Here is a 56427-nt window from a genome sequence, read left to right on the forward strand (position 1 = left end):
GCTGAGGAACAAGCTCGTAAGCAACAAGAAGAACAAAAACGCCAGGCTGAGGAACAAACTCGTAAACAACAAGAAGAGCAGCAAAAAGCACAGCAAACTCAAACACAACCAGCTGCAGGAAATACTAGTAATGCATACTACAAAAATTGTGATGCAGTTAGAGCTGCTGGCAAAGCTCCTTTATATAAAGATCAACCAGGTTATAGCCGTAAACTAGATAAAGATGGCGATGGAGTCGCATGCGAAAAATAATCATAAAAAAAAGAAGCTTAATAAAAGCTTCTTTTTTTTACTGTAACGTCTTACATTTAATATTTCTTCCTCTTTTTTATACGAGTCCTTAAATAAATTTCATATTATTATTCTAAAAAATGTCACATAATAAGTGATTTATATCACCACACTCATTTTAATATATTGCTATTCTTGGTTTAGATATCACATTAAACTTTATGGAGGCATTCATATGGAACATACATTTACTGAAACTTCTATTGTCGGTGAGATTGTTACACAATTTCCGAAAGCCAGTGATCTTTTTAAATCATATAGAATAGACTTTTGTTGTGGTGGTAATAGACCACTTATTGATGCAATTAATGAAAGAAAATTATCAGCAACTGTAGTAATTACAGAGTTAAATATGCTTTATCATAAAACGAAACTATTAAACGAATCTGAAATTGATTGGAAAAATGCTTCTTATCGTGAATTGATTGATTATGTTATAAATAAGCATCATCGCTATTTAAATGAAGAGTTGCCGCAATTAAGTCCGTATGTGACGAAAGTATTACGCGTCCATGGGGCAGATCAGCCGCATTTAGCTCAAATTCATAAGCTATTTCATGAACTTAAGATTGAATTAGAACAGCATTTAATTAAAGAAGAAACAGAGGATTTCCCATTAATTTTAGCATTCGAACAAAATCCAACTGATGAAAACTATGCAAAATTACGTAAAGTAGTAGATGAGTTGGAGAATGAACATAACCACGCTGGAAATATTATTAAAGAACTTCGTAAAATTACAAATGACTTTACTCCTCCAGAAGGAGCTTGCGGTACTTATCGACTTGTTTACCAGCGTCTTGAAGCTCTAGAATCTGATTTATTTGAGCATATCCATTTAGAAAATAACATTTTATTTCCGCGTGCCATTACGAAAGCTTAAAATAAAAAGCAGGACATAAGTATACATGCTTATGCCCTGCTTTTTCATTGTGTAAGAAACATTCACACAACCTTACGCATGTCGCCCGTTACCACAACACCAAACGCTCTAAAATTCGGATATTTCATGTAATCTTCTTCGATACATTCACGTAAAGCACTACGTAATAATCTACGGCATACTCACGATACAATGTTGATACAGTAAAATGTTAACATGAAGCTAATATCTAAATGCTTAGACCATACGGATATCAGTAGGGTACTAAATATGTACAGTCACTCATTACCAAGTATGCAAAAATCCATAGCTGAGAAATTGTATAAAACTCTTATTTTATTTTTCGATTTTAATCTTTAATACACCACGGTTTAACGATATATTAAGCTTTTTCCAATTCTTCTTCTTTGCTAAAAAAGGCAGTGTAATAAGAGCTAAAAATGACGTGGATATTATGCCAAAAACTAAAACGGTTAAAATGTTAAAAATTGCTTCCATTCAGCTGCACCCTATTCTTTGTATACGTTCTTATGTTATGTAATGTTAAAATCATATAACACATTAAAGTTAGTATTCTCTTGCTTCTAACTCAGCAATTCTATATCTCCATACAGCTAGACTGTCTTCAAGTATTTGTATTTGTTCTTCTTTTTTATCGATCTCATTTTGTATTAAAACTTTAGTTTCTTTAAAGGACACGAGCTATTTAGCGGAAGTGGCCACAGTAGTGACTCTTACTTATTAGCCAAGTACTTTCTCAATCTCCACCTCTAAATCCACCGGCTTCGTCTGCGGTGCAAAACGACCTACTACTTTCCCGTCTCTTCCGATGAGAAACTTCGTAAAATTCCATTTTACTGCTTTCATACCGAGTAAACCTGGTGCTTGTTCTGTCATGTATGTATAAAGGGGATGAGCCTTATCACCTTTCACATCAATCTTTGCAAACATCGGGAAGTTTACACCGTAGTTCAATTCACAAAAACTTGTAATATCTGCTTCTGTACCAGGTTCTTGTCCTCCAAATTGATTGCAGGGGAAACCGAGTATTTCTAGTCCTTGTTCTTTATATTTATCATATACTTCCTGTAACCCTTTATATTGCGGTGTAAATCCACATTTGCTAGCTACATTTACAATAAGAAGTACTTTTCCCTCGTAAGCTTTTAACGATACTTCTTCTCCTGCTATTGTTTTAGCTGAAAAATCATGAACTGTCATTGTTCCTGCTCCTCTCTTCACTATCATTCTATGTTTATACTATACTACATTAGTGAATATACAGCTCTTATTACATACTTACACGCCAAAATGATAGCGCTTTAATTTTGTTCATAAATTCGACACAAACTACTAGACTTTTATGATGGAAAGTTTTACAATTGAATTGTGAACAAAATGTGACAGTTTATATTCCATTATAAAAGAAAAGGATGGTGTTCATTATGAAAACTGCACAACGTGAAACGATTTCAAATCGCGAGTTTTATTTTGTACTATATATGATGCTATTGTATGTTACTGGTTGGGTAATCGATGTGAATGGTTTATTCTTAAGCTCCTACTTTAATTTAGCAGGAGAGATTTTACTTCCGTTAGTTGGCGGTATCGTTGGACTGTTCGTTATGTCTATCAATAAAGAACAAACGAAATAACAACATTAGAAAAGGCAGAAGACGAATTTTCGTTTTCTGCCTTTTTCTTTTTTTAGCGTATAATAGAAACATACCGTATATAAGGAGTGATAAGTATGAAAAAAGTAGAGCAATTATCTTCTCACCTACATCTTATTGATGATTTCGATTTACAACATAATGAACGAACAGGTACGTATGTTTTATTAGGCGATGATATTACTTTAATTGAAACTTGTGCAGCCCCTTCTCTGCCCTATATTTTAGACGGCTTAAAACAATTACATATTGATTTAAATGATGTAAAAAACATTATCGTTACACATGTTCATTTAGATCACGCAGGGGCAGCTGGTTTAATGATGGAAAAGTGCCCAAATGCTACTTTATATGTGCATTCTCGCGGAGCCCGTCATATGATTGATCCAACAAAACTCATTTTAGGCGCAAAAGCTGTGTACAAAGAAGATTTCGATAAACTTTTCGATCCTATTCTTCCTATTGAAGAAGAACGTGTTCATATTGTACAACATGGTGATACGTTAAAAATTGCAGAAGACCGCATCCTTACATTTTATGATACACCGGGACATGCGAAGCACCACATTAGCATTCACGACTCATTAACAAACGGCATTTTCACTGGCGATACAATTGGAATTTATTATAGAGAGCTCGCAGACCTTGGTGTAGAGTTATATCTACCGTCAACGTCCCCTTCACAATTCCAGCCAGATGCGATGATTGCTTCTAAAAATCATATTCAAAGTATGAATGTAGATACTATTTATTTCGGTCATTACGGTGCATCCTCTAACGTTACAGAAGTATATAACCAACTAGAACATTGGTTACCTATTTTCGTTCATACTGGTAAAGATGTCTTTGAAAAATATAATGATTTCGATGAGGCGACTAGGACATTACAAACTTTATTAATGGATAAAATCTCTTCTCATCTTACAAAGTTAAATGTCCCATCTAATCATTCCGTTTATAACATTTTACATCTAGATATAGAAATTAGTGCAATGGGTATTATTGATTATTTCACGAAGCAAGAGAAAACAAATTCCACTATTAACTAACAGTAAAAGAAGAGATATACAACAGTAGTTATTGTATATCTCTTCTTTCTTTGAATATATTTTTAGTAAAGGATGGTGGAATGCAATGCAAAAAGTGATGCTATACCTCTGCTTTACATTATTTATCGTCTTATTATTGTTTGTCGGAGTAAAATTTCAATTTTATTTAGATACAGATGCTCAGGTGAACTTTAACATTTATCCAAGGCTATTCTACTATACACTCTTTCCTCTTGTAGTCGGCATTTTATTACGATTCCTTCAATCCATTAATCGCGAAACGAGTAAACAAAACTGGAGCTTTCAACCAGATAAATTTATCGCTATTACAGTGCCTACACTATTTATTTCTTTTTCTCCAGCTCTACTCTTTTCACCAGTTGGTGAATACCTACCTTATTTAACTAATATTATTCTTGTGAACACGACTTTCGTTACTATAATTAGCCTAATTGCGGGTTATTCACTATTAGATTGTTTGATTCAAAAGGACAATGCGAATATGAAAGAATATAACTGATGACAAATTTTTAAATGTCGTTGGTTACGGCGGTTTATTTATTAGTGCTATATTACTTGTAAGGGTCGCTATACATCCGATAAGGAAATTTAAATAATAGCAAAACGATTATGAAATCATGTAGATTTTATAATCGTTTTTTATTGTTCATATATTTAATATACAATAGGGAATCTATGTTAAACTAAAGAAAATCGTACATTAGATCAAGTTACATTTTAGCCAAGGGAGACTTACTATGTATAAATTAGGAGCTTTCTCGTTTCTAACATTTATCGCAAGTGTATTTTCTTTCTTTATTCTAAGAGGACCTAATACAAATTTAACTTTAATTATTGCGATACTAAGTATACTTTCATTACTCGGAATTTTTTTTGCAATCGCATCAAAAAATTGGTTATTCGGAATAGTTGGTACTGCATTAAATGGCGTAATACTAGTAGTTGTATACTTCCTATTGATAGCAAAAGGAATAGGTGGTTAATATAATTACGTTTCAATAAAGAAAGCTCACAGCTAAAGCTATGAGCTTTTCTACTTATCGTACCTTTTCGTTTACATACTCCATAAACTGCTCCGCTTTAATAAATCTTTCTTTGCACGCCTCAGGCACTTCATCTACTGTTATCCCACCACTCGATTTCGTTTTTACTAATACGGTTTGATGTGCTGTTTTATATACTTCTTGAATCGTTTTATCATACAACTCGCTATATGCTTCTTTATTTCCTGATAAAGTTAATCTAATTAAATGTGCGTAATCTATTTCACCCTTCATATACCATCCCTCCTTTGTCTTAGACTATATATTGGCAAGTAATTGATATTTCGTTCGATTTTTTCAAAAAAGTTTTTTTATATAAATTAATATAATAATTCAATGAGTTCATAAGCTTCACTTATAACTACGCATAACTATTATATAATTTCCCAATTCCTAATGAAGATTTAAAATGATTTATATAGTCAAATTTAGGAGGGTATATGATGAAAGCTATCGTTGTAACGTCGTTCGGTGGTCCTGAAGTGATGAAATATACAGATGTAGATATGCCGGCTATTTCAGATAATCAAGTATTAATTCGTGTTGTTTCTACTAGTGTAAATTTCGCCGATATTAAATCTCGATATGGTAAAAAAGGAAATAAAGTATTCCCCTTTATTCCAGGTATAGATGCAGCTGGTATTGTAGAACGTGTAGGTTCTCAAGTTACAAATATTCATCCTGGACAGCGTGTCATCGCTTTTCCTCAAAATGGATCTTATGCAGAATACGTTGTTGCAAACGAAAACCTTACTTTCGTTTTACCTGACGAAGTCGAATTTCAAACTGCAGCAGCTTGTCCTATCGTATCTTTCACAAGCTATAATTTACTTGCAAATGTAGCAAGACTTCAACAAGGTGAATCTGTTCTCATTCATGCAGCAGCTGGTGGAATTGGTACTACAGCCATTCAACTTGCAAAACTATTAGGAGCTGGAACAGTTATTGGTACTGTCGGAAGTGAAGCAAAAAGAAAAATAGCTTTAGATGCTGGAGCTGACTATGTTATTTGTCATCAAGATGAAGATTTTGTAGAGAAAGTCAATGAGCTTACAAACGGAGAAGGAGTTAATGTAATTTTAGACTCTATTTCTGGCACTGTTTCTGAAGGAAGTTTAAACTGCCTTGCTTATTACGGTCGACTCGTCCATTTCGGTAATGCGAGCGGTGAAATTGGCAATTTCCAAACGAAGGATTTACACACAAGTTGCCGTTCTATACTCGGTTTTAGCTTTGGCACTACACGAAAAAAACGGCCTGAATTACTCCAAGAAACTGCAAATGAAGTTTTCCGTTATTTACGCGATGGAAGTTTGCAAATTAAGGCTACGAAATCTTTTCCTCTGCAAGATGCAGGGAAAGCACATGAATGGGTCGAAAGTAGACAAAGTACAGGGAAAGTCATACTAAACGTTCAGTCAGCTCCCTAAAATGAATACTTAAAAAAGGGGGCTATATATGGGATCGCGAATTATGCATGTTATTATCGCTAACGGGATTGCTGAGAAATTATCCATTCAAGATAAAACTTCTTTCTTACTTGGAGGTGTAGCTCCTGATGCTGTTCATTCAAAAGCAGAAAAAGGAACTTCACATTTTTACGCCGGTACAACGAAGAACTATACGAGAAGAATAGATTATGATTCACTTATTCATAAATATAAATTTCATATGGATTCCCCTTTTCTCTTAGGCTATTACACCCACCTCATTGCCGATGATAATTGGCTAAACGGCTTTTTTCTACCTTGGCTAAAAAATAGAATAGAAAACGACGAAACTATCGCACCCTTGTACTATAACGATTTTAAATTGTTGAATGCAAAGTTGCTTCATCATTACGATAAAGAACAACAGCTCTTCTCTCTTCTTAATCAAGAAGCACACATTGTGAATATCGAAGAAGTCTCTAAAGAAAACGTTTTAGCTTTTCGAAAATATCTTTTTGAAGATATGCTGTATCCCGAACAACACTTGTATGAAGATTTACAAGTGTTTACGTTTAACCAAATTGTTGGTTATATTGAGACAGCCATTGAAAAAGGGGCATTTTTTATTAAACAACTCTCTAATGAAAAATTCATTTCAAAAATTTAATCCCCCTCAATATATTTGAGGGGGATTTTGACATAGCAATATTATTATTGGTTCTTTTCCATAACCGCAAAATAGTTCCCTTCACTATCAGCAAAGTTAAACACTTTACCAGAAGGCATAGTTACCATTTCTCCAACAGTAACATTTTTATTTTTTAAATCTGTATATAATTGATCAAGATTTTCTGAGAAGAACATTAAAGACGGTGTACCAAGATTTAATTCTGGACTCATTTTGGAAATAACTTCTTTATTATGTAGTATAATGTTCGTTTCTGCACCGCTAGTTGGAGCGATTTCAATCCATCTCATACCTTGCTTATTATCTTCCTCTGCTACTACATGAAATCCTATTTTTTCCGTCCAAAAATTTACTGCCTCATCTTGATTATTTACATACAACATAATTTTTCCGACTTTATGAATCATTTGTTTTCCCCCTACTGGTTTTTATATTCTATGTAGCTTTCTACAATTTCTATTATTATTCCTTTCGTATTTATATGTACTTCTTTACAAAATTTATCGACTGGCTCATCCCGTCAATTTCGTTAAAGTAATCATTTCTTTCAATCATGTTATATCCGCCAAATCCAATTTCGTCTAACACCTTGAAGAATATATCGAAATCTACTTCACCATTCCCTGCTGCAACTTCAATATACTTACTTGAACTATCGTTTTTCACTTGTGTACAATCTTTAATATGAGTTTGTACTATATAATCTTTTAATAGTAATAAACTTTCTATCGGGTTTTCATTTACATCGCTAATTAAATTTGCTGGATCAAAGTTAACCGCTAATCCTTTTGAATTTATATTTTCTAAAAACCGCTTTAACACTATCGCTTTTTCAGATCCCGTCTCAATAGCGAAGACTCCTCCAAATCTGAATGCTAATTCCCCTACCTCACAACAAACCCGTACCATTTTATCATAGTACTCACTTTTTTCATCATCTGAAATTTCCCCAATATGAGCTGTTACTATCTTTGCTCCTAACCCTAATCCTTTATCAGTAATATATTTAAACCTCTCTATTACACAGTCAACTTCCGTTCCTATAATTCCGTTTTCTCCAAAGCTAATTGCTAATGATGGAACTTTAATCTCATTAAAAGATAAGCTTTCCTTTAAAGTGGTCCATTCTACCTTTGAAATATTTGCTAAGTTGAAAGTCGTATTCATAGCATATAGTTGAATATAATCTAAATCCCATTCTCTCGCCTTTTTTATTCCTTCGTTTACTTCAATATGTTTCGTATTTAAAAACATTCCTAATTTCCTATCCATAGATGTACCTTCTTTTTATTATTTCGCATCATGTTAATATTCGATTCTTTTTATGTTATTTCCTCGTATAAACTAAATGAATAAAGCTAACCTTTTATCGATATTTCTGGTAGAAGCATTGATATATATGATAGGTACATTTAAAAAACACTAATACAATTCCCCTTATCACTCGATTACAAATAAAAAAGACGTAACTACAAATAGTTACGCCTTCTTCATTATTTATCTAGGCTTTTTCTTCCCAGTAAATGCTGGTTTCTTTTTCTTTGGTGCTTTCGGTTTCGTTTCTACAAATGATCCGTTGAACATTTCTTGCTTCGTAAACACGATACCTAGTTTTTTCGCAAATTGCAGTAATTTACGTTCTTCTTGTTCTGTTACAAGAGAAACGACTGTTCCTTCTTTACCCATACGTCCAGTACGTCCTGAACGGTGAATGTATTGGTCTACAGTGTCCGGTAATTCTAAGTGAATTACATGTGTTAAATCATCGATATCTATTCCACGTGCTGCAATATCAGTAGCAAGTAGAATTTCTAATTTTCCGCTGCGGAATGCACGCATCGTTGCTTCACGTTCTTGTTTATTTGCCTCTGCATGAAGAGCTGCTGCTTTCATTTTACGGAATTTCAGTTTCTGAGTAATTTCATCTAAACGGAATGGGTCATTTAAGAATGCAACTGCTTTTACATTCCCCATATGCATAATTCTTCTAATATAATCATTTTTTTCACGACGTTCACACACGATATACGTATGCTCAACTAGGCTCTTTGCCTCTGAACGTGTTACACGTACTAATTGTGGTTCAGCTGTCAAATCACGTGCTGCGTCTTCTGCCGCTTTCGTTATTGTCGCCGAGAAGAATACTAATTGACGATCGCGCATCGTTGATTTAATTACATCAAGTACAGCACCCATCATCTTTTGTTTTACAATTTGATCAAACTCATCAAATACAATCGTTTTCACTTCATGCATTTTTAGCTTTTTCATACGAATTAATTCTAAAATACGGCCTGGTGAACCGACAATTACTCTCGGGTGTTTCTTTAATTTTTCCACTTGGCGCTTAATATCTGCACCACCAATTAAAGATGCACCTGAAATTTCAGTTCCTGCTGTAAACTTTTGAACCTCTTCATGAATTTGCATTACAAGTTCACGTGTTGGCGCTAAAACAACAACTTGTGGCTGTTTTACTTCAGGATTAATTTTATGTAAAAGTGGTAATAAGTACGCTAATGTTTTTCCTGTTCCAGTTGGAGATTCAGCTATAACGTCTTGTCCTTCTAAAATAGTTGGAATCGCTTGTTTTTGAATTTCAGTTAACTCTTTAAAACCAGCCTTCTCCCAAGCTTGTTGTAAAAATGGTTGCATATCTTTTATCATTCGTTTTTCTCCTTTATCTCTATTTTTGAAGAAAATGCTGTATTGCTCGCACTGTTTCTATCATGTGAGAAATAACAGCTATTAAATCATCAACATGGTCTTCTGTAATCGCTTTTTGAAATAGAACCTCTACCTTATTATGATATGAAATCGCTTGCTTATTATATTCGTATGAAACTTTCTGCATAATCATTCTTTCTTTTCCCCATATAGAACGCATTAAAGTTTCAATTTCTTCGCATCCTATATCTGGCTGTTCTATCGGGAATGAAAATGCTAACTTCATTTCACAACCTGGTGTAAACTGAGGCACTTCTAGTATTTCACCAGACAAGTTCTTTGCATCCACAGATAATGAAAATGTTGCTTCTACTAATGGTTCGAACGGTTCTGTTAATTGAAATGAAATATGATATATACGACTTAATGAGGCAAGGTCCATCATATCCTTTCGATCTGTTACAAGAATATCTCCATGTAAGTCAAAATCATAAACAGCACCTTCTACGATTACTTTTAAATTATCAAAAGCAGTTGGATCAAACATAATTTCCTCCAAAAAACAGGCGCCTTTCTATGGAAAGGCGCCACTTGATGTATATATAGTTTACAGATAAACGAGATGAATTACAACCTTTTAGAATAAACCTACTGCTTTTCCATCTTCATTTACATCCATTTGAAGTGCTGCTGGTTGTTTTGGAAGACCTGGCATTGTTAACATTGTTCCTGTTAAGGCAACGATGAATCCTGCCCCAATAGATGGCTTCAACTCACGAATTGTAACGATAAAGTCAGATGGACGACCTAATTTTGTTGCATCGTCAGAAAGAGAGTATTGTGTTTTCGCCATACAAATCGGTAGGTTACTCCAGCCTTCTCCTTCATATTGAGCTAATTGCTTACGTGCTTTCGGAGCAAATTCAATATCTTTTGCGCCGTATACTTTTTGAGCAATTGTACGGATTTTTTCTTCTAATGGTAATTCTAATTCATAAAGTGGTGCGTAGTTGTTCTCACCTTTTTCGATTTCTTTTAACACTTTTTCAGCAAGGTCAACTCCACCTTGGCCACCTTTCTCCCAAACTTCTGTTAAGGATACTGCATAGCCACGCTCATTACACCACTCTTGTAAGTAAGCAACTTCTGCATCTGTATCTGTAATGAATTTATTAATTGCAATTACGAAAGGAACACCGAAGCTTTGAATTGTTTCAACATGCTTCTGTAAGTTCTCCATGCCTTTTGCTAATGCATCTACATTTTCTTCTTTTAATTGATCTTTTGCTACGCCGCCATGCATTTTAAGCGCACGAATAGTCGCAACAATAACAACTGCTTCTGGTTTAATGCCAGCTGCACGAGCTTTAATATCTAAAAACTTCTCTGCGCCTAAATCTGCGCCGAATCCAGCTTCTGTAATAACATAATCACCTAATTTTGCTGCCATTGTTGTAGCAATAACACTGTTACAACCGTGAGCGATGTTCGCAAATGGTCCGCCATGAATGATAGCTGGCGTATTTTCTAACGTTTGTACTAAGTTTGGTTTTAATGCGTCTTTTAATAATAATGTTAACGCACCTTCTACGCCTAAATCTTTAACCGTTACAGGTTGATTTGCAAAATTATAAGCGACAACAATGCGAGATAGACGTGCTTTTAAATCTTGAATATCTGTTGCAAGGCAGAATACAGCCATAATTTCAGATGCTACTGTAATATCAAAACCATCTTCACGTGGTACACCTTGAACTGGTCCACCAAGACCAATTACTACGTTACGAAGGGCACGATCATTTAAATCTACACAGCGCTTCCAGACGATTTTACGCGTATCAATTCCAAGTGTGTTTCCTTGTTGGATATGATTATCAATAAACGCAGCTAATGCGTTATTGGCAGTTGTAATCGCATGAATATCTCCAGTAAAGTGAAGGTTAATATCTTCCATTGGTACTACTTGTGAAAAACCACCACCTGCTGCTCCGCCTTTTAATCCCATTGTTGGTCCAAGAGATGGTTCGCGAAGTGCAATTACTGTTTTCTTACCAATTTTATTAAAAGCTTGACCTAAACCAACTGTTACAGTTGATTTACCTTCTCCAGCTGGAGTTGGGTTAATCGCTGTTACTAAAACAACTTTACCGTCTTTCTCATTTTGTAAACGCTTAAAAATATCAAGAGATAACTTACCTTTATAATGCCCGTATGGCTCTAATTCATCTTCTAAAATATTTAAATCAGTTGCAATTTCTTGAATCTTTTTCATACTTGCTTCTTGTGCGATTTCAATATCAGATTTAACTGTTGTAGTAGTTGTCATATACCCTAGTCCCCCTTTAATTGGTTCTGATGATATTGTATCAGTTTTTTGTATTTTCTGCACTTATTTACCTCCTAAAAAATTCTTCGGTTTCTTTATACACTTTTTAACATAAATACCCATAAAAATGTTAATGCTTGTTGTAACTCTGTAGGTAATTGACCTAGCATCTTTTCATTTACTCCGCGCTTATATACTCCTATGCCATCTACAACATCAAATCCTTGTTCTTTCGCTAACTGCTCAAACTCCCAAGGCATCATCGTATTGCATACAACATCTTTTCCATATAAACGAGGATAGCTGTTCTCTCGAGGCTTTGCTGTCGGTCCTAAAATGGCAATACATGCATATCCATCTCTTTTTAAAACACGCTTTATCTCATTTAACGCTCGTAATGGCTCCTCGGTCCATTCTAAAGAATTAATTGCCATAATTGATTCAAATTGTTCATTTTCAAATGGTAAGGAAGAAAGATCTCCTTTTATGAAAGATAAATCCGGTCCTTCTCCGCGGTCCTTCCCTTTTTGAATCATTACTTCAGATAAATCTATTCCAACTGCTTTATAGCCCGCGCGACTTAATTTATATGTACCGTATCCATCACCACAACCAACATCGAGCACTTGCGCTTCTTTCTCCACATACTGTTCAAAAAATGGAATAATTGTACTCCTACTTCCGCTGTCCCACATTTCCTGACTATTTTGATTCCAAAACTCTGCACTACTATCCCATTTTTTCTCTGCTGATTCATGCCAATTAAATTTTGTCATACATTCCCCTACCTTCACGTATTATCATTCATTTCATTCTACATCATTTTCCAAAATTCCTGTTTATCTTCATAAGGAGATGAACAGGATAACAACGGGAGCTATATTCTCCAATTTTTGCTTTACTTGGGTTTAACTCATACTCATGTTTTTTTCTTTGTGAAAGATACTATAGATACACCCAATTGAAAGAGAGGGATGTACATGCGAAGAAAAAGAAATCACCATTTTAAAAGTGGTGAAAAAAACGAAGAGTATGCAGCTGAAATATCTCCAGCTGGCATTCCAATAAGACATGAGCGTAAAGAAATTGCAAATGAAATAGAAGGTACAAATACTGGTGCAATGATAGGCTACGTCGCATTATTTCTTTCGCTGTTCTCAATTGCTTTTTATCCAGTTACACTCGGCTCCCTTGCGATTTTAGTTGGCTTATTAGCTGTTAATTTCGGAGCGAGGACCCTCGGATATACAGCAATTGGTTTTGGTAGTTTTTCTGTGTTATTTACTTTACTTTATCCGCTTGCTTTGTCAGCGTTTTAAAAAAAACACACCAAGTTATACTTGGTGTGTTCATTCATGATACAACATGATATGACCGCATCCGCAACAATGTTTCGCTGTAATTTCTTGAAATACTGGATAATTTTCTTCATCCCGATGCTCAATAAACACTTTTTCGAATCGATACATGTTTGGCGCGTATGCCCAATCTTGTTTCGTTCGTGCATATAACGTTGAGGAAAAAAACTCCTCACCACCGCAAACGATACATGTGTTCTTCATCCATATCCCTCCTATGCTTGTCTTACTTCATCTATATGAACATAAGCATAAAAAAAAGACCTTCTATGTACTAGAAAGTCTTCTCTGAAACAAAAAGAAATGTACCAAACATTCCTACTCCGCTATATTCTTTCGTAACACCAGCTTCTGTTTTAAATGTTTGCTTTACAGTCATAAAGAATACACCATTTCGTGCATCCGTACTTTCAAATTGTAGTTTTTCTTTTTTACCATCTACATTTTGGGTACATTCAAAACTACTCTCATCACATTTCAACGCATACTTATCCTCTACATACAATTTAAAATCTGATTCTTTCGGACAAGTAATTAGTAATATCGCCACAAGAATAATACTTACAATACCCACAACTGTATAATATTTCTTCATTTGTTCTCCTTTCAAAAGACAAGAAAACTTGACTTCATGCGCCAAGTTTTCTTAGTCCACAACCCATTGCCACTCTTGTTCTTTCTTATCAAAAATGAGCCAACCTGTTTCTGTTGCTTCTTCCTTCAATTCATCAATATTATCTAGCACCTCATCCGTACTTTCATACGAACCAACTACATATACCGGAATTTCAAGACCTCTTCTTGACTCAATTTTCCCTGCTAAATCAATATAAAGACCATCTTCCATTAATGGAACAAGCCCCATAATCACTTCTTTTGAAATGGCTGGGAAAATTTTTGATTTTTGGAAGAAAGAAAAACGTTTCTTACCGAAAGCACCAAGTTTATAAGGAATGACTTTACTTAACATTCCTACAAAGTCAGCAATTCTACGGTAATACACTTTGTTGTACCACCCGTCATCATGTGAAAAATAAACAAATCTATTTTTCAATAGCGGAAAGAACGTTCTTGCAAGTGGCTCTTTTTTGTGAGCCAAATATAAAAGTTCTGCAATTTCTTTTGGCTCTAATTCATCTAAATCGCTTGCATCATCAAAATCTACCCAACAAAATTCATCAAATTCATCAATCTCTGCTTGAATTAACTTATGTATATTTTCTTCCTCAACATATTCAAATAAAGTATGATAATGAAAATCCGTCCATTCAAAGTTATGCTTCAAAAGCAACACTTGATGAAGCGGTGAAGGGATGTTACTTGCAAACTCTTTAAACGTAATTCCTGATGTAATAAAACAATGACCTCGACGATTACCATTAATATATATCATATTCTTTACTTGGTCAGATCCTCCAGACAAAGCACCTAGCCACCTTCGTTTTATATGTTTCAATTCTATAGCATATTTTAACATGAAAAATTTTAGAAACATAGAAAAAACTTCAAAAACTATTTACAATTTCATGTGTTTTATTACATACTGATTACAAGAAAAAACACCTGCTCATGAGCAGGCGTTTTTAAAGGATTTCATCTGGGTTTTGAGGGTAATGATTTCCCTCTTTCTTTTCATCTTTTTTGAACATCGATTGAATTTTATCAATTGTTTGTGGAGCTAATTCAATCATTTTTTCCGCTAAATGTGTCGCATTTTGTAAATGAAGAATATTTACCCCATCTTTATTCACTACAAGAAATGCTACTGGTGTAATAGAAACACCGCCCGCGCTACCGCCACCAAATGCAGGGGTACCGTTCCCTCTTTGTCCATCATTCGTTTGGAAATCAGAACCTCCTGCTCCAAAACCGAATGCTACTTTAGAAACCGTTAACACTACACCACCGTCAGCCGTTTGAACAGGCTCTCCAACAATCGTATTTACATCGACCATTTCTTTCAAATTTTCCATTGCTGCTTTCATTAACCCTTGAATTGGATGATCCACCGTTCATAACCTCCTTTGTCATATCTTTCCTAGTTTTTCCGAAAGTTTGTGAACTAAACATAAATTTTTTATATTGATTTCAAAAAACTTAAGTTGTAATATTCAGAAAAATAAAAAGATGTCAATTCGTTTTATGATGCGAAATTTAACAAAGAAGAATCAGAAAAAATGTTAAGGCAAGCTATCGAAACAAATACAGGACGTACATATTATATTGAAAAAGATGGTGCAATCATCGCATCCGCCTCTACTTCTGCTGAAAACCCATTAATCGGCTTCTATTTTGCTATTCCAGCTTAAACTATTTTCTCACTTCAAAGTCATAATTACCTGTCTTTCAACAAACCCAAACTCTTCATACATCTCTTTCGCAAAGTTACCAGCAAATACATTCAAACGAATTTCTGAATACTTCTCCTTCAAATCCTTAATCCCAGCTTCCATAAGCTCTCGCGATAATCCTCTCCCGCGACATTCCGGGAAAACGTACAGCTCATATATAAATCCCAGCTTTTCACGAGAAAAATAGTCTGTATTTTCCCCTATTAATATCCATCCCATTATTTTATTTTCTTCTTTAATGACTAAATAATATGCTCCCTTTTCTACTAACGGCTTTGTGATTTCAATTGCTTTTTCCGTACTTAACTGACAACTCCCTTTCGTTCCTTCGAAAAGTGATTGAGCTGAATATTTTAATATTTCATTTGTATCTTCTTGGTTTGCCTTTATTATCATTTTTCACACTTCCCCTTGAATAGTAGGCATTATTATCGCTCGTTCAAGATCCTCCGCTTCCATAACAATTGCCATTAATCCATTTTCTGTACTCGTTTCATGCAACTCTCCCTTCTCCCAAAACACAGCTTGTCCCGCTTCCACCTTCACTTTTTCTTTATTTGCCCCACATACATATCCTTCGCCGTCCACAATAAGAAGCAGTTGCGATACAACTGCTTCATGATATCCAATTATTCCATTCTCTCGTAAATGCATAACACCGATACGTACATTCCCTTGATGGTTTAATATTTTCGACATGATGAAATTAGATTGAAATACTGATATGTGCTTTCCCACTTTTTCACTAAAATCAAGTATTTTCATTTCTAGTCCTCCTTATATGTATAAAACCATCCTTACCGTTTGCATCAAATGCCCTTCAAAATCTTCTTCAAATTGCTCTAATTCGGCAAAACCTTTCGCTTCATAAAAACGTTTTCCTTTTTCATTTGCTGCTTCTACATGTATGTACAGTTTCCGAATCCCTTTTAATGTCTTAATGCCTCTTTGTAATAAAGCACTTCCTATTCCTTTTCCTTGCTGATCTGGCAACATATAAATCGCACCTAATTCTGCTTCATTTTGTAGTCTAACAGGTGAAAAATTCGCAAACCCTATTACTTCCCCCTCTTCTTCCGCAACGAATAAATGTGTATTTTCAAGACGATATTTCATTTTTTCATCAGAATATGCCTCGTCTAAAAAACTATCTTGAATCTCTCTCGGAATAATGCCTTCATATGTATCATGCCAAGCTATTTTCGCTACTGATTGTACAGCATGTATATCTTCTTCATTCATTTCTCTAATTACATATGTCATCTCGATGTCTCCATTCTCTTTAAATTATATTCTGCTAATATACTAGAAGAAATGGCAGAACCATTTTCATAATTCACCTTAATTAATTTTAACTTCTCAATTGAAGCTGTTGTAACATCAAATTTTTCATACATATACTCCATTACATTTACAAACTGACTTGAATTTAACCCAATAGCAATCGTGCAATGCGGAACCCATTTTCCCGGTACGTAATATGAATTTAAATTATCATGAAAAATTTTAAAATAATCATGATAGGAGTGATGAAGTTTTAATAATTCATCGGTAATGGTCGGCGCTAGAAAGATTGTTTCGCTAATGGGAAACGTTCCAACAGAAGGAAAAGTTACTGAAGCAATGTTCTCTTGAGTAACTACAAAATCCTTTAATTTTTCAGTATATACATTTACATCTAACTCATTATAATCTGCTAATGTAATATGGGGTTCAACTCCAGCTAATTGATTTGATCCTACTATATTTGCTAGTTCATTTTGCAATTCTCTAATTTCATTTGTAAACACTCTATCAAATGTAGCAATAATCGCGTACACGCTTCCTCACCCCTTCGTTACACATAGCGCTTCCCATTCTTCACGGATCATTCCCATTCGAATAGAATCATAGTATGTCCCGTTATAATATCGACACTTGCGCATTCTACCTTCTAGTTTCATTCCTATTTTCTCCGCTACTTTCATCATTCGCTCATTTCCAGACCAAGTCGTGAGCCCAACTCTACCAATCTCCATATTTTCAAATAGTAAGTTCCTATATAATGTTAATGCCTCTGTACCGTAGCCACCATTCCAATATGTTGGGTCATAAATAACAATCCCCATCTCCAACCAACGCGTCGGTTTATGCTCCCAATAAAATCCGACTGTCCCTATAATTTGACCATTATTTTCTATAATTAAATTTGACAACGGTTCTTCTTGTAAACGAATTTGCATCTTTTCTTTATAGGACGAGTATTCTTGCATTGAAAACGGAAAATACGGTGCGTCCCATTTTTTCCATTCTGGATTTTCTTCTTTAAATAGGATACTCCATAATGTTTTTATATCTGATTCTTCAATTGTACGAATTGTAACTTTGTTCCCCTTTAATACAACGTTTTGCATAATTCCCTCCTACAGTACTCTTTATTTCATATATAATTATAATATTTTTTCAGAAAAATCAAAACAAATATCATTTATTATATTGTATAATTTTGTTATAAGATACCTATTATTCATGTAGAAAGCAGGTGATACGTTGCATAAGCGATTTAGCATCGGTATTTTCATTACTACTATTACGACAAATATTATTCTCTATTTCTTCTTACCATCAAGCTTTGTAACGAAATGGGACTTTAACGGAACTCCCACATCAACAATGGATAAAAGCACTTTTGTTATCGTAAATATAATTATATGCTCTTTTTTATTCTTTCTATTTTTATCATTATCTAAAGCGATGAGTAACCAGAAATTTCTCCTGTGGACCGGCAATACCATTTTACTATTCTTATTTTTTGTCGATATTGTACTTGCCCTCATTGCTCTTGGCTTCTCACTTCCACTTGATCATCTAATATTTTTAGCATTAGGTTTATTGTTTATTTTAATAGGCTATTTCAGTTCCAAAATTGATACGACTAAATCAACTGTTTCATTGGAATGGAATCATAAGCATCTTGAAAAAAGAGCTTCAAATATTTGTAGTATTTCAATGATGATAGCAGGTATTTTTTTGGCGATACTTCCGTTTATCGTTTCTGTCCCTTATAGAGGTTATGGCATACTAGCAATTATTATAGGAATGATTCTTGTCATTCTGCCGAGTACAATTTTTTTGTTTATTAAAGACAGCAAACAATCTACTAATATAAAAAGGTAATAAAAAATAGGAGGTAACCACCCTCCTATTTCAGCTCAATATATCGCTTTGCTTCTTATTCATCTCCAGCAAAATCCCTTTCTCTATCCAACCCTCTACGCCATCTTTTTTGATTAAATCATATCCTGAACAGCTTCCATCAATGAGAGAAACAATATCCCCTTTTCTAACGCTTATTTGCGCACAAGAAATATCGGTTTTCACTGTGTATTCACCTGACTCAAGTTGCTTAATATACTCATTTTTCACAGTGAGTAACTTATTTGTTTCCTTTTGCTTGCATATTGTGTAATCTTGCATCTTCTCAATAGGCTCTATGTAATAATACGGATATGTCACTCCGCCCTGCATTTTTGAATCCGCATTAAAATCTGCCATCACTTCATACTCCGTAAAATAATCTACATATGGATAAGAAAACGTATCACCCGTGGTTGTCCTCTGAATGATAAATGCATTTAATTGTCCTGCCTCTTTAATCGCATTTCCCCCATCAATTGCAATAATTTTTTTCTCCTTATCAATAACTGGATTGTTAGATGGTGCCTCATCTGAATAGTTCACAACAGGCCAATGACCAACTACCACATACTTATCTGCTTTATGTGATTTATTATAAAACTCCGGCATTGCAATCGCATTTTTTCGTTCTGTTTCTTTCCAATCTGCTCTATCTTCAAGTCCAGCATGTACAAATATATAATCGTCTGTTTCAATCGCTGTTGGCAACTCCGTTAGCCAATTTATCTCGTTTGAAAATTGACTCATCAACACTTCTTTCACTTCACGAATAGAAGTATCTTCATGAATAGAAAAATGCAATCGCTCTAACCATTCATTAAAAATCGAATGCTTTCTCGAGCATAAATAATTAATGAGACCAGGATTTTCATTTAGAAGAGCATCAACTAAAACTTCGCAATTTCCTTCAACAACATGAACATTTGAATTGCTTTTCACAAGATTCATGACATAGTTTACTACGCCAGTGCTATCTCTTCCTTTCTCACAAAGATCTCCATTAATAATTAAATAATCTTCATCTTCAAAGTTAACTTTTTGTAGTAATTCTTTTAAAAGATGTAATTCCCCATGAATATCAGATATTACGATGACTCTAACACCATTAGGAATGGATAGTTTCTTTATTTTCTCCAAGTATAAACGCTCCTAACTTTTCTTTATTATTTATAGAAACGATTCAACAAAATTAATTATAAACCTTTCTAAATGAAATAGGTTCTATATATTATGTCATATAGAACCTATCCTTCTTTATAATTTTTTATGAAAAGAATAACTTACTTTATCATACCCTTCCCTTTCATAAAAACGGTGGGCATCCAATCTAGGAAATGCTGATGTAAGAGCGATAGACTCACACCCATTCTCTATTCCCCAATCCTCTATATAAGAAAGTAAAACATTCCCATACCCTTTTGATCGATGCGCTTCTGCTGTTACTAAATCATAAACAAACACATGTTTTTTATTATAAAAATTTGTACAAACCGTTACACCAGCAAGGCTAACAACTTCTCCAATTTCATCGTATAAAGAGAATAATTTATAATTCTCTTCCTTCATTTTTCGAAATAAAAAGCTTGCTTCCTCTTTTGAAAGCTTCGTTCGTAATTGCTGTAAAACAGGCAATACTTCATGTAATTGTTCTTCTGTTACTACTTCTTTAACATTCATTATACTCTCCCCTAACTATTTATATAATTTTCTAAATGTTATATCATTATTATAAGAATCATCTACCCTTCACTTAAGTGACAGTTTAATTATTTTTTATAAGGCCAGCTTAAAAGGAGAGTTTTTTAAAATGGATTTTACTATCCCATTGCAATTAGAAAGTAATACACCTATTTACTTACAAATTTACGAATATATAAAATATGAAATTATACAAGGAACTATTTCTGTTGGCACGCGTCTTCCCTCACATAGAAGCTTAGCGTCACAACTTAATATTAGCCGCATTACTGTTGAATCAGCTTATCAACAATTACTAGCTGAAGGTTATGTAGAAAGTAAACCAAAACGTGGCGTTTTTGTTGCAAATGTTGATATTGACGTTATCCCAAATAAAAACTTAAATGTCGCAAAAGAAACTAGTAATTTAATAGTTGAGCAATTTGAATATGATTGTAGCCAAGGCCTCATTGATCAAAATGCCTTTCCGATTACAAATTGGAAACGAGCATTACAAGAGGCAATATTAAAATACGAAAATACTTTATTCGCTAAAGAAGACCCACAAGGTGAATTCATTCTTCGAGAGCATATAGCAACATATTTATATCATGCACGCGGTGTACATTCTTCACCTGATCAAATCGTGATCGGTGCCGGAACGCAGCCACTTCTTTGGCTACTCCTTCAACTGCTTGGTCCTACAAAAGAGTACGGCATTGAAAACCCTGGATTTCACCGTATACATGCAATCGTTAAAAGCTGTGATCGACACATTCATCCCATTCCATTAGATGAAAAAGGGATTCATATTCCTAGCTTATACAATACAAGTTCCAATGTCGCATACGTTACACCCTCACACCAATTCCCACTTGGAATGATTATGCCTTTATCTAAAAGATTGGAATTGTTAAAGTGGGCCAATGATTGTGATGGATACATTATTGAAGATGACTATGACGGAGAGTTTCGCTACACTGGTAAGCCAATCCCGTCTTTACAAAGTCTTGACTCAAATGAACGTGTTATTTATATGGGGACTTTCTCAAAATCTTTCTTACCTTCTTTACGAATGGGATATGTTGTTTTACCATCACACCTTTTAAAAACATATCAGGATTTGCACGGTATTTTTAAACAAACAGTCTCTACTATACAACAACTTGCATTCGCTCACTTTATACAAAGTGGAAATTGGGAACGTCACATTAACCGGAGTCGTACATTATACAAAAGAAAACATCATACATTAGTAAAATCCATAATGAAAGAAATGGGTACTAACGTTCAAATTCTTGGCGAGCAATCAGGACTTCATATCGTTCTACGCGTCCATAACAGTATGAATGAAGAAGAACTTATTGCATCTGCTAAAAAACAAAGTATTAAATTATATCCGCTTTCCCCATATGATTTTGTAACGGATTTGCGTAAGGAATCCTACATATTACTCGGTTTTGGTAGTATTCTGGAAAATAAAATTGAAACGGTAGTTAAATTATTGAAGAGCGCTTGGTTCCCTAGTTAAACTAGAATTTGCTAACAGTGCGTTTAACTTGTAATACATTAACAATTCAACAAAACAAAAAGAAGGCTGTTCCAAAATAGCTTTTTGGACAACCTTCTTCTTGTTATTCACCTGACCGTGAAGCCCTTCCCGGACGCTTAACACCCGTTGTTTCTGTTGAATAGGAAGCTTCAATTATAGCGGTTGGATCTACAGAGAGAACGAGATCTTTCATTTTCGGATAAATGAAACGGTTTGTAATACAATAAATGATTCTCTTGTGCTCTCCTAAAAAACCACCTTCTCCATGTAGATACGTAACAGATAACTGCAATTCTTTCATAAGTAGATCGCCTATTTCTTTATTCTTACCAGAAATAATCATGACGCTCTTTCCTTGATTAATACCATCTAATATGAAATCAATCATCTTCGTAACAATATAGAAAATTGCTAAAGAGAACATCGCTTGTTCGATTGAAAATAAAATGGCAACAAAGATGAAAATAATCGCATTTACAGCAAGTAAAAATGTGCTAATTGGTACTTTAAAATGTTTGTTCATCCAAACAGCTAACATTTCTGATCCATCAATCGCTCCGCCCATCTTTACGACAATCCCAACACCAATTCCAAACAACACTCCACCATAAAGTACAATTAATAGTTCAGAAGTTGTAATTGCCGGAAATGGTTTTAAATAAATCAATCCGAGCGTTGTAACTACATTCGCATACGATGTACGGATAAAAAACTTCTTCCCCATTACTTTTGCAGTAAATAGTAAAATAGGAATATTAAGTCCTAAAAACACTCCATAAAGCGGTAATCCTGCAACTTTATTTGCCATAATAGCAATAGCCGTTACCCCGCCGTCTACTAGTCCATTAGGCGCTAAAATAAGCTCTAGTGAACCCGCTACAATAATTGAGCCAATTGTTAATAATACGTATTCAAATAATTTTTTCATTCATTACCCCCAAAACTTATATATTTACTTAGTATTATTTTAACGTACTTTTACTACTTATACAAAGATATCCGTTTATATACACAAAAATTTCACCTTTACGATAATCTTTTTAAGCCTAATACAAGAAACACACTTACATATTACAATAAGTACGACTTCAATTTTAAATATTTCATCGACCGCCTTATTAGGTCCACCAGCATTTCGAAACGACTAACCAACTTTACGACTATTTCTCCTTACACTTCACATCATCTGTTATATAATGAATTTATAGAATTTACAGATAAAAAAGGAGTTCTTTCATGTTACAACAATTATTCACTTCACCTATTTTATCCATCCGAGCTTTACACCCAGGCTATGAAGATCATGCCTTTAAAACTGGTTACGAAACAATTATGCCTATTCCTCATCTTGAAGAATGTAGACAGCCTTATCGCTATTTGTACCGACTGTTATCTGTTCAAGGTAATGTGAAATTAAAGAAATGGTTACGTCACCCATCCTATTTTTAAATACGAATGAGAGGGATTATGAAATGGATATTCAGAAAAAGAGTTCTTTAACAGAAAATGAAATCCAACAAATGAAGGATTTCGCTTTTATTTGTGGACAACATGATCAAATCGACTATTCAACAGACTTGCATACTGATTTTTTAATGAATCGAAATGAAAATCAAACGAACGATTTCAATGTATATAATGAGACTCAACTAATTGGTGTATTAAGTATGTATGATTTTGAAAGACCAACAAAGTTAGAGTTAATAGGCTTTGTGCACCCCCATTTTAGAAAACAACAAATAGGAACGAACCTTTTACAAACTGCAATGAAAGAAATTTCAAAAAGGGAAGTAGATGAAGTCCTACTTATCATTAATGGTAATTCTACTTCTGGGAAATCATTTGCAAATCAAATGAAATTACCTTATCTATATAGCGAGTATGGCATGGAGTTCAAATCAAAAGAAATCAAAAAAACAACGAAAAATAATATACAGCTTTCTCTTGCATCTTCAACAGCACTTCTTGAGCTTATTGAAATTTCTAGTAAAGCTTTTGGAGATTCAGTAGAAAATACGGCCACATGGTTACATAAGATGTTGAATTCATCTTCTCATCAAGTTTTCTACGCTCATATCGATGGTAAAACATTCGGTACAATTACTGTTAATCAACAAAAAGATTTTGCGACACTATCAGGGTTTGCCGTTCATCCTTCTTACCAAGGAAAAGGCTATGGCAAAGAAATTTTAAACGATATAGTTTATATCCTCCTTGCAAAAGGAATATCCACAATTGAATTAGAAGTCGAAACGAAAAACAGTAACGCTTTAAAACTTTATACACAGTGCGGCTTTGAGATTACAAAAAAGCATGATTATTATGACTTATTACACAAAAAATAATTTTTCAAGCTATTTTTATTTACTGAACGTTTCATATAAAAAAACTGAATCATTACGATTCAGTTTTTTCTTAATATATTTACAACAGCAGTTGTTTCATTGTTTTCTTTATATACACGTGGAATTCTTCTATCTAGCATACACGTAACTTCATAATTAATTGTACCTAACATGTCAGCTACTTCTTCTACCGCAATCTCTTCCTCACCTTGTTTACCGTAAAATACTACTTCATCTCCAACATGTACTGGCATTGCTTTCGAAACATCTAGCATAAGTTGATCCATGCAAACTCGGCCGATAACAGGTACTCGAACCCCGTTAATTAACGCATAGCCTTTATTTGATAACTGACGATTATAGCCATCTGCATAGCCGATTGGTACAGTCGCAATCCATTCTTCACCAGTTGTTACATACGTATTCCCATAACTTACACCGCGATTCTTCTTCGCATGTTTAATATGAGCTATTTTTGATTTTAAAGACAATGCAGGCTGTAAGGATACAACTGTATGATCTACTTCTTTCGAAGGATACATACCATACACTCCAATGCCTACACGAACCATATTTTGAAATGTATTACTTAATTCCATTGATCCTGCACTATTTGAACTATGAATATATGGTATTTGAATCCCTAATTCTTTTGCCATATTTACAGCATTCTCAAATAAACTTGTTTGGTTATTCGTATATGTTTTATCGATTTCATCTGCCGTAGAGTAATGCGTAAACATTCCTACTACCTCTACATATTCCATACGGTTTAATTCTTCTAAAAACGGCTTAACTTCTTCTTCTTGTAAACCGATACGGCTCATTCCTGTATCAATCTTTACTTGAATGCGTGCTTTTTTTTGAAGACGTTGTGCAATTTCATTTATGCCTTGTAAATCTTCTATTCTATAGACAGTCATCATAACGTCATATTGAATTGCAGATTCAACAGCTGCAACTGATGTATAACCTAATATTAAAATTGGCACAGTGATTCCAGCTTCTCTTAATTCGATTGCTTCATCAACAAATGCGACAGCAAGTTGGTTCACCCCTGCTTCAATAGCCGATTTCGCAACTTCAACTGCCCCATGGCCATACCCATTCGCTTTTACAGCAGCCATCATCGCAATATTTTCATCGTTCACATGGTTTTTAAATTCTTTTACATTATGTTTTACAGCATTTAAGTCAACTTCAACAATTGTATCTCTTCCATATTTCAAACTCATTGGTCTAACTCCTAACTCAATAATTGCATTCCATTCTATTTCACGTTTCATATGACCTTTTACAATATAATACTTTTCCATATGCTAGTCAAACTACTAGAATTTTCGGAATTTTGAGTATGATATAATACCCTTAAGAAACTATTATATATGGAGATGAGGAGAATTACAATGTTTGTACAATTTGTATTACATCAACTTAAAGTTGCTGTTGATACTTATATTCATATGCTTAACCAATATAGTGAAGGCGATTTAAAAATACAACCAATTCACTCGAAGCGATCCATATTTGAAATGTGTGCACACCTTTCTCTTATTTGTCATGCTGATTTACTTATATTAAACGGTATTACGGAAAAAGAGTTACATACCTTTTATATAGAACAAACACCAGAAACAGTTAGTCACATACAGCAAACGATGCTTCAAGGATACGATTTACTTTCTAAAACTTTTTTATCCTATTCCAATGAAGAATTAGCGGAAATTAAGACTGCTTATTGGGGTATTTCTTATTCTAGGTTCGAATGGTTGCTTGAAATTGTTGCCCACGTCTATCATCATCGCGGGCAAATTCATATTTTATTATGTGAGCACGTTAAAGATCCTAACATACCTTTATTTCAATAAAGGTATGTTAGACGACATTAAACTTCTCTAAGGCAAATAATATGCCACCTTCACTTGATTTCTTTGTAACGTAATCCGCTTTTTTCTTTAACTCTTCTTTACCATTCTCCATCGCAATCCCTAATCCTACATACTGCAACATCTCAATATCATTTCCACCGTCACCAAAAGCAATTGCTTCTGATTTACAAATATTTAAATGCTCCAATACCTTTTGAATAGCCGTTAATTTTGATACTTTATTATCTTCCAATACATTCATAACATAACCATGAAAACGTTCAAACGTAAGCGTTGGATATCTTTCAAAAAATTTTTGAGCTTCTATTTCATCTGCATACAGACATAAACAATAGACCTCTTCTGACAAACTCCTGCTTTTTTCCGGATACTTTCCTAAATTTAACGTCTCGTTAAGCGCTTGAATTACACGCTCATTATCCGAAGCCATTCCGTTCATTACAAAATCCTCTGTGAAATAAGAAATACCATGACCATGTAATTCAGCAAACCCCGAGATATCATGTACGATTTCACTAGAAAGTACTGATTTATGTATAACTGTTTCCTCACACTTGATATGTGCACCATTTGCAGAAATAAACGTATTTATGCCTAGCTCTTTAAATTGTGAACATAAACTATATGGCCTTCCTGTTGTAACTACTACGTGAATCCCTTTCTCTATTAACCTTTGTATCACTTCTTTCGTACTTTCGTGCATACTTCTATCAATCTCGCTTAAAAGAGTGCCGTCAACATCAAAAAATACAACTTTGTACATATCCACTTACACTCCATCCAAGTGATTTGTATCATTAATAAAATGAATTATTTTCTGTTTATCCGTAATTTCAATTAAACTAATCCCCGTATCCCCCATTTTAAAATAATAGTCCATTGAAATTGGCATATGGAAAAACGCACGTAAAATACTATTTATTACACCACCGTGTGCAACAATTGCAATTCGATCATATGTATTCTCTGTTACAATTTTAGAAAAGATTCCTTCTATTCTCATTCTAAATTCGATAAATGACTCACCATTTTCAAAACGATCATGAAGAAACTTCGGCTCAGGGTATTTCTTCGCTTCTTCAAATGACAGACCTGCTTGTACCCCATTATTGAACTCCATTAATTCCTCTTCTAATTGAATTGGACACCCGATTCCTTCTGCTAATGTTTCACCAGTTTCGCGAGCACGTTTTAATGTACTTGCCCAAATGAAATCTGGTGCAAAATCCTTTTTCACTTTCTGTACAAGTCTTTTCACTTGCTGTCTTCCCTTTTCTGTTAATTCAAAGTCCGCCCGCCCTTCATGTACATGTAAAATATCAGCCTCTGATTCTCCGTGACGTATTAGTAGTATTTGCATACTTCTCCAGCTCCTTTGTTTATTTTTTCAAAAAATTCTATTATATCATATTTAAAGATTTACAAAATAAAAAGGAACGGTTTCCCGTCCCTTACCCATTCACTTTCTCTGCATCATTCCAATAATACTTACTAAATGCCTCCGTTAACACATCAATTGTGTTATATAACTCATCTAACGTATTGTCGATACCACCTACTTCAATTAGCATTGCATTTTTAGATAAATCCTGGTTATAAACGCCATTTCCATCTTTTTTATACTTTGGAAAAATACCTCTACTTAATCCATAATAATTTTCATCTAAATAACTATTGATTGCTCTTGCAATTTTTTCATTTTCAGCACGACCTTCATTTTCCATCCCAATTATAAAATATAATCTTGCATACGATTTCCCGTTAATTACTTTTGTTGTTACCTTCTTCCGCTGATCATCACGGTGTATATCAATCGGAAACGCAATTTTATTATTTTGTGCTAATGCTTCTTTTACATATTCATGAGATGCTTTATACGACTGATACCATACCCATTTTTTACTTGCTAGTAAATCACCCATATTCGTTTTATCATGAGTTACTGGAATTCCTTGTTCTTCAAGTTGCTCCTTCATCCGTTTCCCTAGTAAGGACACATTTACATCTGAACTAGATGGATCGGTTGCCCCTGGTAATAACGGAAGGAAGGATTCCCAACTATGTGTATGGTAAATATATACTGCACTTTCACCTTTTTTCGTTCCGTTCTTTTTCTGCACCGGATTATTTTTTTCCGCTTCTGTAACTTTGTCTTTTGCTACTTCCCGCTCTTTCGTTACTTCTTCAATCGGTACACTTGATTCATTTGGGATATTCGTAAAGTTTGTCCCTTCCCCAGCTACGATAATGTTAGAATAATACTTTGACATACCAGGCACTTCTTTACCGACAAATGTTCTGAAATCTTTTATTTTCAAATCCGTCGCAATAGAGAACATTAAATTCCCAACTGACTCCCGTTTATTTTGCTTAAAATAATCAAATCCGTAATAATGATTCTCACTTTCTATCATTTGAACAAAACCTTGCATCGATACTTTTCCAAACCATTGATTCGCGTAATTCGATTTCATTGTATGTAAAAGAGACGTCAAAATTGACGCAATAATAATTACTACTAGTGCATATAAAAAGAGTAATGAGATTATTTTTTTCCCTTGTATACGAGTGGCATACTTTTTCACTGTATCACCTTCTTTATACATGGATATGTACAAGCCTTTCTTAATATACGTACAAAAAAAGAGAAATGGCACCCCATTTCTCTTCATCATTCTTATTGTTCTTTTCCTGCATCATTTGAAGGTAATTTCTTCACTTGTTTTTCTTTAAAGATTTCACCAATTGCTCCAAGTGTACCCAGCGTCTCAATCGCATTAGATGGTATAAAGACTTTATTTGCTGGTCCTTTCGCAACCTCAATCAATGATTCAAATGATTTATAAGCAAGTATACGTTCATCTAAATTTGCTTCACGAAGTAATTCAATTCGGTTTTGTTCTGCTTTTGCGATTTCTTCAATCGCTCTTGCTTCCCCTTGCGCTTCTAATTCTTTTGCTTCTTTTAAACCTTCAGCTTCTCGAATACGTGCTTCTTTATCCCCTTCAGCCATTAAAATTTTACTTTGCTTTTCCCCTTCAGCACGAAGGACTTTATCTTGTTTTGCAGCTTCAGCCTCTAAAATAATCGCACGTTTATTACGTTCTGCTTTCATTTGTTTTTCCATTGATGCTTGCACATCTTTTGGCGGGTTAATGTCTACTACTTCAACACGTTCAATGCGAACGCCCCATTTCTCTGTTGCTTCATCAAGCGCTAAGCGAATTTCTGTTGAAATTTTTTCACGACCAGATAATGTTTCATCAAGTTCCATCTTACCAATAATTTGGCGCATCGTTGCAGAAGTAATATTACGAACACCATATTCATAGTTAGAAATACCATATGTCGCAAGTTCTGGTTCAACAATTTGATAGAAAATAATTGTATCAATTTCTACTTGTACATTATCTTTCGTAATTACCTTTTGTGGTGGTACATTCGTTTGTTGAATACGTAAGTCATGATATACACGAACGCGATCTACAATCGGGATTAAGATATTTAATCCTGGATGCATAATACGTTGAAACTTACCAAATCTTTCAATGACCCCAACTTTTTGCTGAGGAATAATTTTAATTGTTAACGCGACAAATGTAACAACAATTAGTGCAAAAATAATCGTTAACGTTAATGCTACTGCCATATTTATTCACTCTCCTTTTTCACTTGTATTATAGTACTATGCCTCTTTATAACAACGACTTTCTCTCCAGCGTCAATAGGAGCATCTGCAATAGCTGTCCAAGTATCTCCATCTACTTTCACAATACCGTTCGCTTCACTTGTAATCGCTTGCATAACAATTCCTTTTTTACCGACAAGCATATCCACTGTATCAGTAAAACCTTTTGCTTCTCGAAAGTTTTTTGAAATTCTTTTCGTAAAGAACGTCAATGTTAAACTTACAATCCCACCAATAACAACTTGTAAAAATAATGCATCAGGAGCAAACAAAGCAATAAGACCTCCGACAACAGCCCCAATTCCAAGCCAGAGCATGTAAAACGTAATCGACAACATTTCCGCGATAAATAAAATACCTGCTATTATAAACCAAATTACCCAAGCAGCCATATACAACCCTCACTTTCTTTCTCATTTTCTATATGTATATGAAGAAAAGAATGGTTTATCCGCCCTTTCGCATAGAAGGGCGTTTACTACTAGCTATTATATATATTCTTTTTTACAACAAGTATTAATAAAATACTATATTAATATATTCTTCATTACATATGAAAATCCCTTTCAAAAAATGACAAAAAATTCAATTCTTTTAAAAACATAATTTTCAGATTAAAATAATTCTAACTCAAAAATTATTGTTTTTTGGAAGGTGGTATTCTTATTGTACAATCGTTCAATAATTTACTATTTAGGATCAAAATTATGCATTACCCTCGCTGACATCGTATACGTAATGATTATTACAACTCATATCTATATATCAACTAAATCAGCTACTATTACTGCCCTGTTTCCTTTATTGCAAGTTATCACAAATCTGACCGCTAACATATCTGCACCATTTATAATGAATCGTTTTCCATCTTATAAGTTACTATTTACTCTGCAATGGACTAAGACAGTCCTTTTACTATTATTAATGATTTTATTTCTGGCCCTTTCCACAAACAGTTTAGCCCTATTAACTTTCGTTTTTTTCATTTCATTATGTAGCGGCTGGAGCGCTCCATTATTATACGGTATTCTTCCGCGCCTTACACCAAAAGAGAAATTAGTAAAAGTAAATAGTATTTTTTCCTTTTCAACACAAATTGTACAAGCGGCAGCTTATTCATTTACAAGCATTATCGTTCTTCTCATCGGCGTCACTTCTACACTCATGATCAATAACATTTTAATGATTTTCGGATGTGTTGCATTGCACTTTTCATTACAGTCCACACATGCTGAACGAATAACAGAACCTTCTTCTTCAAAGAGTACTGCTTTATTAGAAGGCTGGAAACTATTATTTCAACATCCTTCTTTGCGCACAGTTACACTGATGGACTTAATTGAAACTTTCGCAGGAACAATATGGATTGGTGCTATTACGATGGCATACGTAACGACGATTCTTCATAAAGGTGAGGAATGGTGGGGATATATTAATACAAGTTATTATGTGGGCACGTTAATCGGCGGGATATTAGCATGGAGAATGAGTTCACATATTCAAAATAATTTAATACGCTCTATGGCGATAGGCTCTCTTTTGTTTAGCATTCTTACATTTTTATATGGTATGACGAGCAGTGGGTTTATTGCGCTATTCCTATGTGTTCTAATGGGGCCATGTTATCAAATTAGAGATATTTCTCAAACGACGGTTTTACAATCAAGCGTGACCCCTTCTTTATTATCAAAGATGTATACAGCTCATGGTGCACTTCTCTCGACAGCGTCTGGTCTTTCTATGCTTAGCGTCGGCATTATTACAGATACATTTGGCGTTCGTACAATTTATATCATCGCTTCTTTTCTTATTTTATGTTCTGCTTGTTTATCTTTTCGTTTATTAAAGCATCATAAGACAAAGCAGAAAGATATTTCACTTTAATCAATAAAACAAATAGGACAGGAATTCCTGTCCTATTTTATATTCTATTCATGACAAATTCGGAATCTTTCTATGCTTTGTCGCTTGTTCAAAAGCGTATGCTAGCTTAATTAATAGCCCCTCACGAAAAGCAGTACTTGCAAGTGTAATTCCAAAAGGTCTCCCGCTTTCCATATACCCCGCGGGTATTGCTATAGACGGATAACCTGCTTTCGCACATATAGTAGAACCTATATAAGAAGGAAACAGTATCACATCAAGATCATATTTTTCCAAGGCAAAATCAATCCCTTGTTCTTGTGAAAAATATATATCTTCTAATCTTGCATTTAAATATTCAGGATTACTTAACGTATTAGGAAAATCTTTTCTTATTTCTAACCTAGTTTGTCCGTATTTCAAAGCTCTTTCTGCTATCTTCTCATTAAACTCCAATAGCTCCGAAATAGAATGTACTGGAATTGTAGAAGGTAATTTAGAAAGATAATTATCCAGGCTATGTTTGAGCTCATAGAGCGAAACTCCCCAGCTCCATTCTCTATGAAAAGATGGAATATCAATATTTTCTACTACCATCGCTCCCTCACTACGTAATACTTGGATTGTTTCCTTAAACAATTTTTCATCGTACTCACCATTTTCATAATATTCTTTTGGTGCATTGCTAAATATACCAATCTTCGCTCCATTTAAGCCGTTAACATCAAGATATTTTGTATACTTCTGCTCTGCCCTTCCTTCACTTTTGTGAGTAGCTGCATCCATCTCATCCAATCCAGTTAAACTCCCTAGCAAAATAGCCGCATCTGTTACAGTTCTAGCAAATGGACCAGCTGTATCTTGTGAATAAGTGAACGGAATAATGCCTCTACGGCTAATTAGACCGACAGTCGGTTTAATTCCTACTACAGAGTTTTGAACAGCTGGACTCAATATGGAAGCATCCGTTTCTGTTCCAACAGATAATACTGTAAAATTAGCGGCAACTGCTACCGCAGATCCTGTACTAGAGCCACCAACAAACATATCATCCTTGCCTGTACCATATGGATTGATTGTTTGTCCACCTCTTGCACTATATCCAGCCCACATTTCAAATGACATTGCATTTGCTAATTCTGTCATATTTGTTTTCCCTATTATCACTGCTCCTGCCTCTCGCAGTTTCGTAACGAGAAATGCATCTTCACTACTAATATTTTGTTCTAGAGCAATCGTACCTGCACTTGTATGCATAGAGTCATTCGTTTCAATATTGTCCTTAAGCAAAACAGGTATACCATGCAAGGGTCCTCTTACACCTTTTGTCTTTCTTTCATGATCTAACGCTTCGGCAATAAAGATAGCGTCTGGATTTATTTCTAAAATTGAATTGATTGTTGGGTCGTCTTGGTCGTACTTTGCAATTCTATGAAAATAATACATAACTAATTCTTTTGAGGTTAACTGCCCAGCTTCCATCGCTGTTTGTATATCATAAATTGTTAATTCTTTTTGTAATCGTGTATTGAACTGAATTTCCATTTTCATTCTCCTTTTATAAGCCCTTTTATTGATAACGTGTATTTATTACTTTTTCACTTTCTCCGCTCCTCACATACATAAATACAATCCCTTAAAAAAATTCCACTCACCTATTTAAAAACCTTTAATTTCCCGAAAAATAACAAGAGTCTGAAACGAATTAACTTTCGCTTCAGACTCTTTTATTACTTTACATATATCTCATCTAACAAATGTAAAAACTCCCCTTGTTTTTCCGCTAATTCAGGACATTTTGCAATATCAAACCATTCGTAGCAAAACACTAGCCCTTGATCTTCTTGACCAGCATTTACTATATGTTGCCAAGCATCTTTTACATCCGTAGGTAAAGTTACGTGGAAAAAGTGGCGTTTTTGATATTCTTTTTTTTCCTTCACATGTATGATGTAATCTGCTAGTAAACGCTCTATGCATAAATGGCGTAATCCAGATTCTTCTTGTATTTCACGTAACACCGCTGCCTCTAACGTTTCTCCTTCATCAACTGTTCCACCCGGTACTTGGACACCAGCTTCAGGTATATCACGATGTTTAAAAACAAGTAATTGCATAATCCCCTCTTTTTCTCTTGTAATATATGCGTGTACCTTTTTCTTATATAACATCGTCATTATACTGCTCTCCCCTCAATTGTTCACTCTGTTACTTCTTCAAGCGTCAGTTGATTTTCATATAAATATGTAGCTTGTGGATTCCCCACATACCTTACGTGCCACGGTTCATACCGATAGCCAGTAATCGTTTCTTTCTCTTTTGTATATCGAATCACAAAACCAAATTTATAAGCATTTTCAGAAAGCCACTGACCTTCTTTCGTTTCTCCAAAGACTGTCTCTAGCTGAAATTTAGCAGATTGAGATGTAATATCCATAGCGAGTCCTGTTTGATGTTCACTCGTACCAGGAACCGCGCTAGACATCGCTGTTTTTGCTTCTCCATCTTGTTTTTTATACATCGTATTTAATGCTTTTTGTCGATCAAAAGATCTAAATCCAGAGACTGCAAAAAGAAAAATTCGTTCCTTATCAGCTTGTTGAAACATCTCCTCAAGCGCCTGAGCTGCCTCTTTTCTCATTTTTTTCTTTTCTTGATCACCTTCACTAGAGTAACGTACTTTCGGAATAACTAAATCTAGCGGCCTATACCCATCTGGTAAACGCCTACTTTTATTCACAAGTACCAGCATCGAATTCGGATTACTAATTACCGCAATATCTCCATCCATATTCGCAATCGTTTCTTTTGCTTTCGGAAATATGTTATTTACATTCACTTCTCGTGCTTGCTTATCCTTATACATTTTATAATTAATTCCTGCTACTCCGACAATGAGTATCGCCGCCACGATACCAATTAGTATCCATCTTTTTTTCATATAACGACCTCTTATTTTAATAATTTGGCCATTTCATACTCATCGATGTCCTTCCCATCGATAATAAGAGCAGCTTTTTTGACACCTTCTTTCTCAAATCCAACTTTTTTATATAGTGCCTGAGCTCTTGTATTGTGGGCCATTACCGTTAATTCTAAACGCCATACATCATGTAATTTTGCCCATTTCTCAACCTCTTTAAACAATCTCGTCCCAATACCTCGCCCACTACACTCTTGCAAAATACCAATTACAATGGCTGCCACATGTCTCTTTCTTTGAATATTATTTCCATTCACTAAAATAAACCCTACTATCCTCTCTTCTTCAACTGCTACAAATATTGTTGCAGTTTCATTTTCTATAAATCGATGTATCATTTGTTCTTGTTGCTCAGCTGTAGCTGTTCTTTCTCCTGGTTCGTATAGCATAAATTTCGTTTCTTCATCTAATTGCTTACTCAATTGCAAAAATGATGCTGCATCTTCTATTCTGATCTCCCTAATCACCTAAATCACCCTACCAATTTCATAGTGAAAAATTTTCCTTGTAAAAAGATTTTCTCTACTATTTCGAAAATCCCTTTCTAATTCTCCTATTATAAATAGACAAATTTCGCTATTACTATAACAATTGTAAATTATGTCGATTTTGTGACATATCGTCACTCCAAAACAAAAAACGTAAGCATTACACTTACGTTTCCGTAGATTAATGTGGACTAAAACTCAATACTGGATGCGTCCCACTAATTCCAGTTTCACTTTATCCATTCACTTTTTCAGCTTGCCAAAAGTATTCACCAAATGCTTTAGCAAGTACATCAATTGATTGATTTAATTCTTCCTCTGTATTATCTACTCCGCCAACTTCTATTAATATCGCCTGTCCTGATAAATCTTGATTATAGACTCCATTTCCTGTTTGAAAGCCTTTTTGAATTACTCCTCGGCTCACCCCTGGATATTTCTTATTAATCGTCTCATGTAAAGCCGTTGCTAATTGTAAGTTCTTTTCATAGTTTTTGTTACCTTTCCCAATCACGAATGCAAGTTTTGCATATGATTTATCTCCAATTGTTTTTGTTGTAACATTTTTCCGTGCACTATCACGGTGTAAATCGAAGAAGTATTGTAATTCTTTATTACCAGCCATCGCTTCTTGTACAATTTCTCGTGACATTTTATAAGAACTAGTATCATTCAATCCTTTACTTATTAACTTTTGACCGACATCAGTCTTATCGTTAGTAGCACCTATCCCTTCACTTGCCAGTTGTTCACGAAAGCGATCTCCAACTATGGAAATATTCGTTACAGAACTTGTCGCTTTATTCGGATTTGGATCATTTGTTAAATTAAGTAATGGCAAGTATGATTCCCAGCTATGCGAATGATATATAAATGCAACTTGTCTTTTCCCAGTCGTTTGAGCTGGTTGTTTCTTCTCTGTATTCGAATCAGACTTAGGGACTTGTCCAGTTTCTCCAGTACGTTCTTTCACTACTTCTTCAAGAGGAACGCTCGACTCTATTGGTAAGTTGGAATAATTTGTCCCTTCACCTGCGATAACGATTTCCGTATCATACTTACCAAATCCCGGAAGTTCCTTTCCAACAAAACTACGTACATCATCAAAACGAATATTCGTAGCCATAGAAAAGAGAAAGGAAGAAATCGAAAAGTCTTGATTTAAATTCCGATATTCTTGTGTAAAATAATGATTCTCTTTCCCAAGAACGTACATATACCCGTTCATTGACAACTCATTTAACCAGTTATATAAATACGTTGACTTCGTCTCTTTCAAAGAAGTTACCATCATACTAATGAGAAAAAAAGTCACTAACACCGTAGTAATGACAAATAAAATTAACTTGCGCACGCTTGTTAATTTCACATAAAAAAAGCCTCGATTCATACTATCACCCTCTCTATTTCAAGTTATGTACAAGCTCTAGAGAATAGACCGTCTAAATTCCGGCTATATTGTTAATGAGGTGAAATGAATTGAAGCTATTAATCGGAATATTACCAATCGCTCTATCATTTATGTTTTATTTGTTTGCTAAACATCCAAAACTCTCTATTGTGCTACATATCTTTGCGTACTTGGCACTGTATGTACTCGGTACAGTTATTTCCATTAATATATACGATGTTTTAATACAAGATTTAGTTTTCATGACGAGCATTCATGGAATTTTACTGAATCCATTTTTCCTTATTGCAGGAGCCTATATAGGAACATACACTTTGTACCTACTTTTGTCTTACATTATTATGAAAATAAAAAATGGAGCGTAACGGAATGCAGCCACCGTTCATTTGTCATACATGTAGAAAAAGAATTACACGAAAGAAAGACCTTATTACCACTACACGGTACTTCCATTTTTATTTATTTCACAACAGTTGTTTTAAGCAACAACAACTTTTCATCCTACGTTTTATCCCTATGAATACACTTTTTTGTTTCTTTCTTATTATATATGGGCTTATTATCGGCAGCATTCTTATGATTACAGAGCCATCTATCATTTGGCTTGTTTTTTTGCTGCCTATCTCATATCGGTTTCTTTCATATTATTATGTTGAACGTTTTTTCTCTAAATAACTTGCAGACTGACCTCTAGGAATGCTTAAACACTCCCATTCATTTTCTTTAAGCATTTTACCAATGTAAATGATTTGTCCAATATGTAAAGCATAATGAGAGATTTGCCTTTCAATCGCTTGCATGACAGTAAGTGCTTCACCACGAATGTATACTGTCTTAAGCAAATGTTCCGGATTTATAGTACTCATCGCTTTAAAAACATACTCCCACCCTTCTTGCCACGCAGCAAGAACTTCTTGTTTTGAACTGTATCCCCCTTCAAATTCACCATCTCGGTTACGATCTATTTTTTCACCATCAGATGTTAAAAAATCCGTCCATCTGGAACGCATATTACCATGCAAATGCTTAATAATAATCGCTACGCTATTTGTTTCCACATGAGAAGACCATATAATTTGTTCATATGATAATTGGGAAAGCGCCCGTTCTCCTTGCTTCTTTGTTGCTTTAAAATTCGAAATGGCACATTGCAAATATTCTCGCCCGATATCCATCTTCATCCCTGCCTTCACACTAACTGATTTTCGTTCCATTTGGCAGTTCCATATTCGGCTGAAGTAATACAACATCACCCGATTCAGGGACTCCTCCTAATACAAGCACTTCCGATTTAAATCCAGCTACACGCTTTGGCGGAAAGTTTACAATCGCAACGATTTGTTGACCGACTAAATTTTCTGGATTGTATCTCTTCGTAATTTGAGCACTTGATTGTTTTATCCCAAGCTCCCCAAAATCAATTTCTAGTTTAATTGCCGGAATTCTCGCTTCTTTAAATTCCTCTGCATGTGTAACTGTTCCAATCCGTAAATCTAAAGTTAAAAAATCTTCAAAATTAGCCATTTTATCATTCCTCCCAACTTATTACTTAGACAAAATACAAAAATCCCCTTCAAAAAAAAGAAAGGCGCCTAAGCACCTTTCTTTTGCATTTCACTCGATTCATTTGATTTATAGAAGAAGAAACCGAGCACACCACCAATACACGCTGGGACTAACCACCCTATTCCTTCTTTATATAAAGGTAACATTTGTAATACATTTGAAATTGCGTCAATTTTGATATTCGCACTTTCTAAACCATTAAATAAGCTAACGGACAAGGCACCTAGTATTGCTCCAATATAAATTGTATTTCGCTTTCCTATCCATTTATGGAAATACGAAAGAACGATTAATACAATTGCAACTGGATAAATAATCATTAACACTGGTAATGTTACTGCGATTAATTGTGTTAATCCTAAGTTAGATACAATTAAACTAAATCCACATACTATTGTTACAATCGTTTTATGTGAAAATTTCGGTAATAAGTTTGAAAAGAACCCTGCACACGCAGATGTTAATCCAACAGAAGTTGTTAAACATGCAAGTGTAATAACAAGCCCTAACAAAATTTTACCACTCGTCCCATATAACTCATTTACAACATTCGTTAATATAAGACCACCATTTTCTGAGACACCAAGTGATGTACTAGTTGAGCCAAGATAAGCAAGTGATAAATAGATTAACGTTAAACCAAGTACAGCAATAACCCCTGATACAACAGTTATTTTTGCAATTTGATTACTCTCTTTTATCCCTTTAGAGCGAATAACTTGTACAACAACAATGCCAAATACAAGTGCACTAATCGCATCCATCGTTAAATACCCTTGGATAAATCCACCAAAGAAAGCATTTTCTTTGTAAGCATCTAACGGCGCAGCTGGTGCTCCAATCGGATCAATTATTGCCTTTCCAACAATAACAGCAACAATTAATACTAATAATGGGGTAAGAAACTTCCCGAACCAATCGACTAATTTAGATGGATTTAATGATAAATACCACGTAATTCCGAAGAAGACTACCGTGTAAAGGAATAGCATGTACCATTCTGAAACCATTGCCTCTGATAAAAATGGCTTCATTCCCATTTCAAACGAAACAGCTCCTGTACGCGGAATCGCGAAGAATGGCCCAATTGCTAAGTAACTAACTAGTGGAAAAATAAATGCGAATATAGGATGAACTCTAGAAGACAGCGCTTTCAAGTCCCCCTCTACAAACGCAACAGCTGTTACAGCTAATAGGGGTAAACCGACTCCTGTTACGAGGAATCCAATTGTAGCAACCCATACATTCTCTCCTGCTTGTTGCCCTAAAACTGGCGGGAAAATTAAATTTCCTGCTCCTAAAAATAATGCAAATAGCATTAAACCAATCGCTAACGTATCACCTGGCCTTAAACGTCCCTTCATACTTTTCATTTGCATAGCACTTTCTCATTGTTTATCTCTATTCTCACAATAATGCTATGCATCCTCCTCTCTACTCAAGATGATAAAATATGCCCTTCACAAAGCATCGTCTTTCTCCATAATTTCTCCATTACCCTTTTTATTACTCCAAGTATTGAATTTTGATTTTTTTGAATATTTAAATCATTAGAGTGTTATTACGCAGAGTATAGTTGTCAGACCTTCTTGTTTTTATCACACATATAGTAACATATTTAGCTGAAAAATAAAAACATATTTTCAAATTGATTTTTTCGAAAATCGGAATTATCTACTTTTTTTATTCTTTTACACAAATTTTATTCAGTCACTACACCATCTCTATATTGTTATCCGAGAATAACTTTATATAGCTACCATAGCGCAAAAGCCATCCAGCATAATTAGATGGCTTTCGCATGTTACTCTATCGTTTCAACTTCACGTGGATTATTCATCTCTTCCACATACACAACCCTAAATCCGTGATCTTCTAAATCCTTTAACAACGTTTCTAATTCACTATCTTCAAACTCTTCTCCTAATGTAAACATAATTCTACGCACTAATAGAGCATCATTATCAAAAGTCATTAAACTTTGAATGCCAGTGTATTTCTTTAACACTGTTGATAACTTTTGAATTGCACCATTATAGTCTTGTGTTCCAATCATGACAGAGTATTTACTAGAATGAACGCCCCATGCATCCTCTAATAATTCAAAAACTTTTTTATGAGTTAAAATTCCAAGGAATATTCCTTTTTCGTCAACTACTGATAAATAAGGTAATTTTTTTATTGTAAAAAATACTTTAAAGAAGGAAGAATCTTCTCTCACGAATCCATCTTTATCGTTCAATAATTGTAATACACTCTCATCGAGTGAACCTTTATATTCTAAAATATCTACTTTATATATATTCCCTAAGTATTTTTCTTTTTTTTCATCTAAAACTGGTACACAACGATACCCCGTTTTATTCAAATGCTCCAACGCTTCCCCTATTGTAATTGAACTTGAGCACAGTAAAACTTCCCTTTTCGGCACATAATTCCCTTTAATCCTCATAAAAAGCCTCCTTATGTTAAAATACTTTCTGTGCCATAACTATATTATATTTTCAGAAAAAAATAAATAATTAATTTTATTTTTCTGAAAATTATTCATTTTCTTGTCATAATTTATCCATGAATCCTTCACTTGTATATTTTCACTATCAAATCGATCTCTAAATGACTCCAAGAAAAATATATTGTAACTTCATTCGAAAGACGCTAAAATAAGAATAAGAATTTTCTGAATATTCTAAGAGTAGGTGGTTATATGTCTTTATTGCGCTCACATATATGTAAATTTATAGTTGGTATTTTCATTATTTTTGTCATAAGTCCTATCCCAGCAATTTTCATTACACATAATTACTCTTATCAAAATGAATTTATTAGCATTTTTCAGAACTTCTCTCAACTTTCTTCTATATCAATTCCAAAAATTGATTGGATGCACGAATCTATCTTTTTCTCAGCAAATCAGATGATACATAATTCTAACCATGCAACACCTTTATTCCCTTACATTTGGGAAATATATTTTTTATCGACTGTTCGTTTTACCTTTACTCTTGCAATCGGATTCTTCATAAGTTTAGGTATCGGCCATTTATTTATTAAAGCTCCTAATTCAGTTAAAAGGTTTGCTTCTTTTTTTAATTGGATTCCTTATTCTTTTTGCACCGTGTTATTACAATGTTCAGTCTTATTACTACTCCTATACATCGCAAAATTCATCAAAATTCCTTACTACTCATCTCTTGTCATCGTATGTAGTACCTCCATGATTATCGTTATGCAAGCAATAAAAAAATGGATTCCTTTCTTAAATAACACAAATGAATATGAAATAAAAAACCCGTCTTTCCTTATAGACACATTATTTTTGGCGCTTACTTCAAATCATAAATCTATTTTAGGTTCCATTATTTTTTCATTCATTTTTATGGAATGCGTTTTTCATACGAACGGATTATTGCAATTTATCGTTCAATTTGGCGGAAGTGCACCTGTAATTGTTACAATTGGTTTATTACTATTGTATATCCCTTACAGCATACTCTCTTTTCTTCAAACGCTATGGACGACAACCTACTTCAAACAGCAATCTTACACTGTAACGAGAAGTATTTCAAAACCGTAATTTGAAATCACCCTCTATAATCTAAAAGTAGAGGGTTATTCCTTTTGTATAGCGGACAAAATAACACTAAATTCTAAAACCACACTATAAATATGCCAATATTTACCCTTTTCCTTTGACTATTCTTTTCATTTGGATTTATTATAAAAGTATAACATAATTGCAGGAGGTGACATCTTTATTCCCATCACGGAATAGAGAACACACTTGGACATATTAAATATTTTTCTCATCTTTGTACTTATCCTTATTTCTGGCTTTTTCGTTGCATCAGAATTCGCTGTTGTAAAAGTACGAAAAAGTCGAATTGATCAGCTTGCAAATGAAGGAAATAAGCAGGCGTTAGCTGCAAGGAGCGTGGTATCTAATTTAGACGTGTATTTATCTGCCTGTCAGCTTGGTATTACAATTACATCTTTAGGTCTTGGTTGGCTTGGTGAACCAACTGTAGAGCATTTACTCCGACCATTATTCGAAAAAATTAATATTACTGGAACAATGGCAAATACTTTATCCTTTATTATTGCTTTTAGTGTTATTACATTTTTCCATGTTGTATTAGGAGAATTAGTTCCAAAGTCTTTTGCCATTCAAAAGGCAGAAACCATTGCTTTAAAATTTGCCAAACCGCTTATTTGGTTTGATAAAATTATGTATCCGTTCATATGGTTATTAAATAATACAGCTATATTTTTCACAAAGTTATTCGGTTTAGAACCTGCTAAAGAAAATGAACTTGCCCATTCTGAAGAGGAGTTACGACTCATATTAGGTGAGAGCTTTAAAAGCGGTGAAATTAATCAAGCAGAATATAAATATGTAAACAATATCTTTGAATTTGATGACCGTGTTGCGAAAGAAATCATGGTTCCTCGTACTGAAATGATTTGCCTATCTACTGAAAATACATTGGCAGAAAATATGGATATCGTTGCAACTGAAAAATATACACGCTATCCTATCATTGAAAAAGATAAAGATGACATTATCGGGATGATCAATACGAAAGAAGTGTTCCATGATCAAACGAAAGGTATTAATAAACCACTTGAATCCTATATTCATCCCGTTCTAACTGTGTTTGAAACTGTACCTATTCGCAAAACGCTAGTACATCTTCAAAAGAATCGCGTTCAGATGGCAATCGTTATGGATGAATATGGTGGTACTGCCGGACTTTTAACAATGGAGGATATTCTTGAAGAAATCATTGGAGAGATTCAAGATGAATTTGATGCGGATGAATCACCAATGATTGAAAAGCGTACTCCTAAACTTACTGTTTTAGATGGAAAAGTACTTATTTCTGAAGTAAATGATATGTTTGGCCTACATATTGATGATAGTGATTTAGATACAATTGGAGGTTGGCTACTCTCTCAAGCGATTGACTTAAATATTGAAGTTGGTTATTCCATTGAATATGCCGGCTTTCAATTTAAAGCGATAGAACTTGATGGACATCAAATCAAGAAAATTGCTGTACAGAAATTAGATACAAAAAAGGAGTTATAAAGTGACCGTTTTATTAACAATATGTATCATTGCGTGTTTCATTGTTTCATTTCTCGCCTTCATTTATCCTATTATCCCAGGCATCCTAGCTGTATGGGCTGGGTATCTCATTTACCATTTTGGTATAAATGGAGGCGAACTAACGATTTCTTTTTGGATTATCCAAGCAATTTTCACACTATTTATTTTCGTTGCTGATTTTATTGCAAATGGATATTTCCTAAAAAAATACGGTAGTTCAAAGTGGGGCGAACGTGTCGGGATGATTTCTATCATTGTCGGATCGTTCTTCTTCCCACCATTTGGTTTAATTATTATACCTTTCTTATCGGTATTTATAACCGAGCTCATACATAAAAAGACGCCAAAAGACGCCTTTCTAGTTGGAATTGCTACTGTAGTTGGTTTTCTAAGCAGTACAGTAGCAAAAGCCATTCTCCAAATCATTATGATTATCATATTCGTATGTTATATCATCTTTTAACCGTCCCAATTGTGGGATGGTTTTTTAATACGAAATACCTACTCGACTATTCTCATATATGTTTTTATCGCACAGATTCCACGTAAAATGCGCTGTATCGCCAACTGTTATTTTCGCTCCACCTTCTGGTAATACATCTTTTTCAGTTCGATATACCCCTGTTATATCACCGTCTATTAAATGAGTCGGGCAAACAACTGTCCAACATAATTTACTATGATTAAGTGCCTCATATGCAGCTAAGTGATCTTCTGCTGCCGTTGTCGTCTTCCTTTTTGATTCCGCAGATTGGAAACGATATATACTGGGATTTGTTCTTGCTTGTAAAATACCAGCTGTTCCTATTGTAATAATTTTCTTAACACCCTCTTCTTCCATATACTTTATAATATTTGGCATACTCTTTGCTAATGTTCCATTCCGATCCGTTCCAAGAGCACTAATTACAATATCACATCCTTTTATCGCTAGATTTATATCGGTTCCGTTTAATACATTTCCTTTTATAATTTGTAACCTTTCATGCTTTATTTGCATACTATTCAAATCACGAACTAATGCTGTCACTTCAGCTTCAGCTGCATCCTTTAACGCCAATTTTATTATGTTTGAACCTACTCGACCTGTCGCTCCCAATATACATACTTTCATTAGTTTCTCCTCTTTCATTCTTTCTTTCTATTTTTCCGTAAAATTAATTAATATACAACAAAAAAGCTTCCCCATATTTGAGGAAGCTCTATAATCACTTTATTTCTTTTCTTTAGAATCTGTAGACTTCTCAGTTCCGCTTGTTTCTTTATCCTTTTTTTCATCTTGTTGTGTCGTTTTGTCGTCTTCTTTCTTCTTGTCCTCATCTTTACTACAACCTACCATTAATAAAGAACTTGCAAGTGCCATAGCAGTTAATGACTTAACCCATTTGTTCATTTGCGTTTCCTCCTTTTGATAGAATATGTACAATCCCATACTACTCTCTATTTTTAAAGGAGAGATTGAAATATAGTAAATATACGGTAAATATTTGTAAATTTTCTAATAACAAGACTTGAATTTATCTTCTAACTAACACAAAATTAGCCCAATTCTTCGCTCCCCCTGAAAGTAAAAAACTAAGGCGTATATCATTCCGCCTTAGTTCCTTATGCAAACTTCTCGTTTTCATATATATTTGTAATCTTGTATTCCTTCTTCACAACATATTGCCACACACTGTAAGCGTAACGGTTCATTTTCAGGAAACAATTTTCCAAAAACGAGCGGAATTCTGGATTTGCAACCTCCACTGCAACTTGCGCAAACTTTAATGATAATCGTTTCAAATGTGAAATATAACAGATTGCAATATGGATATCTTCTGTATATGTACTATCTGTTTCCTTCTCCATTTCAGGCAAATGAAACAATATCGGTTCACAAGTTATATGCCGTACATTCTCTCCTTCTTGAAAATTCACTTGTTCATTATATGCTTGTAACATATACGGTAAATGCTGCTGTAATAGATTCTTTAATTCTTCGTCTCTGACCTTTTCAGTATACTCTCCAACCTTATATATTAGCATGTAACTATATCTCATTAATTCTTTCATACAGTCCATTAAAGCGCCTCCCTTCACTTTTGTCTATATGTTATAAATATGACGCTATAACATTTGCTATTCTTGCTAAAAACCAATCCCATTTACTAATTTTCTCAAAATCTTCTTCAGAAAATCTTTTTGATTTATGAAAGTCTTCTTTCAATCGACTCCATACGTCAGCAACAACTGTTTTATCATATATGACACAGTTAGATTCGCAATTTAAATAAAAGCTTCTATTATCAAAATTTGCTGTGCCTATATCAACAATTTCTCCATCAATGATTGTTACTTTCCCGTGAAAAAATCCATTTCGATATTGATAAATCTCCGCTCCAGCATGTAACATATCTTTTAAATACGGATAGGCAGCTTGTTTTAATAATACGGCATCACTTTTAAATGGCACGAGAATTTTCACATTGACGCCACGGTTTAATGCATCTTTTAACTCTTTTGTCATTTCTTTACTTGGTATAAAATATGGCGTAGCAATAATTAAAGACCTTTTAGCCTGCTTTAAAAGCGCCCCATATTTTTCCCATAAACCTTTTCCATCTGAAAATAAATATTGATATTTTACATTCCCTGTTTCGGGTAAACTTTTATATACAGGCATTTTTTCTCCCGTATCTTCTTTCCAGTCATCAGCAAATTTTCTTTCCATATCATTTGCACCATTCCCCTTTATGCGCACATGATAATCACGCCACGGACCAAATTTCGGATTTTGTCCAAGATACTCCTTTCCAATATTAAAGCCACCTATGTATGATACCTCTCCATCTATCGTAACTATGCGTCTATGATTCCGCTGATGCAAAGAATAGAATACATTTTTCAGTTTTGGTTTTTTACTAAATGTAAACTTAACACCTTTACTTTTTAATTGATTAATTATCTTTTTCTTCAGCTTATATCCACCTATTCGATCGACTGATAGTTTCACCTCTACTCCACTAGATGCTTTTTTCTCTAGTAACTGTAAAAACTCTTGGCTTATTTCATCTTTACCTACAATATAAAAATGAATATATATATACTTTCTGGCATGCTTTATATCCTCAAATAAATTCCTATATAACTCTTCCCCGTTTGTATATAGTTGAAATTCGCCTGATCGAACTTGTCCGACTTCATATTCACTAGCCATTTTTTTCCCCATTTCCACATCGATGTTCATCCAAATGAATACACCTATTAAGCAAAGGATTACAACGAAAAAGCGCTTCATGGATACTTTCCTTTCTTCACTTACTGTTATTTCTATATCTTCCCTTTTTTAATACATTATCATACAAGAAAATATGTCATTACATGATATATGTCCATGTCAAACAACAGCTCACTTGCATATTGTATGTTGTACCTTAAAACAAAAGGAGGAAATAACAATGGGCTTCGCACATGGTAATGGATTTGCGCTATTAGTCGTATTATTTATCCTCTTAATTATCGTTGGTGCTGCTTGCTTCTGCTAAGTAGTTATTGTAATACGATATGGGGATGAAAAAACTATAAAAGCGGACACCTAATTTTTAGGTGTCCGCTTTTCATTTTAATTATTTTCCCACCAATTGCCGAAACATTAACCGCTAAGTAGATACTTAGCCTCAAAAAGTTAGGAGTGTCGCTACCTTCTTGCTCTCTGCTTTACGAATATGACGTTGTTCTGCACGTAACACAGCAATGCGATATAATTCTTTCTCCTCTTCTGTTTCAAGGATTACACGCGGCACAGGAACCGGATTATTGTCCTTACTAAGTGCAACAAAAGTAACAAATGACGTTGCTGCTATACGTTTCTCACCTGAAATTAAGTCTTCTGCTACTACCTTCACAAATATCTCCATAGAAGTTCTTCCCGTCCAAATGACGAAAGATTCATAACTAACACAATCTGAAGAACGAACTGGGTGTAAGAAATCGACCCAATCCATAGACGCTGTGACACATTCCATTCTTGAGTGTCTCGTTGCTGAAATCGAAGCAACCATATCCATCTCCGCTAATATTTTCCCACCAAATAATGTATTATGATCATTCAAATCTGTTGGAAATACTCGGCTCGTTTTAAACACTCTTGACTCATTAGCTGTTTTTCCCTTTATTTCAGTCATCATTATCGCCCCTTTGATTATTTATCCCGCTATTTGCGAGTAGCAATACCCCAAACTTAAAATGCAGCTGAAACAAAGAAGTTAGGCGGGCTACCCGTATATACACTATCTCTTCCATTCATATCCCAATAATCACTACACTACGTGCACTACACATTTAATATTAACAACATTCAAAACTTTTAGTCCATAAAAAAGAACCGATATTATCAATCGGCTCCTCTAAATACATATTGTTCTTTCGGCTGTTCAACTTTATTCCATTTCTTGACTTCTAGCACTGGAATGTTTGCATGGAACGGCTGATAAAATTCAGTTGAAATTTCACCCTCAACTTGAATCCAATCATCATTCTTCCATTCTACCCCTTCTGGTTTTTTCACTAACATACCATATACACCAGAATCCGCTACACAATGTATAATACCAAAGCGGAACAAGAAGTATTGTTCTTTTTTAGATGAATCATCTCGAAAAACAAACCCTTTAAATGATAAAGTCTTTCCAGTAAACTCACCAGGATAATTATAAATTGTCTCCATGCCTTTTAAGAAATCTTCATCTTTTAAAGCTATATTGTCTTTCGTAACAAACTCTTTCTTCCCTTTTTCCATTACACCACGATAGCCTTCTTTTCCGTAATAAATACTCGTGTCTGGTCTTAAAAATTGCCTTGTCATAAATGGATCTTTACTTTCTGCCTGTGCAACAGGAAAATGAAATCCCTTCGCTTTAACAATATCCGAATCTAATGTTGCAATCGGGAAAAATAACCCTGAAATAATTGGAAAACAGAACAATGTGTACGAAAATGCTTTTTTCCACCATGTATTTTCATCTTTCGAATGATCATGCCCACAATGACTATGATCACAACTACAATCATGTTTCTCTTTTTCCTTTTGATGCTCTTTTTGGAAAACGATAATAATTTGTACAATCGTTAAGAAACCTAAAATAATAGCTGCAGTTTTTGATAAATAGGCATACTTCATATTGATATATTTCGTAATATTACCGGAAATATGAAGCTGCGCAATTAAAATTGTAAAACCTAATAATATATATGCTCGAAACATAACCTACCACCCCATCGCATAAATGAGTAGTGAGCTTGCATAAACAACAAGTGTAACTGTAACCGTAACGACAATTACAAATTTCGTTTTAAATGTCGCAAGCATCATAAACATATTTTTAATATCCACCATCGGTCCATATACGAGGAACGCGACAAGTGATGCTGTTGAAAATGTACTTTGGAATGAAGAAGCAATAAATGCATCCGCTTCTGAACAAAGTGATAAAATAAAAGCAAGACCCATCATAACAGCCGATGAAGAAAACGGCCCTTGTCCAATAGACAGAAGTGTTGAAGTTTGTACGAACGTTTGAACTGCTGCAGCAATTAACGATCCTAATACTAAATATTTCCCCATCGAGAAAAATTCCTCAACAGCGTGTGTACATACATCCCACATTTTTTTACGTAATGGACGCTTATGGTTCACTTCTGGGAAGTGATCATCTCTTAATTGATGTTCTTTAAACATGAATGATAATATAATTCCAACAATAATTGCTACGACAATCGCTACAATAGAACGATACCATACCATGTGCATACTACTTCCAAAGGCAACATATGTTGCAAATAATACAACTGGATTAATAATTGGTCCAGTTAACATAAATGCAATACCTGCATATGGTGGAACACCTTTTCCGATTAATCGTCTTACAATCGGAACAATTCCACATTCACAGCCTGGAAACATCATCCCTAAAAAAGTAGCTAATAAAACAGACAGAAATCGGTTCTTCGGCATCCATTTTGCCACCGTATCTTCCGTCACAAACATTTGAATGAATCCTGAAATAAATACACCAATTAGCACAAACGGAAGTGCCTCGATTAATATGGAGATAAAGATTGTATTCATTTGCAGGAATGCTTTCGGTAAGTGAAACAATTCCATGATGTATTTCCTCCAACTTTTCATTAACAATATGTAATTTTAACCCCATTTTATTATTTGAACAAGACTTATAGAGAATTCATTATCTCTATACACTTTACATTTTATAAGTTATATTCTATTTTAAAATTGAGATTTCATAGCAAAAAAGCTGCTCTAGCGCAGTTTTATAACTATGCTAGAGCAGCTTTCTTAACGTTAAAAGTAACGTTTCTTCCAAAAAACAAATGCTAAAGTGAAAGATAATGTTACACATATTATTAATACAATTACAAAACCATGAGCTTCACCCTCAAAAGGAACCTTAACATTCATCCCAAAGAAACTCGAAACCATCGTTGGTAGAGATAAGATGATTGTAATAGACGTTAACAGTTTCATAACACTATTTAAATTATTTGATATAACGGAGCTAAAAGTATTCATCATTCCACTTAAAATGTGACTATATATTTCCGCCATTTCAATAGCCTGCTTATTTTCAATTAATACATCTTCTAATAAATCTTGATCGTCTTCATACATTTTTAAAAATGTACTGTTACGCATTAATTTTTGAATTACAATTTTATTCGCCTTTAATGATGTTGTAAAGTAAACTAAACTTTTTTCAAGGCCTAACAATGTGAAAATTTCTTTATTTTTCATCGATTTATTTAATTGGTGCTCTAAATCGATTGTTTTTCGATTAATTTGCTTTAAGTATCTTAAATAATAAGTAGAAATCGTATATAAGAGCTGAAGTGCAAAGCGTGTCTTTTTAAACGTATAAAATTCTTTAATACGTTGGTTAATAAAACGTTCAAAAATTGGGTTTTCTTCTAAGCAAATTGTAACAAAACAATCTGGCATTACAATCATACCTATTGGAATCGTATCATAAATCGAATTTCCTTCTTCATCATGTCTAACTGTCGGAATATCCACGATAATTAAAGTATTACTGTCTTCCTTTTCAATACGAGAGCGTTCTTCATCATCCAAAGGGTCTTTAATGAAATCTAAGTCTACATTTAACGTTTGTACTAGATATTGAATTTCTTCTTCCGTTGGATGAAGTACATTAATCCAGCAACCCTTTTGCATTTCCTCAATCTCTTGTAGTTTTCCGTTTCGGTCTGTTAAATACATATTTAACATACTATCACCCCGATTCTTTTTACGTGTGGGAATCTACCTCACTTAAACAACAGTTTTTGAACCGCCATGTTCAGCATATGAAACATACGTTTAAATTTCAATAGAAAAATTATTTTGAAAACGTTTTTATAAGAAAAATATTAGAAACATAGAAAAAGACAGAGTGTTCTCTGCCTTAAAAAGCTTATGTTGCCTTTATAACATATTTAGAAAGCATCCACAAGTTAAAGCCAACTGAAATCGTATAGCCAGCGTATGTTGAAATGATAAAACTTACATAATCAAAATATGGAAGCAGTACAATATTTAAAAGTATCTTCACAATAATTCCAATTACTAACCCTAATACTGTTTTCTGCTGCTGATTTATTCCTTGTAGCATTGCTGCCGTTACTGTAAAGAGAGAAAATAGTATACAAGCAGGAGCATAATACTGTAAAATGATACTCCCCATCTCCGGATCATTTCCGGCACCAAATAAAAGAGTATATACTGGCTTTGCTAACAACATCATCCCAATTGCCGCTGGTACCGTAATCCCTACTACTAATACATTTGTTCTTGTAAAATGTTTATACAATAGCTTCGTATTTCCGGCTGTATAAGCTTTCGTCATCTCCGGTACGAGAGACATGCTAAAAGCAGTCGCAACAGAAACTGGAATAAGCACAACCATTTGAACTAAGCCGATAATCGCATTAATCTTTTCTGCTTCTCCTTGCATATATCCGATTTCTATTAGTAGTTTATTAATTGTAAATGTATCAATCGTCTGATACAACGGAATCGCTAAACCGACTACAACAAACGGTATTGAATATGTAAAGAGCTCCTTATACAACGAGAAAAAAGATTTCGTCGTTTGTGGTATACTTGCTATCTCTTTTTTCTTTAAGTGTCTTCTTCTTTTTATATAATACGCACTTAATACACTTAATCCGCCTATAGCCCCCATAAATGCACCAAACGTGGAAATACCAACTGCTAATGAAACAGAAGCTTCTAAAACATATAAAACGACAAAGCTTCCTATCAAAATGGTTAGGACCCGAAAAAATTGCTCTACAACTACACTGAGCGCAGAAGGTCCCATCGATTGAAATCCTTGAAAGAATCCCCTTAATAAGCTCATTACTGGTACAAGTATTAATGCAAAACTTACAATTTGAATGTTATGAGTTACAGCCGTTACACTATTCCCTGTTTGATCATTTCCATCAATCACAAATTCAGCTAAATATGGAGCTAACAAATAAAGTGTAAAACATGAGATAACTCCCATTAAAAGCATAAAAACCATACCACTCTTTAGCACTCTTTTAACCGTATGATAGTCATTCAGTTGATCGTATTTTGATACCATCTTTGAAACAGCGAGTGGTAATCCCATCGTTGCAATACTGAGCATAATCGTATATGGACGATATGCATATGTGTATAACACATACCCACTCGTACCGACCATAGCTGTAAAAGGTATAACATATATAAATCCTAACATTTTAGATATCATCGTTGCCATCGTTAAAAATATCGTTCCACGTATAAACGGCGACCCTTTCATCACATTCCCCCGCTACGTCTTATTATTACACATTATGGACAACTCTCTTTTTTTAGAACTGAAACATATAAAAAAAGCCAATGAATCATCATTGACTTTAACGAGTAGTTTTTTTCTTTTTCAAATACTTTAAACCGAAGTAAAGAGCAATAAAAAGAACAGCTCCTATAATTATGTAATGTGTGTAATCAGATGCATATTCTTTAATATGTCTCCAATTTCCACCAAGCTTTTCACCTAAGTAAATAAATAGTATTGACCATGGAATAATCGCAACTACTGTATACAGTGTGAATAGTCTTAACGGCATCTTAGCTAACCCTGCTGGAATAGAGATTGCATGACGTACAACCGGAATGAAACGTGCAGAAAATATTACTCCCGCTCCATAACGTTTAAACCAATTTTCAGCTATGTCTAAATGATGTTTATTAATAAGCAGATATTTTCCATATTTCTCTACAACTGGACGTCCTCCGTAGTACCCGAGCCAGTATAAAAAGATTTGAGCTAAAGTACCACCGATTGTTCCAGCAATAACTGCACCGACAAAGCTAATTTTACCATTTGCTACTAAAAAACCAGCATAAGAAAGTACAATTTCACTTGGAATAATTTCAATCATTAAACCTAGTGCTATCCCAAAGTACCCTAAGCTCGCAAAGAATTGCAATAACTGATCTATTATGTTTGCTAACATTTTCTTTTCTATCTCCTTTTTTCTTTACATATCATCCCATTATCACATAAAGGTTGCAATCTGCCAATATCTTCATTACAACAATATGTATAGCAACGCTAATCTATTAGTTTTTCTTTCTGTGGATCTTTCATGTAGGCAAACATTTCTTTAATTTGCTCTTCAGTATTTCTAGCAATTGATAAATCTGGCAATTCATCCTCACCAAAAAACTCTATTTCTTCTGTTTCAATACTAACTTTCTTTTCCCCTCCAACAATCTTACAGCCAATAAAAATCTTATATACATGTGTTGCTGATGGAGATGGTTGATGTTTTTCTTTATCGAATATAGCCAGTAATCTAAAGTGATCTACCTCATATCCTGTCTCTTCTAAAACTTCTTTAGTAGCAACTTCTGTTGGAGTATAACCAACATCAGCCCATCCACCTGGTAATGCCCATTTCCCATCACTTTTTTCTTTCACAAATAATAATTTCTCATTTTGAAATACTACCGCTCGAATATCAACTTTAGGTGTTTGATAGCCTGTCTCACTTGCAAATAATTTCTCTACGACTTCCCAATCTGTTTTTGTGTAATGTGACATCATTGAAATTGAAATATCCCTTAATTGTTGGAAACGCTCTATATCATACACATCCTTGGAATACGTTAACCCTGCCTGGGCTATAGATTGTATTTGCTTTACCCAATCAATCCATTTAATCGTCATCTCTACACACCCTATTCTCTATCAAATAAATACCATTTTACTATTTTTGGTATATCTCTATTATACAAAAAAAGAGATTGATAATGTTTCAATCTCTTTCAAAATTAATCCAATTCATTAAGATGCTCTTCTATATATTTTCTTCTTTTATTTATATATTGAAAAATCATCTCAGCCTCTTGATCAAATGTTTCTAATTTTTCTTTCATATATGGATCTTGTAGTAAATACGGACGAATCGATTCACACATTCCTTCTACTTTCGGCCTCATAAATGAAACTGTAAATTGTTCTTCTAATATTTCTTCTAAAATACTTCGATATTGCTTTCTAAATACAGGTATATCTAACAGCCTTGCACTTAACGTGTTATACCCTTGAATGCGAATATATTCATGATTAAGCGGTCTCCCTTGTACATCTCGCCCCCAAGTCGCATCATAATCCCACGGTATAACTTCAAATAAATTTGTTTCATCGTTATGATATAGTGCATAGTTATGAACGAAACCATCAAAGTTTTGCGTAAAAATAACTCCAGCTAACCATCGTAAATATTTATCTACATGTAGATACTTCCCAATTTCTTTTTCATAATCCTCCCTCGACAAAGTATTCGCTTGAAATACAAATTCACTCAGTTGTTCTTCACTATTTTCATTGGAATATTTAAACTCATACCCTGCAAAGAGCTCTGTCTTAACATCTTTGTCTCTCTCACTCATTAAAGAAAAATTCGCATCATCATCGATCGCATAATAAATAGAACCACTCGGTAATCCTCTACTTTTTAAGAAGTTTTCATCAACTGATTCTAACTGTAAATATACCCCTTGAATTTGACCATTAATTTTTACAAATACATGTTGTGACTTTGGTGAAAGTACGCCAATATCATGAAAAAAATCTAATGATAGTTTATTACGTATAAGAGACGGATCCATAAATTCAGAGTTTAAATGAAATTCCTTGACCCCTTGAAATCTTTTCGGCTTATAAAATTGAACATGATAAGACTTTTTCTCAAATTCGCGAATATGAGCACCACGGTAAACAATATCAATGTCATACTTCTTTTTTCCATATGTTAACTTTGCTGGCACTGGACTATCTGACCAAATGTCTTTTTTTAATTCCACTACGTACATTGGATGAATAAAAAAATCATATGAAGGCAGCATATTTTCTCATCCCTTCTCAGTTCTCTTCATTCAATGTATGCACCACGCCTTGTCCATACATCCGCTATCATCCATTTATATAAAATTACACTCTTGTCCTGTTCAGAAAGAAACCGTATCTCATATCATGTTAAGGAAAAAGAATACCTTTTCACTTTAATTCATGATAAGGAGGATTTCTATGAAACGTGATATTAGAAAAGCTGTTGAAGAAATCAAAAGTGCAGGGATGGAGGATTTCTTACACCAAGATCCAAGTACTTTTGAGTGCGATGATGATAAATTCTCTCATCATCGATGTACAACTGGGTGTAAATGTACAACAGGACGTAAATGTACAACAGGGAATAAATGTACAACAGGGCGTAAATGTCCAAGAACAAGATGTACTCGCGTAAAACATTGTACTTTCGTTACAAAATGTACTCATGTAAAAAAATGGACATTTGTTACAAAATGTACTCGTGTACGCGTTCAAAAATGGACATTCGTTACGAAGGTTACTCGTAGAAAAGAATGCGTTATAGTTACAAAACGTACTCGCGTGAAACATTGCACTTTCGTTACAAAATGCGTACGCTTTGAAAAGAAATGTTTCTGGACTAAACGATGTTTCTGTAAGAAATGCGAATTCTTCCCTCACCGAAACGGTCACCATTGCGATGATTCATGTGATCATGGTAAGGACTGTCACGATTGCAGACATAAATTCTCATCTTGCAAAAATAAGAAATTCGATCACTTCTGGTATAAAAAACGTAATTGCTAGTTTTTATACCCACAAAAAAGGCCGTTTTGCGGCCTTTTTTACTTTTCCTGAAAATGACTTATATCTGCAAATTGTTTTACTTCACCACAATCGTCATCAAACTCAATCACACTAAGACTAGCGCTATGCATAAACGGATCATCCCATACATTTGCAATTTCAATACCCGCAAAATGTCCTACAAGTAATTTTGTCGCTGCCGCATGAGAAACAATTAATATATTTTCTCCTTTATGCTTTTCTAAAAGAAGCTGTATCCCCTCAATTACTCTTTTATAAACGGCCTCAAAATTTTCTCCTGACGTTGACTGAAACAGATGTGGCTCATACCAAAATAATTGTATTTCTTCTGGATATTGCCTTTCTATTTCATCGATTGTTTGTCCTTCCCATATTCCCATGTTAATTTCATAAAAATGCTCATCCGCTATTATCGGTATATCACGTTCGCCCTTTATTAACTCGGCAGTATGGAGTGTTCTTTCACTCGGACTACTATAGATCGCATCAATCGATAAATTTTTCATTCGATCCCCTAGTTGTTTCGCTTGTAACATACCATTTTCAGTTAAAGCTGAATTTTGCCGCCCCTGCATTCGCTTCGCTACATTCCATTCTGTTTCACCGTGCCTTGTTACATATACAGTTGTTTTCATCCCTTATTCCCCCTTACCATTTTG

The 56427-nt window shown here is 34.3% G+C and carries 72 protein-coding genes and 1 pseudogene (1 of these 73 only partly in view); 23 read left to right on the top strand and 50 right to left on the bottom strand.

The features are described from left to right. Positions 1-252: excalibur calcium-binding domain-containing protein (locus COI75_RS22810; protein ID WP_141535147.1), on the top strand; the 252-nt coding region annotated here is incomplete at its 5' end. A gap of 214 nt (positions 253-466) precedes the next feature. Then, complete coding sequence (gene ric, locus COI75_RS22815) at positions 467-1174, top strand: iron-sulfur cluster repair di-iron protein (RefSeq protein WP_000401369.1); 708 nt, start codon at positions 467-469, stop codon at positions 1172-1174. Between the two features lie 336 nt (positions 1175-1510). Here the strand turns inward: ric and COI75_RS27040 are convergent, their stop codons facing one another. Both COI75_RS27040 and bsaA read right to left on the bottom strand, forming a co-directional pair. Further along, positions 1511-1672, bottom strand: coding sequence for a hypothetical protein (locus tag COI75_RS27040; protein ID WP_000387287.1), 162 nt, complete (start codon positions 1670-1672; stop codon positions 1511-1513). A 243-nt stretch (positions 1673-1915) separates the two neighbouring features. After that, entirely contained in the window at positions 1916-2395 is a 480-nt protein-coding gene (bsaA, locus tag COI75_RS22825) for a glutathione peroxidase (protein ID WP_000215834.1), read from the bottom strand. 224 nt (positions 2396-2619) lie between these two features. Here bsaA and COI75_RS22830 point away from each other — a divergent pair, with 224 nt between their 5' ends. The 4 genes from COI75_RS22830 (at position 2620) to COI75_RS22850 (ending at position 4900) form a co-directional block, all read left to right on the top strand. Then, positions 2620-2829 carry a DUF3925 domain-containing protein gene (locus COI75_RS22830; RefSeq protein WP_000844993.1) on the top strand — a complete coding sequence of 70 codons (210 nt, stop codon included), beginning with the start codon at positions 2620-2622 and terminating at the stop codon, positions 2827-2829. Positions 2830-2924: 95 nt separating this feature from the next. Continuing rightward, positions 2925-3896 carry an MBL fold metallo-hydrolase gene (locus COI75_RS22835; RefSeq protein ID WP_000754956.1) on the top strand — a complete coding sequence of 324 codons (972 nt, stop codon included), beginning with the start codon at positions 2925-2927 and terminating at the stop codon, positions 3894-3896. Between the two features lie 85 nt (positions 3897-3981). Beyond that, entirely contained in the window at positions 3982-4416 is a 435-nt protein-coding gene (locus COI75_RS22840) for a hypothetical protein (protein WP_001174524.1), read from the top strand. Between the two features lie 238 nt (positions 4417-4654). Then, positions 4655-4900 (top strand): hypothetical protein, encoded by a 246-nt coding sequence (locus COI75_RS22850; RefSeq protein ID WP_000277243.1) that lies wholly within the window; start codon positions 4655-4657, stop codon positions 4898-4900. 54 nt (positions 4901-4954) lie between these two features. On the opposite strand, the pseudogene COI75_RS27830 reads toward COI75_RS22850, so the two are convergent. Then, positions 4955-5086: pseudogene (locus COI75_RS27830) on the bottom strand (DUF3600 domain-containing protein); the annotation flags it as partial. Positions 5087-5403: 317 nt separating this feature from the next. Between COI75_RS27830 and COI75_RS22860 the strand changes: the two are divergent. Next, positions 5404-6390 (top strand): quinone oxidoreductase family protein, encoded by a 987-nt coding sequence (locus COI75_RS22860; RefSeq protein WP_000644646.1) that lies wholly within the window; start codon positions 5404-5406, stop codon positions 6388-6390. 28 nt (positions 6391-6418) lie between these two features. Continuing rightward, a complete protein-coding gene (locus COI75_RS22865; RefSeq protein WP_000535628.1) occupies positions 6419-7057 on the top strand; it encodes a zinc dependent phospholipase C family protein in 639 nt (212 codons plus the stop codon). Between the two features lie 44 nt (positions 7058-7101). Here the strand turns inward: COI75_RS22865 and COI75_RS22870 are convergent, their stop codons facing one another. The 6 genes from COI75_RS22870 to COI75_RS22895 form a co-directional block, all read right to left on the bottom strand. Beyond that, entirely contained in the window at positions 7102-7485 is a 384-nt protein-coding gene (locus COI75_RS22870) for a VOC family protein (protein ID WP_000581453.1), read from the bottom strand. Positions 7486-7555: 70 nt separating this feature from the next. Beyond that, complete coding sequence (locus tag COI75_RS22875; RefSeq protein WP_000375194.1) at positions 7556-8350, bottom strand: sugar phosphate isomerase/epimerase family protein; 795 nt, start codon at positions 8348-8350, stop codon at positions 7556-7558. 225 nt (positions 8351-8575) lie between these two features. Next, on the bottom strand, positions 8576-9745 hold the full coding sequence (locus COI75_RS22880) for a DEAD/DEAH box helicase (protein ID WP_000588607.1): 1170 nt from the start codon (positions 9743-9745) through the stop codon (positions 8576-8578). 19 nt (positions 9746-9764) lie between these two features. Further along, positions 9765-10292 (bottom strand): hypothetical protein, encoded by a 528-nt coding sequence (locus COI75_RS22885; protein ID WP_000460212.1) that lies wholly within the window; start codon positions 10290-10292, stop codon positions 9765-9767. A gap of 90 nt (positions 10293-10382) precedes the next feature. Next, the gene (locus COI75_RS22890) at positions 10383-12071 is read right to left on the bottom strand and encodes a formate--tetrahydrofolate ligase (RefSeq protein WP_033657169.1); all 1689 of its coding nucleotides are present in this window, start codon (positions 12069-12071) and stop codon (positions 10383-10385) included. A gap of 95 nt (positions 12072-12166) precedes the next feature. Next, a complete protein-coding gene (locus COI75_RS22895) occupies positions 12167-12847 on the bottom strand; it encodes a class I SAM-dependent methyltransferase (RefSeq protein ID WP_000160024.1) in 681 nt (226 codons plus the stop codon). A gap of 204 nt (positions 12848-13051) precedes the next feature. On the opposite strand from COI75_RS22895, the gene COI75_RS22900 reads away from it, so the two are divergent. After that, complete coding sequence (locus tag COI75_RS22900) at positions 13052-13390, top strand: hypothetical protein (RefSeq protein WP_001253195.1); 339 nt, start codon at positions 13052-13054, stop codon at positions 13388-13390. Between the two features lie 30 nt (positions 13391-13420). Here the strand turns inward: COI75_RS22900 and COI75_RS22905 are convergent, their stop codons facing one another. The 4 genes from COI75_RS22905 to ytfJ form a co-directional block, all read right to left on the bottom strand. Then, a complete protein-coding gene (locus COI75_RS22905) occupies positions 13421-13633 on the bottom strand; it encodes a hypothetical protein (protein ID WP_000798747.1) in 213 nt (70 codons plus the stop codon). 70 nt (positions 13634-13703) lie between these two features. Beyond that, entirely contained in the window at positions 13704-14024 is a 321-nt protein-coding gene (locus COI75_RS22910; RefSeq protein ID WP_000761193.1) for a hypothetical protein, read from the bottom strand. 51 nt (positions 14025-14075) lie between these two features. Beyond that, positions 14076-14852 carry an oxalate:formate antiporter gene (locus COI75_RS22915; RefSeq protein WP_000014092.1) on the bottom strand — a complete coding sequence of 259 codons (777 nt, stop codon included), beginning with the start codon at positions 14850-14852 and terminating at the stop codon, positions 14076-14078. 160 nt (positions 14853-15012) lie between these two features. Continuing rightward, positions 15013-15438, bottom strand: coding sequence for a GerW family sporulation protein (gene ytfJ, locus COI75_RS22920; protein ID WP_000349995.1), 426 nt, complete (start codon positions 15436-15438; stop codon positions 15013-15015). Between the two features lie 168 nt (positions 15439-15606). Between ytfJ and COI75_RS27465 the strand changes: the two genes are divergently transcribed. Beyond that, the gene (locus COI75_RS27465; RefSeq protein ID WP_255265694.1) at positions 15607-15738 is read left to right on the top strand and encodes a hypothetical protein; all 132 of its coding nucleotides are present in this window, start codon (positions 15607-15609) and stop codon (positions 15736-15738) included. 9 nt (positions 15739-15747) lie between these two features. On the opposite strand, the gene COI75_RS22925 is transcribed toward COI75_RS27465, so the two are convergent. Genes COI75_RS22925 through COI75_RS22945 form a run of 5 tightly spaced genes read right to left on the bottom strand, consistent with a single transcriptional unit; the run spans position 15748 to position 18173 of the window. After that, a complete protein-coding gene (locus COI75_RS22925; RefSeq protein WP_000584246.1) occupies positions 15748-16176 on the bottom strand; it encodes a GNAT family N-acetyltransferase in 429 nt (142 codons plus the stop codon). Positions 16177-16179: 3 nt separating this feature from the next. Then, positions 16180-16545, bottom strand: coding sequence for a hypothetical protein (locus tag COI75_RS22930; protein ID WP_000696098.1), 366 nt, complete (start codon positions 16543-16545; stop codon positions 16180-16182). A 12-nt stretch (positions 16546-16557) separates the two neighbouring features. Continuing rightward, a complete protein-coding gene (locus tag COI75_RS22935) occupies positions 16558-17043 on the bottom strand; it encodes a GNAT family N-acetyltransferase (protein ID WP_000222836.1) in 486 nt (161 codons plus the stop codon). Beyond that, positions 17040-17600, bottom strand: coding sequence for a 2'-5' RNA ligase family protein (locus COI75_RS22940; RefSeq protein ID WP_000270866.1), 561 nt, complete (start codon positions 17598-17600; stop codon positions 17040-17042). The genes COI75_RS22935 and COI75_RS22940 overlap by 4 nt, the downstream gene beginning before the upstream one ends. 6 nt (positions 17601-17606) lie before the next feature. After that, the gene (locus COI75_RS22945; protein ID WP_001181862.1) at positions 17607-18173 is read right to left on the bottom strand and encodes a GNAT family N-acetyltransferase; all 567 of its coding nucleotides are present in this window, start codon (positions 18171-18173) and stop codon (positions 17607-17609) included. Between the two features lie 136 nt (positions 18174-18309). Here COI75_RS22945 and COI75_RS22950 point away from each other — a divergent pair, with 136 nt between their 5' ends. After that, positions 18310-18936, top strand: coding sequence for a DUF1648 domain-containing protein (locus tag COI75_RS22950; protein ID WP_000549535.1), 627 nt, complete (start codon positions 18310-18312; stop codon positions 18934-18936). A 30-nt stretch (positions 18937-18966) separates the two neighbouring features. On the opposite strand, the gene COI75_RS22955 is transcribed toward COI75_RS22950, so the two are convergent. Together COI75_RS22955 and COI75_RS22960 are read right to left on the bottom strand one after the other, a co-directional pair. After that, entirely contained in the window at positions 18967-20094 is a 1128-nt protein-coding gene (locus COI75_RS22955; protein WP_000411333.1) for a metallophosphoesterase, read from the bottom strand. A 117-nt stretch (positions 20095-20211) separates the two neighbouring features. Continuing rightward, entirely contained in the window at positions 20212-20634 is a 423-nt protein-coding gene (locus COI75_RS22960) for a GNAT family N-acetyltransferase (RefSeq protein ID WP_001101113.1), read from the bottom strand. 130 nt (positions 20635-20764) lie between these two features. Here COI75_RS22960 and COI75_RS22965 point away from each other — a divergent pair, with 130 nt between their 5' ends. After that, positions 20765-22165: a MocR-like pyridoxine biosynthesis transcription factor PdxR gene (locus COI75_RS22965; protein WP_000348008.1), complete on the top strand. Its 1401-nt coding sequence runs from the start codon at positions 20765-20767 to the stop codon at positions 22163-22165. A 103-nt stretch (positions 22166-22268) separates the two neighbouring features. On the opposite strand, the gene COI75_RS22970 is transcribed toward COI75_RS22965, so the two are convergent. Further along, positions 22269-23114, bottom strand: a complete 846-nt coding sequence (locus tag COI75_RS22970; protein ID WP_000732299.1) for a YitT family protein — start codon at positions 23112-23114, stop codon at positions 22269-22271. A 308-nt stretch (positions 23115-23422) separates the two neighbouring features. Between COI75_RS22970 and COI75_RS22975 the strand changes: the two genes are divergently transcribed. After that, complete coding sequence (locus tag COI75_RS22975) at positions 23423-23635, top strand: hypothetical protein (protein WP_098448655.1); 213 nt, start codon at positions 23423-23425, stop codon at positions 23633-23635. After that, the gene (locus tag COI75_RS22980) at positions 23608-24531 is read left to right on the top strand and encodes a GNAT family N-acetyltransferase (protein ID WP_170958512.1); all 924 of its coding nucleotides are present in this window, start codon (positions 23608-23610) and stop codon (positions 24529-24531) included. Before COI75_RS22975 ends, COI75_RS22980 begins: the two co-directional genes overlap by 28 nt. Positions 24532-24590: 59 nt before the next feature. Here the strand turns inward: COI75_RS22980 and alr are convergent, their stop codons facing one another. Continuing rightward, positions 24591-25766: an alanine racemase gene (alr, locus tag COI75_RS22985; protein ID WP_033657170.1), complete on the bottom strand. Its 1176-nt coding sequence runs from the start codon at positions 25764-25766 to the stop codon at positions 24591-24593. A gap of 171 nt (positions 25767-25937) precedes the next feature. Between alr and COI75_RS22990 the strand changes: the two genes are divergently transcribed. Then, positions 25938-26399 carry a DinB family protein gene (locus COI75_RS22990; RefSeq protein ID WP_000497981.1) on the top strand — a complete coding sequence of 154 codons (462 nt, stop codon included), beginning with the start codon at positions 25938-25940 and terminating at the stop codon, positions 26397-26399. Positions 26400-26406: 7 nt separating this feature from the next. On the opposite strand, the gene COI75_RS22995 is transcribed toward COI75_RS22990, so the two are convergent. From COI75_RS22995 to COI75_RS23015, 5 genes are all read right to left on the bottom strand, one after another. Then, a complete protein-coding gene (locus COI75_RS22995; protein ID WP_098448658.1) occupies positions 26407-27183 on the bottom strand; it encodes a Cof-type HAD-IIB family hydrolase in 777 nt (258 codons plus the stop codon). Between the two features lie 6 nt (positions 27184-27189). Continuing rightward, the gene (locus COI75_RS23000; protein ID WP_001166444.1) at positions 27190-27780 is read right to left on the bottom strand and encodes a histidine phosphatase family protein; all 591 of its coding nucleotides are present in this window, start codon (positions 27778-27780) and stop codon (positions 27190-27192) included. A 91-nt stretch (positions 27781-27871) separates the two neighbouring features. Next, positions 27872-29095: a stage II sporulation protein P gene (gene spoIIP, locus COI75_RS23005; protein ID WP_000977901.1), complete on the bottom strand. Its 1224-nt coding sequence runs from the start codon at positions 29093-29095 to the stop codon at positions 27872-27874. A 2-nt stretch (positions 29096-29097) separates the two neighbouring features. Next, positions 29098-30069, bottom strand: a complete 972-nt coding sequence (locus COI75_RS23010) for an SPFH domain-containing protein (protein ID WP_000257393.1) — start codon at positions 30067-30069, stop codon at positions 29098-29100. Positions 30070-30071: 2 nt separating this feature from the next. Continuing rightward, a complete protein-coding gene (locus COI75_RS23015; RefSeq protein WP_000741970.1) occupies positions 30072-30500 on the bottom strand; it encodes an NfeD family protein in 429 nt (142 codons plus the stop codon). 274 nt (positions 30501-30774) lie between these two features. Here COI75_RS23015 and COI75_RS23020 point away from each other — a divergent pair, with 274 nt between their 5' ends. Beyond that, complete coding sequence (locus COI75_RS23020) at positions 30775-31992, top strand: MFS transporter (RefSeq protein WP_000282766.1); 1218 nt, start codon at positions 30775-30777, stop codon at positions 31990-31992. Positions 31993-32040: 48 nt separating this feature from the next. On the opposite strand, the gene COI75_RS23025 is transcribed toward COI75_RS23020, so the two are convergent. The 5 genes from COI75_RS23025 to spoIIP (COI75_RS23050) all read right to left on the bottom strand — a co-directional run bounded on the left by COI75_RS23025 (position 32041) and on the right by spoIIP (COI75_RS23050) (position 36832). After that, complete coding sequence (locus tag COI75_RS23025; RefSeq protein WP_000405432.1) at positions 32041-33516, bottom strand: amidase family protein; 1476 nt, start codon at positions 33514-33516, stop codon at positions 32041-32043. Between the two features lie 185 nt (positions 33517-33701). Beyond that, positions 33702-34148 (bottom strand): NUDIX hydrolase, encoded by a 447-nt coding sequence (locus tag COI75_RS23030; RefSeq protein WP_000178274.1) that lies wholly within the window; start codon positions 34146-34148, stop codon positions 33702-33704. A 23-nt stretch (positions 34149-34171) separates the two neighbouring features. Next, positions 34172-34912 carry a M15 family metallopeptidase gene (locus tag COI75_RS23035; RefSeq protein ID WP_000747653.1) on the bottom strand — a complete coding sequence of 247 codons (741 nt, stop codon included), beginning with the start codon at positions 34910-34912 and terminating at the stop codon, positions 34172-34174. A gap of 11 nt (positions 34913-34923) precedes the next feature. Further along, on the bottom strand, positions 34924-35421 hold the full coding sequence (locus COI75_RS23040; RefSeq protein WP_000617604.1) for a GNAT family N-acetyltransferase: 498 nt from the start codon (positions 35419-35421) through the stop codon (positions 34924-34926). A 256-nt stretch (positions 35422-35677) separates the two neighbouring features. Then, positions 35678-36832, bottom strand: a complete 1155-nt coding sequence (spoIIP, locus tag COI75_RS23050) for a stage II sporulation protein SpoIIP (protein WP_001079314.1) — start codon at positions 36830-36832, stop codon at positions 35678-35680. 89 nt (positions 36833-36921) lie between these two features. Here spoIIP (COI75_RS23050) and COI75_RS23055 point away from each other — a divergent pair, with 89 nt between their 5' ends. Together COI75_RS23055 and COI75_RS23060 are read left to right on the top strand one after the other, a co-directional pair. Beyond that, on the top strand, positions 36922-37218 hold the full coding sequence (locus COI75_RS23055; protein ID WP_000770739.1) for a hypothetical protein: 297 nt from the start codon (positions 36922-36924) through the stop codon (positions 37216-37218). Positions 37219-37222: 4 nt separating this feature from the next. Further along, positions 37223-37528, top strand: coding sequence for a permease (locus COI75_RS23060; protein WP_141532182.1), 306 nt, complete (start codon positions 37223-37225; stop codon positions 37526-37528). Here COI75_RS23060 and COI75_RS23065 read toward each other — a convergent pair. The 4 genes from COI75_RS23065 to cbpA all read right to left on the bottom strand — a co-directional run bounded on the left by COI75_RS23065 (position 37501) and on the right by cbpA (position 40871). Continuing rightward, positions 37501-38067: a DUF1572 domain-containing protein gene (locus COI75_RS23065; RefSeq protein WP_000440204.1), complete on the bottom strand. Its 567-nt coding sequence runs from the start codon at positions 38065-38067 to the stop codon at positions 37501-37503. The two genes, COI75_RS23060 and COI75_RS23065, sit on opposite strands and share 28 nt — an antisense overlap. Next, positions 38048-38377 (bottom strand): chaperone CsaA, encoded by a 330-nt coding sequence (csaA, locus tag COI75_RS23070; RefSeq protein WP_001263031.1) that lies wholly within the window; start codon positions 38375-38377, stop codon positions 38048-38050. Before csaA ends, COI75_RS23065 begins: the two co-directional genes overlap by 20 nt. A gap of 68 nt (positions 38378-38445) precedes the next feature. Beyond that, entirely contained in the window at positions 38446-39783 is a 1338-nt protein-coding gene (brnQ4, locus tag COI75_RS23075; RefSeq protein WP_420042269.1) for a branched-chain amino acid transport system II carrier protein BrnQ4, read from the bottom strand. Between the two features lie 440 nt (positions 39784-40223). Then, positions 40224-40871, bottom strand: a complete 648-nt coding sequence (cbpA, locus tag COI75_RS23080; RefSeq protein WP_001220530.1) for a cyclic di-AMP binding protein CbpA — start codon at positions 40869-40871, stop codon at positions 40224-40226. Positions 40872-41126: 255 nt separating this feature from the next. Between cbpA and COI75_RS23085 the strand changes: the two genes are divergently transcribed. The 3 genes from COI75_RS23085 to COI75_RS23095 all read left to right on the top strand — a co-directional run bounded on the left by COI75_RS23085 (position 41127) and on the right by COI75_RS23095 (position 43995). Further along, positions 41127-41996 carry a hypothetical protein gene (locus COI75_RS23085; RefSeq protein ID WP_000055282.1) on the top strand — a complete coding sequence of 290 codons (870 nt, stop codon included), beginning with the start codon at positions 41127-41129 and terminating at the stop codon, positions 41994-41996. A 207-nt stretch (positions 41997-42203) separates the two neighbouring features. Next, positions 42204-43511 (top strand): hemolysin family protein, encoded by a 1308-nt coding sequence (locus COI75_RS23090; RefSeq protein ID WP_000353745.1) that lies wholly within the window; start codon positions 42204-42206, stop codon positions 43509-43511. Between the two features lies 1 nt (position 43512). After that, positions 43513-43995, top strand: a complete 483-nt coding sequence (locus COI75_RS23095) for a DUF456 domain-containing protein (protein ID WP_000217330.1) — start codon at positions 43513-43515, stop codon at positions 43993-43995. Between the two features lie 24 nt (positions 43996-44019). On the opposite strand, the gene COI75_RS23100 is transcribed toward COI75_RS23095, so the two are convergent. The 4 genes from COI75_RS23100 to cls all read right to left on the bottom strand — a co-directional run bounded on the left by COI75_RS23100 (position 44020) and on the right by cls (position 46812). Further along, entirely contained in the window at positions 44020-44646 is a 627-nt protein-coding gene (locus COI75_RS23100) for an NAD(P)-dependent oxidoreductase (protein ID WP_000861613.1), read from the bottom strand. 99 nt (positions 44647-44745) lie between these two features. Continuing rightward, on the bottom strand, positions 44746-44925 hold the full coding sequence (locus COI75_RS23105; RefSeq protein WP_001045956.1) for a hypothetical protein: 180 nt from the start codon (positions 44923-44925) through the stop codon (positions 44746-44748). Positions 44926-45137: 212 nt separating this feature from the next. After that, positions 45138-45596: a spore coat protein gene (locus tag COI75_RS23110; protein ID WP_000340544.1), complete on the bottom strand. Its 459-nt coding sequence runs from the start codon at positions 45594-45596 to the stop codon at positions 45138-45140. Between the two features lie 31 nt (positions 45597-45627). Beyond that, a complete protein-coding gene (gene cls / locus COI75_RS23115) occupies positions 45628-46812 on the bottom strand; it encodes a cardiolipin synthase (RefSeq protein ID WP_000819311.1) in 1185 nt (394 codons plus the stop codon). Positions 46813-46972: 160 nt separating this feature from the next. On the opposite strand from cls, the gene COI75_RS23120 reads away from it, so the two are divergent. Continuing rightward, the gene (locus tag COI75_RS23120; protein WP_000505094.1) at positions 46973-47059 is read left to right on the top strand and encodes a YjcZ family sporulation protein; all 87 of its coding nucleotides are present in this window, start codon (positions 46973-46975) and stop codon (positions 47057-47059) included. A gap of 132 nt (positions 47060-47191) precedes the next feature. Here the strand turns inward: COI75_RS23120 and COI75_RS23125 are convergent, their stop codons facing one another. The 8 genes from COI75_RS23125 to cotH form a co-directional block, all read right to left on the bottom strand. Continuing rightward, positions 47192-47698, bottom strand: a complete 507-nt coding sequence (locus COI75_RS23125; protein WP_000136032.1) for an acyl-CoA thioesterase — start codon at positions 47696-47698, stop codon at positions 47192-47194. Positions 47699-47907: 209 nt separating this feature from the next. Beyond that, positions 47908-48777, bottom strand: a complete 870-nt coding sequence (locus COI75_RS23130) for a TIGR03943 family putative permease subunit (RefSeq protein WP_000488033.1) — start codon at positions 48775-48777, stop codon at positions 47908-47910. A 3-nt stretch (positions 48778-48780) separates the two neighbouring features. Continuing rightward, positions 48781-49677 carry a permease gene (locus tag COI75_RS23135; protein ID WP_000418518.1) on the bottom strand — a complete coding sequence of 299 codons (897 nt, stop codon included), beginning with the start codon at positions 49675-49677 and terminating at the stop codon, positions 48781-48783. A 198-nt stretch (positions 49678-49875) separates the two neighbouring features. Then, positions 49876-50817 carry a magnesium transporter CorA family protein gene (locus COI75_RS23140; RefSeq protein WP_000933701.1) on the bottom strand — a complete coding sequence of 314 codons (942 nt, stop codon included), beginning with the start codon at positions 50815-50817 and terminating at the stop codon, positions 49876-49878. Between the two features lie 184 nt (positions 50818-51001). Further along, positions 51002-52381, bottom strand: a complete 1380-nt coding sequence (locus tag COI75_RS23145) for a putative polysaccharide biosynthesis protein (protein ID WP_000678851.1) — start codon at positions 52379-52381, stop codon at positions 51002-51004. Positions 52382-52478: 97 nt separating this feature from the next. Beyond that, positions 52479-53081: a DedA family protein gene (locus COI75_RS23150; RefSeq protein ID WP_000880687.1), complete on the bottom strand. Its 603-nt coding sequence runs from the start codon at positions 53079-53081 to the stop codon at positions 52479-52481. Positions 53082-53179: 98 nt separating this feature from the next. Further along, the gene (locus COI75_RS23155; protein ID WP_000153588.1) at positions 53180-53797 is read right to left on the bottom strand and encodes an NUDIX hydrolase N-terminal domain-containing protein; all 618 of its coding nucleotides are present in this window, start codon (positions 53795-53797) and stop codon (positions 53180-53182) included. A gap of 104 nt (positions 53798-53901) precedes the next feature. Continuing rightward, entirely contained in the window at positions 53902-54978 is a 1077-nt protein-coding gene (cotH, locus tag COI75_RS23160; RefSeq protein ID WP_000937994.1) for a spore coat protein CotH, read from the bottom strand. Positions 54979-55159: 181 nt separating this feature from the next. Between cotH and exsB the strand changes: the two genes are divergently transcribed. Then, positions 55160-55747, top strand: coding sequence for an exosporium protein ExsB (gene exsB / locus COI75_RS23165; protein ID WP_002095707.1), 588 nt, complete (start codon positions 55160-55162; stop codon positions 55745-55747). A gap of 38 nt (positions 55748-55785) precedes the next feature. On the opposite strand, the gene COI75_RS23170 is transcribed toward exsB, so the two are convergent. Continuing rightward, entirely contained in the window at positions 55786-56403 is a 618-nt protein-coding gene (locus COI75_RS23170) for a phosphoserine phosphatase 1 (RefSeq protein WP_000859198.1), read from the bottom strand. A gap of 13 nt (positions 56404-56416) precedes the next feature. After that, positions 56417-56427, bottom strand: the 3' portion of a protein-coding gene (locus COI75_RS23175) for a short-chain dehydrogenase (protein WP_000543105.1). Its footprint extends 535 nt past the window's final position; only the last 11 of its 546 coding nucleotides appear in the window; its start codon lies beyond the right edge, outside the window — the gene reads right to left on this strand; its stop codon occupies positions 56417-56419.

Origin of the sequence: Bacillus cereus (assembly GCF_002564555.1) — a bacterium.
GTDB classification, from domain to species: domain Bacteria; phylum Bacillota; class Bacilli; order Bacillales; family Bacillaceae_G; genus Bacillus_A; species Bacillus_A cereus_K.

Coding starts and splice junctions, on each gene's coding strand:
- COI75_RS22935 (WP_000222836.1), bottom strand. CDS start 17,043: ATGACATATGTAATTAGAGAAATGAATGAAGAAGATATACATGCTGTA.
- spoIIP (WP_000977901.1), bottom strand. CDS start 29,095: ATGATGAAGAGAAATGGGGTGCCATTTCTCTTTTTTTGTACGTATATT.
- COI75_RS22980 (WP_170958512.1), top strand. CDS start 23,608: ATGGTTACGTCACCCATCCTATTTTTAAATACGAATGAGAGGGATTAT.
- COI75_RS23110 (WP_000340544.1), bottom strand. CDS start 45,596: ATGGACTGTATGAAAGAATTAATGAGATATAGTTACATGCTAATATAT.
- exsB (WP_002095707.1), top strand. CDS start 55,160: ATGAAACGTGATATTAGAAAAGCTGTTGAAGAAATCAAAAGTGCAGGG.
- brnQ4 (WP_420042269.1), bottom strand. CDS start 39,783: ATGAAGGGACGTTTAAGGCCAGGTGATACGTTAGCGATTGGTTTAATG.
- COI75_RS23170 (WP_000859198.1), bottom strand. CDS start 56,403: ATGAAAACAACTGTATATGTAACAAGGCACGGTGAAACAGAATGGAAT.
- csaA (WP_001263031.1), bottom strand. CDS start 38,377: ATGGCTAATTTTGAAGATTTTTTAACTTTAGATTTACGGATTGGAACA.
- COI75_RS23135 (WP_000418518.1), bottom strand. CDS start 49,677: ATGGAATTGTTTCACTTACCGAAAGCATTCCTGCAAATGAATACAATC.
- COI75_RS23140 (WP_000933701.1), bottom strand. CDS start 50,817: ATGTTAAATATGTATTTAACAGACCGAAACGGAAAACTACAAGAGATT.
- COI75_RS27465 (WP_255265694.1), top strand. CDS start 15,607: ATGTTAAGGCAAGCTATCGAAACAAATACAGGACGTACATATTATATT.
- COI75_RS23105 (WP_001045956.1), bottom strand. CDS start 44,925: ATGAACAAATGGGTTAAGTCATTAACTGCTATGGCACTTGCAAGTTCT.
- COI75_RS23025 (WP_000405432.1), bottom strand. CDS start 33,516: ATGGAAATTCAGTTCAATACACGATTACAAAAAGAATTAACAATTTAT.
- bsaA (WP_000215834.1), bottom strand. CDS start 2,395: ATGACAGTTCATGATTTTTCAGCTAAAACAATAGCAGGAGAAGAAGTA.
- COI75_RS23150 (WP_000880687.1), bottom strand. CDS start 53,081: ATGTTAGCAAACATAATAGATCAGTTATTGCAATTCTTTGCGAGCTTA.
- COI75_RS23085 (WP_000055282.1), top strand. CDS start 41,127: ATGTCTTTATTGCGCTCACATATATGTAAATTTATAGTTGGTATTTTC.
- cls (WP_000819311.1), bottom strand. CDS start 46,812: ATGAAGCGCTTTTTCGTTGTAATCCTTTGCTTAATAGGTGTATTCATT.
- cbpA (WP_001220530.1), bottom strand. CDS start 40,871: ATGAGGATTAAAGGGAATTATGTGCCGAAAAGGGAAGTTTTACTGTGC.
- COI75_RS22975 (WP_098448655.1), top strand. CDS start 23,423: ATGTTACAACAATTATTCACTTCACCTATTTTATCCATCCGAGCTTTA.
- COI75_RS22990 (WP_000497981.1), top strand. CDS start 25,938: ATGTTTGTACAATTTGTATTACATCAACTTAAAGTTGCTGTTGATACT.
- COI75_RS22870 (WP_000581453.1), bottom strand. CDS start 7,485: ATGATTCATAAAGTCGGAAAAATTATGTTGTATGTAAATAATCAAGAT.
- COI75_RS22860 (WP_000644646.1), top strand. CDS start 5,404: ATGAAAGCTATCGTTGTAACGTCGTTCGGTGGTCCTGAAGTGATGAAA.
- COI75_RS23065 (WP_000440204.1), bottom strand. CDS start 38,067: ATGGAACGAAAATCAGTTAGTGTGAAGGCAGGGATGAAGATGGATATC.
- COI75_RS22840 (WP_001174524.1), top strand. CDS start 3,982: ATGCAAAAAGTGATGCTATACCTCTGCTTTACATTATTTATCGTCTTA.
- COI75_RS23130 (WP_000488033.1), bottom strand. CDS start 48,777: ATGTTTCGAGCATATATATTATTAGGTTTTACAATTTTAATTGCGCAG.
- COI75_RS22930 (WP_000696098.1), bottom strand. CDS start 16,545: ATGAAAATACTTGATTTTAGTGAAAAAGTGGGAAAGCACATATCAGTA.
- COI75_RS22960 (WP_001101113.1), bottom strand. CDS start 20,634: ATGAATGTTAAAGAAGTAGTAACAGAAGAACAATTACATGAAGTATTG.
- COI75_RS23145 (WP_000678851.1), bottom strand. CDS start 52,381: ATGAAAGGGTCGCCGTTTATACGTGGAACGATATTTTTAACGATGGCA.
- COI75_RS22925 (WP_000584246.1), bottom strand. CDS start 16,176: ATGATAATAAAGGCAAACCAAGAAGATACAAATGAAATATTAAAATAT.
- COI75_RS22890 (WP_033657169.1), bottom strand. CDS start 12,071: ATGACAACTACTACAACAGTTAAATCTGATATTGAAATCGCACAAGAA.
- COI75_RS22895 (WP_000160024.1), bottom strand. CDS start 12,847: ATGACAAAATTTAATTGGCATGAATCAGCAGAGAAAAAATGGGATAGT.
- COI75_RS23120 (WP_000505094.1), top strand. CDS start 46,973: ATGGGCTTCGCACATGGTAATGGATTTGCGCTATTAGTCGTATTATTT.
- COI75_RS23155 (WP_000153588.1), bottom strand. CDS start 53,797: ATGACGATTAAATGGATTGATTGGGTAAAGCAAATACAATCTATAGCC.
- COI75_RS23035 (WP_000747653.1), bottom strand. CDS start 34,912: ATGAAAAAAAGATGGATACTAATTGGTATCGTGGCGGCGATACTCATT.
- cotH (WP_000937994.1), bottom strand. CDS start 54,978: ATGCTGCCTTCATATGATTTTTTTATTCATCCAATGTACGTAGTGGAA.
- COI75_RS22880 (WP_000588607.1), bottom strand. CDS start 9,745: ATGATAAAAGATATGCAACCATTTTTACAACAAGCTTGGGAGAAGGCT.
- COI75_RS27040 (WP_000387287.1), bottom strand. CDS start 1,672: ATGGAAGCAATTTTTAACATTTTAACCGTTTTAGTTTTTGGCATAATA.
- COI75_RS22885 (WP_000460212.1), bottom strand. CDS start 10,292: ATGTTTGATCCAACTGCTTTTGATAATTTAAAAGTAATCGTAGAAGGT.
- alr (WP_033657170.1), bottom strand. CDS start 25,766: ATGAGTTTGAAATATGGAAGAGATACAATTGTTGAAGTTGACTTAAAT.
- COI75_RS23030 (WP_000178274.1), bottom strand. CDS start 34,148: ATGACGATGTTATATAAGAAAAAGGTACACGCATATATTACAAGAGAA.
- COI75_RS22995 (WP_098448658.1), bottom strand. CDS start 27,183: ATGTACAAAGTTGTATTTTTTGATGTTGACGGCACTCTTTTAAGCGAG.
- COI75_RS22900 (WP_001253195.1), top strand. CDS start 13,052: ATGCGAAGAAAAAGAAATCACCATTTTAAAAGTGGTGAAAAAAACGAA.
- COI75_RS23100 (WP_000861613.1), bottom strand. CDS start 44,646: ATGAAAGTATGTATATTGGGAGCGACAGGTCGAGTAGGTTCAAACATA.
- COI75_RS22830 (WP_000844993.1), top strand. CDS start 2,620: ATGAAAACTGCACAACGTGAAACGATTTCAAATCGCGAGTTTTATTTT.
- COI75_RS22910 (WP_000761193.1), bottom strand. CDS start 14,024: ATGAAGAAATATTATACAGTTGTGGGTATTGTAAGTATTATTCTTGTG.
- COI75_RS22970 (WP_000732299.1), bottom strand. CDS start 23,114: ATGAAAAAATTATTTGAATACGTATTATTAACAATTGGCTCAATTATT.
- COI75_RS22865 (WP_000535628.1), top strand. CDS start 6,419: ATGGGATCGCGAATTATGCATGTTATTATCGCTAACGGGATTGCTGAG.
- ric (WP_000401369.1), top strand. CDS start 467: ATGGAACATACATTTACTGAAACTTCTATTGTCGGTGAGATTGTTACA.
- COI75_RS23060 (WP_141532182.1), top strand. CDS start 37,223: ATGCAGCCACCGTTCATTTGTCATACATGTAGAAAAAGAATTACACGA.
- COI75_RS23010 (WP_000257393.1), bottom strand. CDS start 30,069: ATGGCAGTAGCATTAACGTTAACGATTATTTTTGCACTAATTGTTGTT.
- COI75_RS22945 (WP_001181862.1), bottom strand. CDS start 18,173: ATGCAAAACGTTGTATTAAAGGGGAACAAAGTTACAATTCGTACAATT.
- COI75_RS23015 (WP_000741970.1), bottom strand. CDS start 30,500: ATGGCTGCTTGGGTAATTTGGTTTATAATAGCAGGTATTTTATTTATC.
- COI75_RS22850 (WP_000277243.1), top strand. CDS start 4,655: ATGTATAAATTAGGAGCTTTCTCGTTTCTAACATTTATCGCAAGTGTA.
- COI75_RS23125 (WP_000136032.1), bottom strand. CDS start 47,698: ATGACTGAAATAAAGGGAAAAACAGCTAATGAGTCAAGAGTGTTTAAA.
- COI75_RS22965 (WP_000348008.1), top strand. CDS start 20,765: ATGGATTTTACTATCCCATTGCAATTAGAAAGTAATACACCTATTTAC.
- COI75_RS22905 (WP_000798747.1), bottom strand. CDS start 13,633: ATGAAGAACACATGTATCGTTTGCGGTGGTGAGGAGTTTTTTTCCTCA.
- COI75_RS22835 (WP_000754956.1), top strand. CDS start 2,925: ATGAAAAAAGTAGAGCAATTATCTTCTCACCTACATCTTATTGATGAT.
- COI75_RS22875 (WP_000375194.1), bottom strand. CDS start 8,350: ATGGATAGGAAATTAGGAATGTTTTTAAATACGAAACATATTGAAGTA.
- COI75_RS23000 (WP_001166444.1), bottom strand. CDS start 27,780: ATGCAAATACTACTAATACGTCACGGAGAATCAGAGGCTGATATTTTA.
- spoIIP (WP_001079314.1), bottom strand. CDS start 36,832: ATGAATCGAGGCTTTTTTTATGTGAAATTAACAAGCGTGCGCAAGTTA.